Here is a 57671-nt window from a genome sequence, read left to right as displayed (position 1 = left end):
TGCGCGCGCAGGCGCCGAACCTAACAACACGGTGCGCGCCACCCGGCCCGGAGGCATCCCGGCCGCCCGCGGTGGCGCGTTCGGAGTCCCCGGCCCTGCTCCGGTCGGCCCCCTGGACGAACGACGGCGGCGGCGCCCCGGGAGATCCGGTTGCGCCGCCGCCGTTGGTGCTTCGGTCAGTTCTGCTCGTGCAGCTGGGTGCGGAGCCGTTCGATGCGGTCGCGGGTGCGGCGGAACTTCGCCGCGTGGTGCTCCTCGAACAGCGCCGTCGGCAGGGTGCTGACGGTGACCCCGAGCTCGGGCTCGGCGCGGGCCGGCTGCTCGCCCTCGTCGCCGATGGCCTGCCGCGGGATCGCGGCGGGTTCCGGCCGGGCCTCGGCGGCGGGGGCCTCCGGTGCCGGTTGCTGCGGGGCGGGGCGGGCGGCGGCGGGCTGCGCGGGGCGCAGCGCGTGCTTGCCGGTGGGCGGGGCGTCGGCGTGCGCGCGCAGGCGCGCCCGCCGCAGGATCGGCCAGAAGACCAGGGCGGCCACCACGGCGCCGCCCGCGAAGGAGATGACGATCAGGTCCACGTGCTCGCTCCGCTCACTGCCGCTGCACGGCGTCGGTCGGTTCGCTGTCGGAGGCGGCGTCGTCGGCCGCCGGTTCGGTGGGGGTGAACGGGGGCTCCAGCGGGATCAGGTAGCTCTGGGCGTCCCCGCGGGGCTCCGGCAGCCAGACCTGCTGCGCGGGTTCCCCGACGAGTTCGGCGTCGATGACGTTGTCGATCTCCTGCGCGCCGATCTCGTTGCTGGAGGCGCCGACGAGCCTGCCGACGCTGTCCAATGAGGACAGCACCGCGCCCCGCAACTCCTCCATCCGGGCCTGCTTGGTGTGCAGGTCCTGCAGCACGTCGAGCCGGAGCTGCTCGGTCTCGGCGTCCCGCCTGCCGCACTCCCACCGGGTGCGCGACAGCAGTTCGTCGGCCTCCTCCTGCGCGGCGCCGATCACCGACTTGTACTCGTCGCGAATCGCGTGGCGCATCACCCGCTCCCGATCCCGGAGGTCGGCGACCCCCTGCTCGTGCTCGCGGCGGATCTGCCGCTGGCGGGCGTCGAGGTCGTCGACCAGCCGGGCGCACTCCTCCCGCATGGTCTCCGCGGCCTGCTCGGCCTCGGTGATCAGCTGACGGGCCTCGTACTCGGCGCTGCCGCGGATCGTCTCGGCTTGGCGCTGGGCCTGCTCGCGCAGCGTCTGGACTTCCTCTTCGGCCAGCGACAACATGTTCTGCACGCGCTGCGAGGCGTGCGGAAGGCCGGTGTCGGAGGCTTCGATGCGCTTGAGCCGAAGTTCGGCTTCGGCGAGGTCGCGCCGCGCATCGTCGCAGAGCCGGCGGAGATCGGCGTTGAGCGCCACCGCCTCGTTGCGATCGATGCTCACCATGCGCAGCTGGTCCTCGAGCACCTCGATGTGCTCGATGACCTGTCGGCGATGGAAACCTCGTACCTGGATGTCGAATCCGGGCCGGAGCGGGACGACGGCTTGTGCGGAGTCCTCCACGTTGGACACTCCTCTCCACAGGCGAGGGTCGACTCGCCGAGGAGAGTAGGTCTGATCCCGACCCGCCGCCCGGTGGAGCGCGAGGACCACCACCTGATCAGGTCACGACCGCGCCATCGCAGCTCAGCGGACCTCCGGCGGTCGCTGGGCGACCCGGCGAGCGGAGGGGACGGCGCCCGGCAGGCGCGGGACTCGCTCGCGGGTGCCGAAGCGGATCACTCCCCGAGGCGCGCGGCGCCGGAGCCCGCGCAACTCGCCATCCCTCCGGCCCACCGCCAGCACGGCCCGTCCGCCGCCAGCACGGCCCGCGAAGTCCAGCCCCCTCCTCGCCACCTCCCAGCCCCCGAAGATCCCTCCACCGTCGGTGTCGCGGGTGAACGGACCGTTCGTCCCACGGGATCGGACGAAGGAGCCGCTCACCTCACCTCGCCGCCCGCGACGGAGCCGGGCGGGAGAGGTGAACGGACCGTTGATCCCATCTCCCCGGACGAACGGTCCGTTCACCGGGAGAACCGGCTCCGGGCGCGGGCGCGGGTGCGGGAAGAGTGAACGGACCGTTCGTCCAAGGCGGTTGGTCGAACGGTCCGTTCACTCCTCGATACCGCTCTCGCACGGGGTGATCGGAGGCACCCGGCGACCGGGGTCCTTCCCCCGGTCGGCTGAGTTAGGGTCGGCTCTCCCAACGCAGCGTGAAGGGGTGGCGTGTGACAGGTGTGACCGGGAAGAGCGAGCCGGATCCGAGGGCCGCGGTGCTGTTGCGGAGGTGGCTGGCGGAGACGCACACGCCGGTCGCGCCGGGTCCGCTGAAGGTGACGATCGGGCCGCTGCGGTTCACCGCGGAGGTCACCTACCGCTCGCCGACCGGCGCGCACGGATTCGGACCGATCCACGTCGCGGACTCGGGCGCCGTCGCGGACTCCGCGCTGCTCGCCGCCGCCTGCTCCGCCGACGCGCGCGGCAGGGCCACCTCGGACGCCCCGATCAACGCCGAGGACGCGGGCACCCTGCTCGACTGGTTGCTGGACGCGGTGCGCACCGGGGCGATCGATCCGCTCGCGGGCAACGACGAGGTCGGCGTGCTCGGCCAGGGCGTGTCGAGCCTGGACGAGGCCCGCCGGTGGCTCTCCTCGCACGTGGAGAGCACGATGACCCCCGCCCTGCGCAACCTCGACGAGCGCGCCGACCTGGCCGAGGTGACGGCCCGGCTGCTCTCCCGCGGCTCGCTGGCCGCCATCGGACTGTTCGGGCTGCGCGGGGTCGCGGACGAGGACGTGCTGCTGCGGGTGCTGGCGGAGGAACTGGCCGCGCTGGCCGAGACCTACCCGGACACCGAGCGCGTGGTGCGGCACTGGCTGGAGAGCCCCACGCTCACCGACCTCGCGGTCCTCAACGGTTCCGAACTGCGCTACCTCACCGAGGGGCGAGTCGCGGTTTCGCCGCAGCGCTTCGAGATGCCGAATCCGCTGCGCGAGCCGGTGGCGGACGAGGTGCCCGGGGTTCCGGTGCCGGAGCTCGACGGCGGATGGGTGCTGCGGGCCGTGGACCTGGACTCCGGGGACCCGGAGCTGGTGCACCGCTGGATGAACGAGGACCACGTGGCGGTGAACTGGAACCAGGCCTGGTCGGTGCGGCGCTGGCGCGACGAGCTGGGCGCGCAGCTCGGCGGGTCGCATTCGCTGCCGTGCGTGGTGAGCCGCGAGGGGCGGGACATCGCCTACGTCGAGCTGTACCGGGTGGTGCGGGACAAGCTGCGGTCCTGCTATCCGCTGGATCCGCGCGATCTCGGCGTGCACATCGCGCTCGGGGAGAAGGACGTCCTCGGACGCGGGCTCGGGAGCTCCCTGCTGGCCGCCGTCACCCGGGGATTGCTGACGGCGGATCCGGAGTGCGCGCGGGTGGTCGCCGAGCCGAACGTCCACAACGGAGCGTCGGTGGCGGCCTTCGAGAAGGCCGGGTTCACCCGCTCCCGCGAGGTGGGCCTGCCGGGGAAGAACTCCGCCCTCATGATCCGCGCCCGCTGATCCGATGAGCAGCGCCGGGGTCGCCCGCTGGGTGAACGGACCGTTCGTCCCATCCCCTTGGACGATCGGTCCGCTCACTCCAACCCCGCTGGGCCCCGTCTTCGCGGGGTGAACGGCCCCTCCGTCCCATCCGCTCGGACGATCGATCCGTTCACCCGGCGCTGCAGGGCTCGCGGAGGCGTCGAGTGAACGGCTCCTTCGTTCAACGGGTTGGGACGAACGGTCCGTTCACTCCGGAACGGTGGCCGGCCGGGGTGAGGTGAACGGCTTCTTCGCCCAGGGCTTCGGGACGGACGGTCCGTTCACGCGAAGAAGCTCGGAACCGGGGAACCGGGGAACCGGGGAACCGGGGTGGTGGGGAACCGGGGTGGTGGGGTGGTGGGTGAACGGACCGTTCGTCCCATCCCCTTGGACGATCGGTCCGTTCACTCGCTGGCTGGTCGGCGCGGGTGTCCCGAGGGGGTGCGGGGAGGCTCGGCTGCTGGTGGGGTCGGTGGGCGCCGGGCGGGGGAGCGGGGTTGAGAGCTAGCGCACGTCGGGCGGGTCCTGGTCACCGCGCCGCGGGTGAAATAAGGTTAGCCTTACTTTGTCCGCGTCCCGTGGGGGAGAACGATGCCGGAGCCTCTGGGCGTGTCGTTGCCGCTGTCCGCTGCCCAGGCGGGGATCTGGTTCGCGCAAGCCCTCGACCGCGCGAACCCGATCTACAACACCAGCGAGTACGTCGAGATCCACGGCCCGATCGACCCGGACCGGTTCGAGCGCGCGCTGAACCGCGTGCTCGCGGAGGCCGAGGCGCTGCGGATCCGGGTGGTGGACGAGGACGGGACCCCGCGGCAGGTGATCGACCCGCCGCGGCGTTCGGCGCTGCCGGTGCTGGACGTCAGCGCGGAGGCGGATCCGCTGGCCGCGGCGCTGAGCTGGATGCGCGGGGACCTGGCCGAGCCGGTCGACCTCACCGCGGGCGGTGAGCGGGGGCGGTTGTTCACCGCGGCGCTGTTCGAGCTCGCCGAGGATCGTTGGCTGTGGTACCAGCGCATTCACCACGTGGCGATCGACGGCTACGGCTTCTCGATCCTGCTGCGCCGCGTCGCGGAGGTGTACTCGGCGCTGGTGGCGGGGGCGGAACCTCCGGAGTCGCCGTTCGAGCCGTTGAGCGCGCTGCGCGACGCGGAGCGGGACTACCGCGAGTCCGAGCGGTTCGAGCGGGACCGGGAGTTCTGGCTCGAGCGGTTCGCCGACGAACCGGAGCCCGGGACCCTCGCCGGTCGCTCCGGCCGCGCCGCGCGCACCTTCCTGCGCCGCGCGGCGGACGTGGGATCCGGCACCGCCGACGCGCTGGCGGACGCGGCGCGGGACAGCCGCACGATCTGGCCCGACGCCGTCATCGCCGCCTTCGCCGCCTACCTGCACCGGGTGACGGGGCAGCGGGACGTGGTGCTGGGACTGCCGGTGATGGGACGGCTCGGTTCGGCCGCGTCCCGGGTGCCGGGAATGGTGGTGAACGTGCTGCCGCTGCGGTTGGCGATCACCCCGGAGACGACGCGGGACGAGCTGGTGGCGCGGGTCGCGACGGCGGTGCGGGAGGTGCGCGGGCACCAGCGGTACCGGGGCGAGGACCTGCGCCGGGACCTGCGGCTGCTGAGCACCGGCCGACCGCTGCACGGACCCGTGATCAACGTGAAGGCCTTCGACTACGACCTGTCCTTCGGCGGGCACCCGGCCACCGTGCACAACCTGGCGGCGGGCCCGGTGGAGGACCTGACGGTGGCGGTCTACACCGCCGGCACCGGGATGCGCTTCGAGTTCGACGCGAACCCGAACCTCTACAGCGCGGAGGAGATCGCCGCGCACCAGGAGCGGTTCGTGCGCTTCCTGGCCCGCTTCGCCGGGCACGAGGGCGCGATCGGCGGGATCGACCTGCTCTCCGAGCGGGAGCGGCACCTGGTCCTGGAGGAGTGGAACGACGGCCCGGCGGGTCCGGACCGCTCCGGGAGGACGCTGCCGGAGCTGTTCGAGGACCAGGTCCGGCGCACCCCGGAGGCGGTGGCGCTGACCTGGGGCGAGGAGCGGATCACCTACACCGAGTTGGACGCTCGCGCGAACCGGCTGGCGCACTGCCTGATCGACCACGGCATCGGTCCGGAGCAGCTGGTGGCGCTGGCCCTGCCGCGCTCGGCCGAGCTGGTGATCGCGGTGCTGGCGGTGCTCAAGTCCGGTGCCGCCTACCTGCCGCTCGACCCGGGCAACCCCGCGAGCCGGATCGCCCGCGTCATCGCGGATTCCGAGCCGTCGATGCTCATCAGCGAGACCGGGTTTGGTGAGGACCTGCCCGCCGAACTGCCCCGGCTGCTGCTGGACGATCCCGAGTGCGCCCGCCAGCTCGCCGAGCACTCGCAGCGCGATCCCCTCGACGGCGCGCGCGGCCCGCTGACCTCCGACCACGCCGCCTACGTCATCTACACCTCGGGGTCCACCGGGCAGCCGAAGGGCGTCGTGATCCCGCACCGGAACGTGGTGCGCCTGTTCACCGCGACCGAGCCGTGGTTCGGCTTCGGCCCCGAGGACGTGTGGACGCTGTTCCACTCCTACGCCTTCGACTTCTCGGTGTGGGAGCTGTGGGGCGCGCTGCTGCACGGCGGCAGGCTGGTCGTGGTGCCGCACGAGGTGAGCCGCTCGCCGCAGGACTTCCTGGACCTGCTGGTGCGGGAGCGGGTCACGGTGCTCAACCAGACGCCGTCGGCGTTCTACCAGCTCATCGAGGCCGATCGGAACGAGCCGGAGCGGGGTCGGGAGCTGGTGCTGCGCCGCGTCGTGTTCGGCGGCGAGGCGCTGGACCTGTCCCGGCTCGACGACTGGTACGCGCGGCACCCGCGGGGGCCGAAGCTGATCAACATGTACGGGATCACCGAGACCACGGTGCACGTCTCGTACCTGGAGCTGGATCCGGAGCTGGTGGCGCGCCGCGACGGCAGCCTGATCGGGCGCGGCATCCCGGACCTGCGGGTCTACCTGCTCGACGAGAACCTGAGCCCGGTGCCGCCGGGCGTCGTCGGCGAGCTCTACATCGCCGGGGCGGGCCTGGCGCGCGGCTACCTCGGCAGGCGAGCGCTGACGGCCTCGCGGTTCGTGGCCGATCCGTTCGGCGAGCCGGGCTCCCGGATGTACCGCTCCGGGGACCTGGCGCGCTGGCGGGCGGGCGGTCAGCTGGAGTTCCTCGGCCGCGCCGACCACCAGGTCAAGATCCGCGGCTTCCGCATCGAGCTCGGCGAGATCGAGGCCCGGCTGGCCGGGCACCCCCGGGTCTCGCAGGCCGCGGTGGTGGCCCGCGAGGACGAGCCGGGTGAGCAGCGCCTGATCGGTTACGCGGTGTCGGAGGCCGAACCGGCCGAGCTGCGCGCGCACCTGGCCGCCGGGCTGCCGGAGTACATGGTCCCGGCCGCGGTGGTGCTGCTGGACGCCCTGCCGCTCACGCCCAACGGCAAGCTCGACGCCCGGGCGCTGCCCGCCCCCGATTTCGGCGCGCGGGCGCGCGGCCGGGCCCCGCGCGACGAGGTGGAATCGGTGCTGTGCCGCCTGTTCGGCGAGGTGCTGGGCGTTCCGGAGGTCGGCATCGACGACGGTTTCTTCGACCTCGGCGGGCATTCGCTGCTGGCCACCCGGCTGCTGGCGCGGGTGCGCGGGGAGCTCGGGGCGGAGCCCTCCATCCGCACCCTGTTCGACCACCCGACCGTCGCGGGCCTGGCCGAGCGGCTCGGTGAGGGCGTGGACTTCCGCCCCGAGCTGCGACCGCGCCCGCGACCGGAGGTGGTGCCGCTGTCCTTCGCCCAGCAGCGGCTGTGGTTCCTGCACCGGTTGGAGGGGCCGAGCGCCACCTACAACCTGCCGATCGGGTTGCGCCTGTCCGGCGAGCTGGACGTGGCCGCCCTGCGCGCCGCGCTCGGCGACGTGGTGTCCCGGCACGAGAGCCTGCGCACGACTTTCCCGGACCGGCGGGGCGAACCGCGCCAGCACGTGCTGCCCCCGGCCGCTCCCGAACTGCCGGTGCGCGAGATCACCGCGGAGCAGCTCGACGACGCGCTGCGGGCCGCCGCCCGCTACGAGTTCGACCTGGCGCAGGAACCGCCGTTGCGCACCGAGCTGTTCCGGACCGCCGAGCACGAGCACGTGCTGCTGGTGCTGCTGCACCACATCGCCACCGACGAGTGGTCGATGGCGCCGCTGCTGCGCGACCTCGCCGCGGCCTACGCCGCCCGTCTCGACGGCGTCGCGCCGGAGCCCGGCCCGCTTCCGGTGCAGTACGCGGATTACGCGCTGTGGCAACGGGAACTGCTCGGCGACGAGGAGGACGAGCGCAGCCTCGCCGCCCGCGAACTGGCCTTCTGGCGCGACGCGCTGGCGGGACTGCCGGACGAGCTCGCGCTGCCCGTCGATCACCAGCGGCCCGCGACGCCCAGTCACCGGGGCGGAGCGGTGCGGTTCGGCTTCGACGCGGCGCTGCACCGCGCGTTGCGCGCGCTGGCCGCCGAGCACTGGGCCAGCCCGTTCATGGTGGTGCAGGCCGGACTGGCCGCCCTGCTCACCCGGCTCGGGGCGGGCACCGACATCCCCATCGGCACCCCGGTCGCCGGGCGCGGGGACCAGCGGCTCGACGAGCTGGTCGGGTTCTTCGTGAACAGCCTGGTGCTGCGGACCGACACCGCAGGGGATCCGACGTTCGCGGAGCTGCTGGGGCGGGTCCGCCAGGCCGACCTCGCCGCCTACGACCACGCGGAGCTGCCGTTCGAGCGGCTCGCCGAGGTGCTCAACCCGTCCCGCTCGCTGGCCCGGCACCCGTTGTTCCAGGTGATGCTGGCCTACTGGGGCGAGGCCGACGCGGTGCGGCCCTCCCTGCCCGGCCTGGAGTCCGACGTGGGCACGATCGACGCGGGAGCGGCGAAGTTCGACCTCGCGGTGAGCCTGCGCGAGGTCCCCGACGGCGTCGAGGGCGTCGCCCAGTACAGCGCCGACCTCTTCGAACCCGCCGGCGTCGAGGCGCTGGTGGCGCGGTTCGTCCGGCTGCTCACCGCGGCCGTCGCGGCCCCGGACACCCCCATCGGTGACCTGGACCTGCTGGACGCGGGGGAGCGGGAGCGGATCTTCCGCTGGGGGGACGCGGAGGCCGAGCAGGACGGCGCGCCCGCGACCTTCGCCGACCTGCTCGACCGGCAGATCGCCGCCCGCCCGGACGAGCCCGCGCTGGTCTTCGAGGACACCGAGCTCAGCTACGCGGAGCTGGGCCGGCGGGTGAACGCGCTGGCGCACCTGCTGCTGGAGCGCGGGGCGGCACCGGGCCGGATCGTCGGGGTCATGCTGCCGCGCTCCCCGGAGCTGATCGTCGGCCTGCTCGCGGTGCTGGCCTCCGGTGCGGCCTACCTGGCGCTGGACCCGGACTACCCGGCCGACCGGCTGGAGCACATGATCTCCGACGCGGACCCGGGACTGGTGCTGGCGCTCTCGGACCGCCGCCCCGAGCACGCCCCGGTGGTGCTGCTGGACGACCCCGAGGTGCGGGCGGTGCTGCGCGCCGAGCCCACCGACGCCCCGCCCCGCAAGTCCACCCCGGACGACCCCGCCTACGTCATCTACACCTCGGGTTCCACGGGCAGACCCAAGGGCGTCGTCGTCCCGCACACCGGGGTGGCCGGGCTGGTGGCCACCCAGGCGCGGCGAGTCGGCGTCACCGAGGGGAGCCGGGTGCTGCAGTTCGCCTCGCCGAGCTTCGACGTGGCGTTCTGGGAGATCTGCATGGGCTTGCTCTCCGGCGGGACGCTCGTCGTGGTGCCCGCCGACCGGCGGGTGCCGGGTGCGCCGCTGGCCGACTACGCCCGCCGGCACCGGGTCACCCACCTGGCGATCGGACCCTCGGTGATGGGCATGTTCCCGCCCGAGGTGGACCTGCCGGAAGGCGCGACCCTGCTGTGCGGGGCCGAGAAGGTGCCCGCCGACCTGGTGGAGCGCTGGGCGCGCGGCCGCCGGATGCTGAACTGCTACGGACCCACCGAGGCCACGGTGAACTCGACCCTGTGGGACTGCGAGCCCGGCACCGGCACCTCGGTGCCGATCGGCGTGCCCGATCCCGGCACCCGGCTGTACGTGCTCGACGCGGCGCTGCGCCCGGTGCCGCCGGGCGTGGTGGGGGAGCTCTACGTCTCCGGCACCGGCCTCGCGCACGGTTACCTGCACCGGCCCGGGCTCACCGCCGAGCGCTTCGTCGCCGATCCCTTCGGGCCTCCCGGCGCGCGGATGTACCGCACCGGGGACCTGGTCCGCTGGCGCGCGGACGGGGCGCTGGACTTCGCCGGGCGGGCCGACGACCAGGTCAAGATCCGCGGCTTCCGCATCGAACCCGGCGAGGTGGAGGCCGCGCTGGCCCGCCACCCCGCTGTCGCGCAGGTCGCGGCCGTGGTCCGCGAGGACCGGCCGGGCGACAAGCTGCTCGTCGGCTACGTGGTCTCCCAGCGGGAGGTGGAGCCGTCCGAGCTGCGCGCGCACGTCGCCGAATCGCTGCCGGACTACCTGGTCCCGGCCGCGATCGTGCTCGTGGACGCGCTGCCGCTGATGCCCAACGGCAAGCTCGACCGCGCCGCGCTGCCCGCCCCGGACCTCGCCGCCGCCGTCGGCTCCGCGGTGCCCCGCGACCCCGCCGAGGAGGTGCTGTGCGGCCTGTTCGCGGAGGTGCTGGAGCTGCCGAGGGTCGGGGTGCACGACAGCTTCTTCGACCTCGGCGGGCATTCGCTGCTCGCGGCCCGGCTCATCGCCCGCATCGACGAGGCGCTGGGCGTGAAGCTCAACGTCGGCAGCCTGTTCGCCGCGCCGACGGTGGCGGGGCTCGGCGCCCGGGTCCGCACCGGCGGCAAGGGCGACGCCCTGGGCATCCTGTTGCCGCTGCGCACCGAGGGCGATCGGGAGCCGCTGTTCTGCGTGCACCCGGCGGCCGGGCTCGCGTGGCCGTTTTCCGGGCTGCTGAAGCACATCGACCCGCGCCGCCCGCTCTACGGCCTCCAGTCCCGCGGCCTCGACGAGCCCGCACCGGTGCTGGCGGACCTCGCCGCGATGGCCGCCGAATACGTCGAGCACGTCCGCTCCGTGCAGCCGAGCGGGCCGTACCACTTCCTGGGCTGGTCCTTCGGCGGTGTCATCGCGCACGAGATGAGCACCCAGCTGCAGGCGGCGGGGGAGCGAGTCCGGTTCCTCTGCATGTTGGACTCCTACCCGAAGGACGTCTGGGACGAGCTGCCCACCGAGGAGGAGGCGCTCCGGGCGCTGCTCTACATGGCGGGTCACGACGTGGACCGGCTCGGGGACGAGCCGCTGCGCCGGGAGCACGTCATGGAGGTCCTCTCCGCCGAGGGCAGCGCGCTGTCGAACCTGGAGGAGCACACCGTCGAGGCGATCATCGACAACTTCGCGAACTGCGCGGTGCTGGAGAACGCGGCCGAGCACGACACCTTCCGCGGTGACGTGCTGTTCTTCACCGCCACCGCGAACCAGGCCAAGGCCTCCCTGACCTCCCGGATGTGGGAGCCCTACGTGGACGGTGCCGTGGAGAACCACGACATCGCCTGCGAGCACAAGGACATGACGCGGCCCGCGCCGCTGGCCGAGATCGCCGCCATCGTCGAAGATCGACTTCGGGTCGGCGGCCCGTCCGTCCCACCCCAGCGAAGGAGCACCGGCACATGAGCAACCCGTTCGACGACACCGGCGGATCGTTCTACGCACTGATCAACGACGACGATCAGTACTCGCTGTGGCCCGAGCGGATCGCGGTACCCGACGGCTGGTCCGTCGCCCACGGCCCGGCCGACCGGAGGTCCTGCCTGGAGCACATCGAGGTGCACTGGACCGACATCCGCCCCGCCCGCGACGGCGCGTGAGCCCGGGGGCGAGAGTGCGCTGGAACGACCCCAGGGTCGCGGTCTGCGTCGTCTACGTCGCCGCGATGTTCATGAACGGCATGGACGCCACCATCGTCAACGTGGCCCTGCCCGCCATCGGTGCCGAGTTCGGGGTGCCACCGAGCGCGACCAGCGCCATCAACATCGGCTACCTGGTCAGCCTGGCGGTGTGCATCCCGGTGTCGGGGTGGCTGGGCGACCGGTTCGGCACCAAGCGGGTGTTCCTGGCGGCGTTCGGGACCTTCGTGCTGGCCTCCGCGCTGTGCGGCGCGGCGCAGGACCTCACCCAGCTCACGGTGGCCCGGGTGCTGCAGGGCGCGGGCGGCGGGGTGCTCAGCCCGGTCGCGCTGACCATGCTGTTCCGCGCCTACCCGCCGCAGGAGCGGATCAAGCTGTCCCGGGTGCTGGTGATCCCCACCGCGATCGCCCCGGCGCTCGGCCCCGTGCTCGGCGGGTTCTTCGTCGAGCAGCTGACCTGGCGCTGGGGCTTCTTCGTGAACGTGCCGTTCGGGGTGCTGGCCCTGGTCTACGGCGCGCTGCGGTTGCGCGAGCACGTCGAGTCGGTGCACAAGCGCTTCGACCTGATCGGGTTCGCGCTCGCCGCCCCCGGGCTGGGACTGCTGATGTACGCGCTGGACGCCGTGTCGGCGCGCGGGCCCGGCTCGCCGCACTTCCTGCTGGCGGGGGCGGCCGGTCTCGGCTGCCTGGTCGCGCTCGTGGTCTCCCAGCTGCGCTCCCGGCAGCCGATGCTGGACGTGCGGTTGTTCGGGGACGCCTCGTTCCGGCGGGCGAGCCTGGTCCTCGCGGCCTGCGTGGCGGGGTTCCTCGGCACGCTCTACGGCTTCACGCTGATGTACCAGTCGGGGATGGGCGCCTCGCCTTGGGAGACCGGGCTGGTGACGCTGCCCAAGGCGGTGGGGCTGATGGTGGCCTCGCAGGCGGTCTCCTGGGCGCACCCGAGGTGGGGGCCGCGGGTGCTGATCGTGCTGGCGATGCTCGGCGCCGCCGGGTCCTTCGCGGCGATGAACCTGGTGACCGGGCCGTGGTCGGCGGGGGTGGTGCAGTTCGCGTCCGGCTTCTTCGTCGGGGCGGCCTCGATCGAGCTGCAGGTCGTGGCGTTCGCGACGATCAGCGCGACCGCCACCGGCGGCGCCTCGACCCTGTTCAACGTGCAGCGCCAGATCGGTTCTGCGCTCGGGGTGGCCGTGACGGCGGGGGTGCTGGCGCTCGGTGGCGTGGGCTCGTCGGGTTCGCTGGCCGTCTACCACGTGGCCATGCTGGTCTCCGCCGGGTTCGCGCTGCTCGGGGCGCTGGTGGCGCTGCGCATCCGGACTCCCGCCGCGCCCGCCGGTGATCCGGGCCGGGGCGTCCAGCGGGCCAGCGGCGCCGGCGCGGTCGCGGCTGGCCGGAGCTGAGCCGAGGCCCGCCCGGCGAGATCTGGCCCACCGGGGGAAGACACACCCGGGGATATATGGTTAGGCTAGCCTTAATTCCAGTGATCGTTCTGGGAGCCAGTGAGGAAGGAACGCCAGGCCCGATGACGACAGCGGACCGATCCCGACGCCGCGACCACCGCCGTCCGCCGACCCGCACCCTGGAAGTGCTGCGCACCGCGGAGCTGTCTCCGTCCATGCGCCGCATCACCCTGGGCGGGGAAGAGCTCGCGGGATTCCGCGATCAGCACAACGGCCCCAACGTGAAGGTGTTCGTCCCGCGGCCGGGACAGCACCGCCCGGTGCTGCCGGTCCTCAGCGACGAGGGACGCTACGTGTGGCCCGACGCGCACGAGCGCCCCACCATGCGCACCTACACGGTGCGCCGGTACGACGAGCGGCGCGGTGAGCTGGACATCGACTTCGTGATGCACGGTTCGCACGGCGTCGCCGCGTCCTGGGCGCGCGACGCGGCCCCCGGCGACTACCTCGGGGTGCTCGGTCCCGGTGGCCGGACCTGCCGGGAGGCCGACTGGTACCTGCTGGTCGGGGACGAAACGGCGATGCCCGCCATCTCCTCGATCATCGAGGGGCTCCCGGTCACCGCGAGCGGGCAGGTCTTCCTGGAAGTCGCCGGGAGCGGCGAGCAGCAGCACATCGAGTGCCCGCCGAACCTGCGACTCACCTGGCTGCACCGCGACGGCGTCCCGGCGGGGCGTTCGACGCTGCTCACCGACGCGGTGCGCGGACTCGACATCCCCGACCGCCACGACGTGTCCGCCTGGGTCTCCGGTGAATCCGGGATGGTCCGCTCCATCCGGCGGCACCTGCGGCAGGAGCGCGGGCTGGACTCGGGTTCGGTGCTGGCCATCGGGTACTGGAAGGCCGGTCTGGCCGAAACCGATTACCACGACCGATACAACCACGACCGCGACTGAGCGGTCTGCGGATTCCACCGTGCCCGGGCGCGAAGCCCCGCGGGTACCGGCGAAGGGACAACCGTGTCTGCGGCTCCGACCCCCGTGCAAGGCCCCGTCCAGGACCTCCTGGGCATCGGCTTCGGCCCCTCCAACCTGGCGCTGGCCGTGGCCGTCGAGGAACACAACAGGCGGTGCGGTGACGGCGAACAGCTGGACGCGAGCTTCGTGGAGCGCAAGCCGAGCTTCGGCTGGCACCGCGGGATGCTCATCGAGGGCACCACCATGCAGGTCTCGTTCCTCAAGGACCTCGTCACGATGCGGGAGCCCGCCAGCGACTTCTCATTCCTGTCGTACCTGCACGACCGGGGCCGGCTGGTCGACTTCATCAACCACAAGACGATGTTCCCGACCCGCGTCGAGTACCACGACTACCTGGAGTGGGCCGCCGGGCGCCTCGATCACCTCGTGGACTACGGCGCCGAGGTCATCGACGTGCGGCCGGTGCGCGACGGGCAGGTGTTCGAGGTCCTCGTGCGGCACGGCTCCGGTCAGGTCACCACCAGCTTCGCCCGCAACATCGTCGTCGCCGTCGGACTGGAGGCCAGCGTCCCGCCTGGCGCCGAACTCGGCGACCGGGTCTGGCACAACCTCGACCTCATGCACCGCGTCGGCGAGCTCGACGGCACCGAACCTCGCCGGTTCACCGTCGTCGGGGCCGGGCAGAGCGCCGCCGAGGTCACCGACTACCTGCACCGCACCTTCGCCGAGTCCGAGGTGTGCTCGGTGTTCAGCCGCTACGGGCACACCCCCGCCGACGACAGCCCCTTCGCGAACCGCATCTTCGACCCCGACGCGGTCGACCACTTCTACACCTCGCCCAGCGGGGTGAAGCAGATGCTCATGGACTACCACCGCAACACCAACTACTCGGTGGTCGACCTGGACCTCATCGAGCAGCTCTACGCCCGCGCCTACCAGGAGAAGGTGCAGGGCAAGGAGCGGCTTCGGATGCTCAACGCCTCCCGGGTCACCGACGTCCGCACGACCCCCGGCGGGGTGGCGGTGACCGTCGAGTTCCTGCCCACCGGGGAGCGGGTGGTCCTCGACTCGGACGTGCTGGTGTACGCCACCGGCTGCCGACCCGGGGATCCCGGGCGGATCCTCGGGCGCACCTGGGAGGAGTGCCTGCGCGACGCGGACGGGCAGGTGCAGGTCGACCGGGACTACCGGGTGCGCACCACGGAGCGGGTCGGCGGCGGCGTGTACTTCCAGGGCGGGACCGAGCACACCCACGGCCTCACGTCCTCGCTGCTGTCGAACGGCGCGGTCCGCGCGGGCGACATCCGCGACTCGGTGCTGCGCTACCGCAACACTCCGCGGGCGGCCCCCCACGCCGACTACGCCCTCATCGCCGACCGGGCCTGACCACCCGCCCCTCGGCGAGTCGGGTGAACGGACCGTTCGTCCCATCCGCCTGGACCAACGGTCCGCTCACCCCGATCAGGTCCTCCGGTGAGCGGACCGTTCGTCCTGTCCGCCTGGACGAACGGTCCGCTCACCCCTTCCCGCGCCCGGTACCGGTCTTCCCGGTGAACGGACCGTTCGTCAGGCGAGATGGGACGAACGGTCCGTTCACTCCACCGGCTCGGGGTGCCGCGCCCGGTGGGGTTCGGGTGAACGGACCGTTCGACCGAACCCGTTGGACCGGCGGTCCGTTCACCCCGAACCGGCCAGCGCTGTGATCACCGGCACCGGGAGGAGGGAACAAAGCGGCGCCGGTGCGTGGTTGGAAGCGGCGATGGACACTGTCGCCAACCCGGACCGCGCCGCCCTCGGGGCCGACGGTCACGCGGACCAGACCGACCCGATCCGCGGCACGGCACGAGGCCGGTCGGCCGTGCCGCTGTCGATCCTCGATCTCGCCCCCGTCGGCGTCGAGATCACGCCCGGTGACGCCCTCGCCACCACCACCGACCTGGCCCGCGCCGCCGAGCGATGGGGCTTTCACCGGTTGTGGGTGGCCGAGCACCACGGGATGCCGGGTATCGCGAGCTCCTCGCCGCCCGTGGTGATCGCGCACCTGGCCGCCGCCACGAGCACGCTGCGGCTCGGCTCCGGCGGCGTGATGCTGCCGAACCACGCGCCGCTGGTCGTCGCCGAGCAGTTCGGCACCCTGGCGGCGCTGCACCCGGGCCGCATCGACCTCGGCATCGGTCGCGCTCCGGGCACCGACCAGGGGACGGCCCGCGCGCTGCGCCGCACCAGCGGCCCGCTGTCGGTGGACGACTTCCCGCAGCAGCTCGGCGACCTGCTGCGCTTCCTCGGCGACGGCTTTCCCGCCGACCACCCGTACGCGGAGGTCCAGAAGGTGCCGCACGGCCAGGCCCCACCGGTGTGGCTGCTCGGGTCGAGCGGTTTCAGCGCGCAGGTGGCGGGGTCGCTGGGACTGCCGTTCGCCTTCGCCCACCACTTCTCAGCGCGCAACACGCTGCCCGCGCTGGACCTGTACCGGCAGTCCTTCGTGCCCTCCGCGGTGCTCGACGCGCCCTACTCGATGATCGGCGTGCAGACCATCGCCGCCGACACCGAGGAGGAGGCGCTGGACCTGGCACGCCCGATGGCGCTGAGCATGTTGCGGCTGCGCAAGGGCGACCCGGGCCGGATGCCGAGCCCGAAGGAAGCCCGCGAGTACCCGTACTCGAAGCTGGAGCAGGGCATCGTGGACAGCTGGCTGGCCGACGCGATCCACGGCACCCCCGAGTCGGTGCGGGCCGAGCTGGAGGAGCTGCGGGAGCGCACCGAGGTCGACGAGCTGATGCTCACGGCGAACATGTACGACCGGACGGCGAAGCTGCACTCCTACGAGTTGATCGCCAGGGCCTTCGAGCTGCCGGGCGTGGTGTGAGCCACGCCGGAGGGTGGTCGGCACCACTGTCTCGCCAGGTCACGCGCAGCCGCGCACCGGTCGTGGCGTACGGTCGTCCCCGGTGTTCGTGGCAGAGGCGGGATTGAGGGATTTGTGGTGAAGCCTGGCGTTCTGGCCGCGTACCGGGTCATGGCGTACGTGACCGCGGTGCTGCTCATCTTGCTGTGCTTGGCGATGGTGTTCAAATACCTGTGGCCCGAGGGCTCGTCCGCGCAGGTGATGGGCGACTCGTGGACGACCACGATCGGCATCGGCCACGGCTACCTCTACATCGTTTACCTGTTCGTCGCCCTGGTCACCACCGTGCAGCTGCGCGTCCCCTACGGGCGGATGCTGCTGGTCCTGCTGGCGGGCACCATCCCGTTCGGCGCGTTCTTCGCGGAGCGCAAGGTCGTGCTGTGGCACCGGCTGCGCACCGCGGGCGAACCGCTGCCGTTCGAGGCTCCCGCCACGTCCGAATCGACGAGCTCATGACGGCGGTTCCGGAGCAGGCGGAGACCGCCCCCACCACCACGCCGAAGCGGCGCGGCGTGCTCGCCGCCTACTTCGCGCTGACCAAGCCTCGGGTCATCGAGCTGCTGCTGGTCACGACGATCCCGGCGATGTTCCTGGCCGAGCGCGGCATCCCCTCGCCGTGGCTGGTGCTGGTGACGCTGATCGGCGGCGCCATGTCCGCGGGCAGCGCGAACGCGCTGAACTGCGTCGCGGACTCGGACATCGACGCGGTGATGCACCGCACCCGCAGCCGCCCGCTGGTGAGCTACGAGGTGCCGCGCGGACACGCGCTGATCTTCGGCATCGTGCTGGGGGTCGTGTCGTTCGCTGTGCTGGCGCTCGGTGCGAACCTGCTGGCCGCCGTGCTCTCGCTGGCCGCGATCCTGTTCTACGTCTTCGTCTACACGCTGGTGCTCAAGCGCCGGACCTCGCAGAACATCGTGTGGGGCGGCGCTGCTGGTTGCATGCCGGTCGTGATCGGCTGGGCTGCGGTCGCCGGCAAGGTGGAATGGCCCGCGCTGGTCATGTTCGCCGTGGTCTTCCTGTGGACCCCGCCGCACTTCTGGTCGCTGGCGATGAAGTACCGCGACGACTACGCGCGAGCGGGCGTGCCGATGCTGCCGGTGGTGGCCACTCCGCGGCAGGTCTCGGCGCGGATCCTCGTCTACAGCTGGGCGACGGTGGCGAGCACGCTGCTGCTGGTGCCCGCGACGAGCTGGGTCTACGTGGCGGTCGCGGTGCTCTCCGGCGCGGCGTTCCTGATCGTGGCGCAGCGGCTGCACGCGTCGGTGCGGCGCGGCGGCGCGACGAACCCGATGGCGCTGTTCCACCTGTCGAACTCGTACCTGGCCGTGCTGTTCGTCGCGATCGCGATCGACGCCGCCGTCGGCCTGCCCACCTTCGCCTGAGCACCGCTGCCGGTCCGAACGCCTGAGCGTTCAGCGCAGCACCGGGAAGACCTGACCGCCCCGTCCCGTCGCGGCCTCGACGAGCCGCATCGGGTCCGCGATGGCCGCGAGCAGCGCGGCCGTCTCCCGCAGCGGTGCGCCCGCCACCGGGCCGGGCCGGGGCAGGCCCAGGGCCTCGGCCAGGTCGAGGTAGTGCACCACCGCTTCCATCAGCTGGACGCGCAGCACCTCCCGGGCCGGCACGGTGCCGAGCCCGAAGTACGGGACCAGCCCGCTCAGGTCTTGCTCGCGGAGCCGGGCGACGGTCCGCGGCGCCGCTGCGAGCCGTTCGACCAGCTGCGGGCCGGTCCGTTCGTCGGCGACACCGGCCTCCCGGATCTGCCCGGCCGCCGCCTCCGCGATGCCGCCCGGGCGTTGCAGGAACGCCAGCAGCTGCGCGGCGTCCGCGAACGTCGCCGCCCCGTCCGGTTCGGGCCCCGCGTCGAGCGCCTCCCCGATCATCGCCGGAACGTCGGCGTGGTGGGCGAACACGTGCCGCACCGTCCATCCCGCCAACCGGGTGGGCCGCTCCCACTGGTCCGGTTCGAGGCGCTGGCCCAGATCGATCCAGGCCTGCCAAGCTTGGTCCAACGCGTTCACGATCACGATGGCCTCCCCAGGTCCGGCCTCCAGCACACCACACCGGCGGCGACGCGGACCGGGGTTTCGCGCTCGACGAACGCGGGGGAGGGGCGCGGGATGGGCGAGCGGTGGAGCGCGGAAGCGGTGGCCGCGCTGCGGTCGGTGTCGACCGCGCGGCGGTGGCGGGCGGGCGCGGTCCTGTTCGGGGTCGGTGACCGCAGCGATCACGTGCTGCTCATCCGCAGCGGACGGGTGAAGGTGTGGTCGATGACGGCGCGCGGCGCCGAGGCCGTGCTCGCGATCCGCGGTCCCGGCTCGGTGGTGGGGGAGTTCGCCGCGGTGGACCGGGAGCCGCGCGGGGCCACGGTCACCGCGCTGGGACCCGTGCGGGCCGACGTGGTCTCCGGCGCGGAGTTCCGCCGCTTCCTGCACCGCCACCCCGAGGTGATGTTCGGGATGCTCGCCGGAGTCGTCGCGCGGATGCGGGAGTCGGACCGCTACCGGGTGGAGTTCGCCTCCTCCGGGGTGGCCGAGCGGCTCGCCCGCCTGCTGCTGGAGCTGTCCCGGGAGCACGGCGTGCTCGACTCGCTGGGACGGCGGTCCATCGCGATCACGCTGAGCCAGGCCGAACTCGCCGCCGCCGTCAGCGCTTCCCGGGAGGCGGTGGCTCGGGTGCTGCGCGAGCTGCGGGAGTCCGGCGCGATCAGCACCCAGCGGCGCGGGATCACGGTGCTGCGCGAGGAGCTGCTGGTCGCCCTGGCCGACGATTCCTGATCATCCGGCCAGCAGCGGCCGCAGCGCGGTCCACACCAGGAACGCCAGCAGCGCCGCGCAGGAGCACCGCAGCGCGGTGCGCAGCCGGAGGTACTTGGTGTTCGCGATCCGCGCCAGGGTCTCGGCCTGCCGCCACGCCTGCGCGCACAGCTCCGGCTGCGCGCGGCGGCAGTCCTCGGCGGCGCGCAGCGGTTGGAAGGTGGGGAACGCGAACAGGTTCGGCTTCCCGGCCGGCGCGGGCGTGCGCGGGGTGAGCACGGCGATCACCGACAGCAGCGCTCCCAGCGCCGAGGTCAGCACCAGCCCCAGGAGCACCAGCGAGATCGCGGTCGCCCACGCGCCGGCGCTCGGGGCCGCGATCGCGTTGCCCGCGCCACCGATGCCGACGCCGAGGGCGGGGATGAGCAACCCCGCCTTCGCGTCGGCTCCCGCGATGGAGCCGCGGAAGTCGCTCGCGGTGCGCAGGGCGACGTCGAGCTCCTGCTCGGCGGTGAGACCCGGGCCGGGCCGGTCTGACGCGGAGAACTCGTCGCGGGGCATGATTACCTCCGGTGCTCTCGAACTCGGTGTGCGACCACTGCAGCACCGTCCGCGTCCGAGCTCTGCGTCAAATGACACACGGCCCCGTGGCGGACCGCACACCCGGCCGGATTCGAGCGACCGGCCCTCCGCGATCCCGACTCGCGCAACCGCCCCGCCCGCCGAGCGCGGATGAACGCGCCTGGCGGCGTCGCTGGCTCAGGTCAGCGAGGGGGCGACCCCGCCGTCGACGCGCAGCGCGGCGCCGGTGGTCGCCGAGCCCGCCTCGGAACCGGCGTAGAGCACCAGGTTCGCGACCTCCTCGGGTCGGATCAGGCGTCCCAGCAGGGAACTGGGCCGCTCCTCTGCGATGAAGCGGCGCTCGGCTTCCTCGAAGGGAACATCCGCGCCCACGCGGTTCGCGATGAACTCCGCGACGCCCGGTGTCAGCGTCGGTCCCGGCAGCACGCTGTTCACCGTCACCCCGGTGCCCTTGACCTCCTGCGCCATGCCGCGCGCCACCGAGAGCTGCGCGGTCTTGGTCATCCCGTAGTGCACCATCTCGGTCGGGATGAAGATCGAGGACTCGCTGCTGATGAAGATCACCCGACCCCAGCCGCGCTCGACCATCCGCGGCGCGTAGTGCCGCGCGAGGCGCACCCCGGAGAGCACGTTGACCTCGAAGAACCGGCTCCACTCCGCATCGCTGATCTCGAACACGGGGGTCGCGGAGAAGATCCCGGCGTTGTTCACCAGGACGTCCACGTCGGGCAGTTCGGCGATGAGCGCGGCCGCCCCCTCGGCGGTCCCGACGTCGGCGGCGATGCCGCGCGCGATGCCGCCGGTCTCGGCGCGCACCCCGGCCGCGGCCTCCTCGACCCGCGTCCGCGATCGGCCGTTCACGACGACCTCGGCACCGGCGCGGGCGAAGCTCGCCGCGATCGCTCGGCCGATCCCGCTGGTGGAGCCGGTGACCAGTGCGGTGCGTCCGGACATGTCGGTGTTCATGCTCGCCTCCTCGTGCGGGAGCCTTGGCGCCCCGCTGTGACGTGCGCGTGCTGATATTGGGCTTAAGCGTGTAGTTGCACACGCCTGATAAATAGTTGCAGGCGCGCGCTAGCTGCGCAAGCTGCTAGGATCGGGTGGGAGATCGAGCTCACCGGTGGGTTCGCGGGCAGGAGGAGCCGGATGGGAATCGCCGACGACGCGGTCGAGGTGCGGGCCCGGGGCTGGCGCACCCTCGCGGCACTGCACGGAACGCTGGAATCCGCGTTGGAGAGGGCGCTCAGCGCGGACCACGGCCTCTCCGTCGTCGAGTACACGGTGCTCGACGCGCTCAGCCGCCAGGACGGCTGGCACATGCGGATGCAGCAGCTCAGCCGGGCCGCCGCGCTCAGCGGCAGCGCCACCACCCGCCTGGTCACGAGGCTGGAAGACCGCGGGCTGCTCACCCGCGTCCTGTGCAAGGACGACCGCCGCGGCATCTACACCGAGCTCACCGACGAGGGACGGGAGCTGCTGGAGCAGGCCCGCCCCACCCACGACGCGGCTCTGGAGCGGACACTCGCCGAGGCCGAGCAGGTGCCCGAGCTCGGCGACCTGGTCGAGGCCTTCCACCGGGTGACCACCCGGGACTGAGCCCCGCCCGCCGCCGGGCCACGATCCGGCCTGCGGTGTCGGCGGCATCGCAGGCCTCGCGGCAGGACCGTCGACTGTCGCGCGCGGCTGGTTCGCCGACAGCGGCGCGCGGATGGATCAGCGAGCGGGCTTGTTCCAGGTGACGGCGTATCGCCAGAGCAGCAACCGGCGGTACTGCGCACCGGGCAGCAACCGCTGGATGCCCTGGCGCACCTCGTCCCACGTCATCGCCGGATCCTTCGTCGGGGCCCCCGGCGGCTCGGTCAGTCCGCCGTGCCGCCGGGACAGGACGCGGTGCACCGGGATCGCGGCGATGTCCCGAGCCCAGTCCAACGGGCTGTGGTGGCGCGCCACGCCGATCAACACCAGGCGGCCACCGGGGGCGAGCATCCGCGCCATGCCGGTGAGAGCGGCCTCGAAGTCCATGTGGTGCAGCGCGGCCACGCAGCTGATGAAGCCGAACTCGGCATTCGGGGTCTTCGCCTCGAAGTCCACGAAGTCCGCGTCCGCGAAGGTGACGTTGCCCAGGGGAGTGCTGGCGCGGCGAGCCTCGCGGATCATGCTGCGGGAGCGGTCGATGCCCGTGACCTGCTTGGCCTTCGCCGCCAGCTCGCGCACCAGCAACCCGTCCCCGCACCCGACGTCGAGCGCCTTGGCGCACCCCTCCGGGACCGAATCGAGCACGAGCGGGTGGTACTGCACGTTGTGGTTCCAGAGCTCCCCAGGCACCGGCTCACCCTAGCCGCCGGTGCGGCGTTCCCCGCCGGGTCGTCGTCGCTGCTCGGAGCCCCGGCGGCGGGTCGGGAAGCGGCTCGGGGTCGCTCGATTCCCGTTGCCGCGCAAGGGTTTTCAGCAACCGCCGAGCCGACTCGCCGGGGCCGTGCCGCGGTTGCCCGCACCCCGCCGGCAGTTGCGCCCCGCACCACCGATTCCCAGCCGTAGCGCAAAAGTGACCGTCCGCATCACCTCCGCGCAACCCGCGCTCGCGGAGCGAACGGACCGTTCGTCCCATCTCGTTGGACGAACGGTCTGTTCACCCACCCCGCACCCCGGGCGGCGCCCGGGTGAACGGCCCGTCGGTCCGAGCCAGTTGGTCGAGGGAGCCGTTCACCCCGAGATCGATCTCCTCCATCCGGCGGCGCGGTGCGGGAACGGGTGGTCGGGGTGAGCGGACCGTTCGTCCGAACTCGTTGGTCGGAGGGTCCGTTCACTCCAGGGAGTCCGCCGAGCTGAGGGAGCGGGGTGAACGGACCTGTCGTCCGCAACTGCTGGACGAAGGAGCCGTTCACTCCCGCAGCGGGTGGTGCCGGGATGGAGTGAGCGGACCGTTCGTCCAACGGGATTGGGCGAAGGGTCCGTTCACTCAAAAATCGCGGCGGTGCCCGCTCGCGGCGGGCGGTGGCGGTGTCCGCTCGGCGGCGGTGCGGGGGCCTCCGGTGGGCGGGAGGGGCTCGGCGCGGGGCGTGCCGAGCCGGGGGTGCCGGGGGCGGTGAGCGGTGGGAAGAGCGGCACCGCCCCCGGCTTCGGGATCAGCCGACAGCCGGGCGCACGGCTGCCGCAGCGCTGATCACGTTCTTGAGCGCGGCCTCGACCTCGGCGTAGCCGCGGGTCTTGAGACCGCAGTCGGGGTTGACCCACAGCCGCTCCGCCGGCACCGCGGCCAGCGCCGCCCGGAGCAGGTCGGCGACCTCCCCGGCCTCCGGAACCCGGGGCGAGTGGATGTCGTAGACGCCCGGCCCGACGCCGCGGGCGAACCCGACGGCGTTGAGGTCGTCGAGCACCTCCATCCGCGAGCGCGCCGCTTCGATGCTCGTGACGTCCGCGTCCAGCTCCACGATCGCGTTGATCACGTCCCCGAACTCCGAGTAGCACAGGTGCGTGTGGATCTGCGTCGAGTCCGCGACGCCGGAGGTGGCGAGCCGGAACGACTCCACCGCCCAGCTCAGGTAGTCCTGGTGCTGCGCGGCCCGCAGCGGCAGCAGTTCGCGCAGCGCGGGCTCGTCGACCTGGATCACCCTGATCCCGGCGTTCTCCAGGTCCTCGACCTCGTCCCGGATCGCCAGCGCGACCTGCCGCGCGGTGGTGCTCAGCGGCTGGTCGTCGCGCACGAAGGACCAGGCGAGGATGGTGACCGGGCCGGTCAGCATCCCCTTCACCGGCTTCTCGGTGCGCTGCTGGGCGTACGTCACCCATGCCGCGGTCATCGGCTCGGGCCGGGCCACGTCGCCGTACAGGATCGGCGGGCGCACGCACCGGGAGCCGTAGGACTGCACCCAGCCGTGCCGCGTGCTCGCGAAGCCCTCCAGGTGCTCGGCGAAGTACTGCACCATGTCGTTGCGCTCCGGCTCGCCGTGCACGAGCACGTCCAGGCCCAGGTCCTCCTGCAGCCGGATGACGCGATCGATCTCGTCGCGCATCCGCTGCTCGTAGGTCGCGCGGTCGATGCTGCCGGAGCGCACCGCGGCCCGAGCCTTGCGCACGTCGGTGGTCTGCGGGAAGGAGCCGATCGTCGTGGTCGGCAGCGGCGGCAGCCGCAACGACTTCCGCTGCGCGGCGAGACGGTCGGCGTAGTCCCCGCGCCGGGCGTGCTCGGGTTGGAGCGAGTCGAGCCGCGCCCGCACCCGGTCGTTGCGGGTCAGTTCCGCCCCGGCCCGGTCGGTGATGCGGCGACGCGCGTCGTCGAGCTGCTCGGTGACGGCGTCCCTCCCCCGGTGCAGGGCGCGGTCGAGGATCACGACCTCGTCCACCTTCTGCGCGGCGAACGCCAGCCAGGACCGCACCCTCGGGTCTAGGTCGGTCTCGGCGTCGACGTCGTAGGGCACGTGCAGCAGCGAGCAGGAGCTGCTCACCGCCACTTCACCGGCGAGGCCGAGCAGCGTCGCGCCGGTGGTGAGCGCTTCGTCCAGGTCGGTGCGCCAGATGTTGCGGCCGTCGACCAGGCCCGCGACCAGCGTCTTGCCCCGCAGCCCCGGCACCGCGGGCAACTGGTCCACGGTGCGTCGCCCGGCGACGAGGTCCACGCCCAGCGCCTCGATCGGCGCGGCGGCCAGCACGCCCAGCGCGTCGCCGAGCTCGCCGAAGTAGGAGGCGACGAGGATCTTCGGCCGCTCGTCGAGCTCACCGAGGCGCTGGTAGGCGGCGCGCAGCGCGTCGAGGTCGGCCTGCGAGCGGTCCGCGGTGAACGCGGGCTCGTCCAGCTGCACCCACTCCACCCCGGCCCGGTGCAGCTCCCCGAGCAGTTCGGCGTAGGCGTCGACGAGTTCGTCGACCTTGTCCAGCGGGCGGAACGATCCGGCCGCACCGCCCACCGGCTTGGACAGCAGCAGGAACGTCAGCGGTCCGACGAGGACCGGCCGGGTCGTGACGCCGAGCTCGGCGGCCTCGGCGCACTGGTCGACGGCGGTGCGGTCGGAGAGCCGGAACGTCGTGTCCGGCCCGATCTCCGGGACGATGTAGTGGTAGTTCGTGTCGAACCACTTCGTCATCTCCAGCGGTGGCGCGGATTCCACGCCGCGCGCCATCGCGAAGTAGGTGTCGAGCGGGTTCAGGCCCAGTTCCGCGAAGCGGTGCGGGACCGCGCCGAAGGTGACCGCCGTGTCGAGGACCTGGTCGTAGTAGGAAAAGGTGTTTCCCGGAACCGAGTCCAGCCCGGCGTCGCGCAGCGACCGCCACGTGTCGGCGCGCAGCGTGCGGGCGACTTCGCGCAGCTCCGCCTCGCCGATGCGGGACTGCCAGTAGCGCTCCAGTGCGCGCTTGAGCTCCCGGTTCGGTCCGATCCTGGGGAACCCGAGCACGGTGGATCCGATTGTGCTGGTCAACGCTCTCTCCTCGCGAGCTGGACGACAGATCTGCGAGGTCGAGCGGACGTGATCCGGGCGCACGTCGCCGCGCGGGTGGCGGCTCGTGGACCAGGTCTTCCCGCGAGACCTCGCACCAGCGCGCGTCCTCGGACGCGCGCACCGGTGGCAGGTCTTCGGACTCGCGGGCGCTTCCCGGTAGTACCGGGGTTCCTAGTGGCCGTCGCTTCCCGAGCGTGCGCTCAGTGCTGTGACCGGTCGTGGACCGGTGACGGCGGTCGTTCCCGCTCACCGCTGCGGGGCAGTCCCGGATTCGCACCGGGTTCCCTCTTGCCTCGCACCGACCCGCTTCCGCGGAGCCGTGCGAACCACCAGCACTGCGGAGGCTACTTGCTTCTGGCGGGAAGACAAGGGTTCGACGTTCAGCTCCCCGGTGCGCACCGGTCTCGTCCGGCGAAGTTGGCGGGCCCGGGCAACCCCGCTCGGGCTGAGGCGTCTTCCGGGCAGAAGAGGGGGAGCGGAGCGCTCACCCCGCCACCAGGCCGACTCGAGAGGACATCCACCGTGGGGAAGAACGGAATTCGCGCAGGTGTGGGCATCGGCGCGCTGGCCGCTGCCGCGATGGCCCTGGTCCCGGCGGGCGTCGCCGTCGCCGATTCGACCGAGACGGTCACCGCCGATCTGGACGGCAACGGCACCCCGGACACGGCGAAGCTGGCCGCGATCGGCGACGGCTCGCAGCAGCTGCTGAAGTTCACAGTGGACGGAAAGGTGACCGAGGCGACGCTGCCCGGCGACGCCTACGCGGGCACCCAGCCGATGCGGGTGCTCGACGTGAACCACGACGGCAGGCAGGAAGTGCTGGTGGCGGAGTCCATCGGCGCGAACACCGCGTGGTTCAGCGTCTGGGACCTCGGCGCCGATGGAGCACCGCGCGAGCTGACCACGCAGGACGGTCAGCCGCTGAAGATCAACGAAGGTGGTGGCGTGGCCGCCCGGCTCGGCTACGAGTGCGCACCGGCCGGATCGGACGGACGGGTGCTGATCACCCTCGCCGCGTCGAACGAGAGCCCCACCACCGAACCCGCCTACGACGGCGCGCGGATCGCGTTCGACGTGCGCGATGGCGTGGCCACCCCGGTCGACGAGTACTCGTTCACCGGGGTCGGGCAGGACGACCCGGTGCTGCGGGTCGTTCCCGAATCCTGTTCCTGACCGGGAGCGGCCGGGTCCGTCGCGTCGAGGGGGCGCGGCGGCCCCGGAGCCCGGCCGGCGCAGTTGTCGATCGGCTTGCCGTTCGATACCGGGTCTGCAACGCCGACCGCGCCGGTACCACTGTCGACGGAGCCGCCGGTTACCCTGCTTGCTGCAGCTCACGCGAGTGATGTGCGGGCCCTCGTAGCTCAGCTGGACAGAGCAAAGGACTTCTAATCCTTAGGTCGCAGGTTCGAGTCCTGCCGGGGGCGCCACCAGGGGAATGCGCGAGGATTCCGTCCCGTGCGGTGCGTTGCGAGCGAAGGATTCCGGGCGCCGTCCCGGCGTCTTGCCGGGCCGTGCGGCGAGGCGCTCTCGTGGGCCGCTGGTCTCGACGGGCTCGGTGCGCTGCTGTCCGGGGCTGGCGTCCCCGCCTTCCGCGTCACCAGCGCCGCGCCGCGGATGGTCACGTCGTGCCGCGGGGCGAGCCGGCTCGACGCCCGAGGCCGCTTCCCCGTCCGTCACCTGCGGACGTGGCGGTGGTCGTCGTCGGCGGGGCTCGTCATCGGTCGCGGTCCCCGTGCTGTCGGTGAGTCGGCTGATGGCAGCGAGCGCCCGTGGCGTGTAGGGTTCGTGGTGGTCGTTGTTTCTGGGTTCGTGTTCGCGCATGCTCGCAGGATGTTGATGCGGGCGAGCTGCTGTCTTTGGTGTAGCTGGAGTTAAGCCGCCGTCTAAAGATCACCCGGCCCGGGCCTCGCGCACGGTGCGTGGCGCCCGTGATACCTCTCAGCTCCCGAATGGAGACACGCATGACTCAGGGAACCGTGAAGTGGTTCAACGCGGAGAAGGGCTTCGGCTTCATCGCTCCGGACGCGGGCGGGCCGGACGTGTTCGTGCACTACTCCGCCATCGACGGCGGCGGATTCCGCAGCCTGGAGGAGAACCAGCAGGTTTCCTTCGACGTCACCCAGGGGCCCAAGGGCCCGCAGGCCGAACTGGTCCGCGTGGTCTGAGACGTTGAGCTCGCCTGGCCCCGCCGCGTGCGGGGCCAGGATCCCAGCGCCGCTCCCGCCCGCCTCGTGATGGCGGCGCGGTGGAGACGGCCCCAGCCGCATCACCTCGCGAGCACGACCGCAGCGCGCTTGGCCGCTGCCGCTCCGCGTGCGGACCGCCGGTGGCTGGTTCGCCGCGACTTCGCGGTCCGACGCTCGTTCTTCGCCCGGTTGAGCCGAGCGCTGCTGTCGATCAGCAGCCGATTCCCGGTGACGTCGAACTTTCCCGAACTCGCCCACGCACCCGTGCGAGCCGATCGCCCGGGCCGCTGGACGCCCCTCGAACGCATTGGAGCCCCATGCGGGCCATGACGCCCCACCTGAACGCACTCGCCGCTCCTGTGGTGTCCGAAGTGGACGACCGGCCCGGAGTGGCCGGTGCGCGCGCCGCCCGGCCCCGGGCCGCCGCTCGGCACACCCGCTACATCGCCCGGACGTTGTCCGACGAGGCTTGGCAGATCACCGACGGGGAGGGCCAGCACACGGCTCGGCTCGTCGGCTCCGAGCACGACGCCGTCGACCGAGCCCACCGCCAGCTCGCCGCGTTCGGCGGCGGCACCGTGCTGGTGACCTCGCTCGACTGACGTTCGCGCCGCCGTTGCGGCGGCGCCACCTGACTGAACGCTTCTTCCTGAAGGGACCACCCTCGTGAACCTCTCCACCATCAACCGCACCCGCACCAGCGCCCGTTCCGGGGCCGTCGCGTCGGCGACCGTCCACCCCCACCGGGCCGTGGCTCCGATCGAGCCGGTCGAGTTCACCGAGCCCGAGCACCTCGACGCCGTCGAGGAGCGCCACCCCCGCGCGGACCGCAGTGCCGAGAACATGCGCGTCCTGCGCACTCCGTTCACGCCGAGCTCGACCGACGGCCGCGCCGCCGCGTGAGCACCGGCTTCGCGAGGTCGAGGCCGAGGCCGGAGGCGGGGGCCGGACCGAGCTGGACGGGCGTCGCCGCGCCCAGCTCGCCCGGGCCGACTTCCCCGCGCCGCCGCTCGCGCGGGTGCTCCGCTAGCTGAGCGGCCCCGGGCGTCGTGGTGCGCCCGGCCCCGCCGCGCTGCGGGGCGCGCCCCCCGCCCGGCGCTGCTCTCGCGGTGTCCCGGCAGCGCCACTTCCGGAACCGCACCGGCTGTTCCCGGAGAAAGCACTTGCCGATTGGAAAGTGAAACTGTACCTTCCTCTCAGACGGATGAAACCCGGCGCTCGCTGAGCTTGCCGCTGAGGTGAACAACTGCGTGGAGGTACCAAGATGCGATCCCAGTCGGTGCGCGCCGACGACACCGAACGCGAGCCGGTGGCGGCGAGCGGGGAATCGAAGCGGAACTGGCTGCTGTGGGCGCTGGGAGCTGTGGTCCTGGGTGTCGGTATCGGCACCGATCTCCGCCCGGACTGGAGCGTGCCGCTGACCTACGTCCTGGTCGCGGGAGTCGTGGTCCTGGTCGTCGTGCCGCGCTGGAAGGGCATCGCGGCGGCGCGGCGACGTTCGATCACCACGCGAACGGTCGGGGTGGGCGTGGCCAACCTGGTGCTGGGCCGGCTCGTGACCTTCGCGCTGCTGATCGGCTACGTGGTGGCCAGGGTGCTGTTCGGGGCGTGGGGACTGCCGCTCCCGGCGACCGCGGCCAGCGCCTTGATCATCGTGACGATGCCGCTCTGGCGGCGAGTCGTGATCCGCGCCTGACAACGCCCGAACCGGTGGGCGCCGCGGCGTTCGCGCGATCGTTCGGCCGAACGGTGGCGCGCAGCGGGCCCAGCATCCCGTGGATGCTGGGCCCGCCGCGTCGTTTCCGGCCCGCGTCGAGCGCTCGGCCGGCTGGACCGGAACTCGCCGCCGCTCAGGCGGTGCGGCTCGGGTTCTCCATCAGCTGCTTGAACGAGTCGAGAGCGCGCTCGACCTTCTGCTGAGGGTCCGCGAACAGCGTGGCGATCGCCTCGGTGACGGTTCCGCCAGGGGTGTCGTACTGGAGGCTGACCTCCACCCCGGTCGTGTCACCGTGGTCGTCGAAGCGGACCGCTCCGGCCGTGGACACGGTGTTGGACTTGCCGTCGCCCTCCACGGACTTCCACGCGACCTTGCGGCCGGGCTCGTCATCGACGATCCGCGCGTCCCACTCCACGTTCGTGCTCGCGGGCCCGGAGACCACCCAGTGCGTCAGGTCCGCATCGCCGCTGCGCGGCTCCACCCGTTGCACGTCGGGGAAGATCTCCGGCAGGTGCGTCAGCGGCCGCCACCAGTCGTAGCAGCGCTGCGCCGGAGCCTGGATCTCTAGGTAGTGCGCTACTGACCCCATCGACTCTCCCAGTTCTCGAGCGGGTGGTTGCCTTCTCCGGACTTACCCGTCCGGACCGGGGATGACACGCGGGCGGCCCGGTCGGTCGCACTCGACCGGTGTCCGGTCTCACTCGACGCGGCGAGCCTCCCCCGCGCCGCGGGGAAACCCCGGCTCGGTCGGGCGCTGTCCGGGAGCACCTGTCAGAACCAGTGGCTGCGTCCGCCGACCTTGGTCCCCGCGCGGCCCAGCACGATCAGCACGAGGCCGACCACGAGCAGGACGCCGCCGACGGTGGTCAGGATCGGGATCTGCAGGAGAAGACCGAGCACGAGCAGGATGACGCCTAAGGTGATCACGGGGACCTCCATGGGTTCGGGGTGAAGGTGTCAAGGTCCTTACTTCCCCCGGCGAGCGCTTCGTAATCGCGAATTCGAGGAATTTCCTCCACCCGCCGCAAGCCGGGGGGCCGATGGCGCGCGGGCCTGCCCCCGCCTGGGTGCGGCGCCCCGTTCGGCCCGGCGCGACCTCGCCGCTCTCCCGCTCGGGGTGGGGTTCACCGAAGGCGCTGGTCGCGACGGCCCGGCGGGGCTTCGGTCGCGGCGCTGATCGCGCCGACGACCGGGCCGCCGAGCGACGCTGGGTCCGGCGAGCGGACCGGCAGCGAGATCCCGGGCGCCACCGGTGGGTTCTGCCCGGGCGGACCTCCGCGTTCCCCGGCCTCGATCTCCGACAACTCCCGGAGGGCACCCGAAACCGCAGGTCAGGGTGGGCCGGTTAGGCTCGGTGCGTGGCTTCTGAGACCGTAACGACCGCGCGTCGCACCAGGTCGACCACCATCGGAATCCTGGTCGTCACGGCCGGGATCCTCGCGGCGGTGGTGGCCGCGGCGCTGGCGGCGGTGACGGCGAGCGACTCCTACGCCGCCTACGGGCTGCCCGACCCCGGCGCCGCCACCAAGATCGGCCTCCCGGTCGTGCGGGTGCTCGCCGAGGCCGGGGCGGTCGTGTGCATCGGCTCGCTGCTGCTGGCGGCCTTCGCGATCCCGGCGCGGCGTTCCGGCGCGCTGCTGGCCGACGGTTACGCGGCCGTGCGCGCCGCGGGCTGGGCCGCCGCCGCGTGGTGCTGCGGGGCGGCGCTGCTGGTGCCGTTCACCGCGGCCGACGCGACCGGGCGCCCGATCGGCGAGGTGCTCGACGCGCAGGTGCTGTTCGGGCTCGTCGACGCGCTGGAGGAGGCGAAGGCCTGGCTGATCACGGCCGCGGTCGCGCTGGTCCTCGCCGTGGTCTGCCGGGTGGTGCTGTCCTGGGGCTGGACGGTGGTGCTGTTCGCGGTGTCGCTGCTCGGGCTGTTCCCGGTGATCGCCACCGGGCACTCGGCCAGCGGCGGCGCGCACGACATCGCGACCAACAGCCTGCTGTTCCACCTGATCGCCGCGAGCCTGTGGATCGGCGGCTTGGTGGCGTTGCTGGCGCACCTGGCCCGCGGGGGTGCGCATCCCGGGCTGGTGGCGCGTCGGTTCTCCCGGATCGCGCTGGTGTGCTGGATCGCGATGGCGGCCTCCGGGGTGCTCAACGCCCTGGTGCGGGTCTCGCCGCAGCAGCTGCTCGGTACCACCTACGGGCTGCTGGTGCTGGTCAAGGTCGCGCTGCTCGCGGTGCTGGGCGTGATCGCGTACTTCCAGCGCGAGCGCGCGGTCCGCCGCGTCGAGCGGGGAGGCGGCGGGGCCCTGCTCCGGCTCGGTGCGGTGGAGCTGCTCACGATGTTCGCGACGGTCGGGGTCGCGGTCGCGCTCGGCCGGACGCCGCCGCCTTCGGAGCTGGGCGCGGTGCCGGACCGCACGGAGCTGCTGATCGGTTATCCGCTGGACGGGCCGCCGACCGCGCTCCGGCTGATCTTCGACGTCCGGTTCGACCTGGTCTACGGCACGCTCGCGCTGGTGCTGGCCGGGCTGTACCTCTACGGAGTCCGGGTGCTGCGCCGCCGCGGCGACGAGTGGCCGGTGGGTCGCACGGCGGCCTGGTTGTGCGGCTGCGCGAGCATCCTGGTCGCCACGTCCTCCGGGATCGGGCGCTACGCGCCCGCGATGTTCAGCGTGCACATGGGCCAGCACATGATCCTGTCCATGCTGGCACCGGTGCTGCTGGTGCTGGCCGGGCCCACTTCGCTGGCGCTGCGCGCGTTGAAGCCCGCCACCAAGGGCGAGCCGCCGGGGGCGCGGGAGTGGTTGTTGGCGTTCCTGCACTCGCCGGTCACGAGGGTGCTGACGAACCCGATCGTCTCGTTGGCGCTGTTCGTGGGTTCGTTCTGGGCGCTGTACTTCTCCGGGCTGTTCGACGCGGCGCTGCCGGAGCACTGGGCGCACCTGATGATGATCGGGCACTTCCTGCTCGCCGGGTACGTCTTCTACTGGCCGGTGATCGGCATCGACCCGGCGCCCCGGCCGCTGCCCTCGCTGGTGAAGCTGGGGCTGGTGTTCGCCTCGATGCCGTTCCACGCCTTCTTCGGGATCACGCTGATGATGTCGAAGAACGTGATCGGCTCGGACTTCTACCGGGGCCTCGACCTGCCCTGGGTGCCGGACCTGCTGTCGGATCAGAACCTCGGTGGCGGGCTGGCGTGGGCGTCGGGGGAGGTGCCGCTGGTGGTGGTCATGCTGGCGCTGCTGATCCAGTGGTCGCGCGCGGACGACCGGGAGGCGCGCCGCTTCGACCGCCGCGCCGCGGCGGACGGGGACGCGGATCTGGCCGCTTACAACGAGATGCTGCGGCGGCTCTCCGAGGGCGACACCGCCGGTTCCCGAGGGCGGGGCCACTCCGAAGGGTGACCCTCGGGTGAGTTTTCCGGCCGAGTTTGCGCGGGAGTTGTCCACAGGCCCCCGATTCATCCACAGATCGTGACGTCGGGGTGGCGCCGCGTGATCGGCGCCGCGCACCCTGGAGCTCGGGGCCGAGGGACGGCTCCGGTGCGTCGAAGGGTGGCTGCGATGGTCGCGACGACCGCGTGCGAGGCGGGCACCGCGCCCGTCGGATCGAGGGTCCACGGGGCCCGGGTGACCTGCTTCAGGCTGGTGAGCGAGGCCCGGCGCCGCGACGAGGGCGCCTGGCCGCCGGGCGGGGACGGTCGCCCGCTGGTCACCGCGCGCTGCCGGGAGGCGGCGGCCGGGCCAGTCCCCGGGTTCGCGCGGCCACCGCCCCGGGTGGCTCGCGGCGGGTGATCTCCGGCGGCGGTGACCAGCGGTGGAGGCGGGTGTTCCGGGCGGCCCGGGCGCACTCGGGGCGGTGCACGGTCCGACACGGCACGCAACTACGATTCAGGGCATGGCCGAGTTCATTTACACCATGAAGAAGGTGCGGAAGGCACACGGGGACAAGGTCATCCTCGATGATGCGACCCTCCAGTTCTACCCGGGTGCCAAGATCGGCGTCGTCGGCCCGAACGGCGCCGGCAAGTCGACCGTGCTGAAGATCATGGCGGGACTCGAGCAGCCGAACAACGGCGAGGCGTACCTCTCGCCCGGCTACACCGTCGGCATCATGCAGCAGGAGCCGCCGCTCAACGAGGAGAAGACCGTCCTCGGCAACGTCGAAGAGGGCGTCGGCGAGATCATGGAGAAGCTGCACCGCTTCAACGCGATCGCCGAGCAGCTCGCCACCGACTACACCGACGAGCTGATGGAGGAGATGGGCCGCCTCCAGGAGGACCTCGACCACGCGGACGCGTGGGAGATCGACTCGCAGCTCGAGCAGGCGATGGACGCGCTGCGCTGCCCGCCGCCGGAGGCCGAGGTCAGCCACCTCTCCGGTGGTGAGCGCCGCCGGGTCGCGCTGTGCAAGCTGCTGCTGAGCAAGCCCGACCTGCTGCTGCTGGACGAGCCCACGAACCACCTGGACGCCGAGAGCGTGCTGTGGCTGGAGCAGTTCCTGGCGACCTACCCGGGCGCCGTGCTCGCCGTGACGCACGACAGGTACTTCCTGGACAACGTCGCGGGCTGGATCCTCGAGCTGGACCGCGGCCGCACCTACCCGTACGAGGGCAACTACTCCACCTACCTGGAGAAGAAGCAGGAGCGCCTGGCCGTCCAGGGCAAGCGCGATCAGAAGCTCCAGCGGCGCCTCAAGGACGAGCTGGAGTGGGTTCGCTCCAACGCCAAGGCGCGTCAGACCAAGTCGCGGTCCCGGCTGGACCGCTACGAGGAGATGGCGGCCGAGGCCGAGAAGACCCGCAAGCTCGACTTCGAGGAGATCCAGATCCCGCCGGGACCGCGCCTGGGCAACCAGGTCGTCGAGGTGGAGAACCTGAAGAAGGGCTTCGGCGACAACCTGCTCATCGACGGGCTGTCCTTCGACCTGCCGCGCAACGGCATCGTCGGCGTGATCGGTCCGAACGGCGTCGGCAAGACCACGCTGTTCAAGACCATCGTCGGGCTGGAGCAGCCGGACAGCGGCAGCGTCAAGGTCGGCGACACGGTGCGGCTGTCCTACGTCGACCAGAACCGCGCCAGCATCGACCCGAAGAAGAACGTCTGGGAGGTCGTCTCCGACGGTCTCGACTACATCCAGGTCGGCCAGGTCGAGATGCCGTCGCGGGCGTACGTCAGCGCGTTCGGCTTCAAGGGCCCGGACCAGCAGAAGCCGGCGGGCGTGCTCTCCGGTGGTGAGCGCAACCGGCTCAACCTCGCCCTGACCCTCAAGGAGGGCGGGAACCTGATCCTGCTGGACGAGCCGACGAACGACCTGGACGTCGAGACGCTGAGCTCCCTGGAGAACGCCCTCGAGCAGTTCCCGGGCTGCGCCGTGGTGATCTCGCACGACAGGTGGTTCCTGGACCGCGTCGCCACGCACATCCTCGCCTGGGAAGGCGACGAGCAGAGCCCGGCGAAGTGGTTCTGGTTCGAGGGCAACTTCGAGGGCTACGAGAAGAACAAGATCGAGAGACTGGGGCAGGAGGCCGCCCGTCCGCATCGAGTCACCCACCGGAAGTTGACCCGGGGCTGAACCCGACGGGGAGGCGTCTTGGCCAGCGTGCACGGAGCTCCACCGAGCGGTGCGCACGAGTTGTTCGAACCCGCTCGGCAGATGCGTTGGCGGGTGCCCGAGCTCGCCCTGATGTTGGGCGATCAGGCGGTGGCGCAGGCCAGGCGCGCCGGTGACCGGGCGCTGCGGCTCCGCGCCGAGGCGGTGGCGTTGTTCGCGTCCAACCGCCTCGGGCACGGGGTCGCGGTCACGAGCCGCGCTATCGCCGCCGTCCGGGACGCGGAGCGCGCGGGCGATCACGAGGTCGCCGCGGAGCTGCGCGTGGAGCTCGCCTGCTGCGCGCGCACCGCGGGCGGTCACGAGGTGGCGCTGCGGGTGCTGCAGCCCGTGCTGGAGCAGGAGCGGATCGAGCCGGCGCTGCGGGCGCACGCGCTGCTGGAGCTGGCCGCCGCGCTGTCGGGCAGGCAGCGGGAGGCCGAACGATCCGACGCGCTGGACGAGGCGGATCGGCTGTACGCGGCCGCGCCCGACCTCAACCGGGACACCAGCCGGGTGCTGCTGGCCCGGGTGCGCACGGCGCGCGCCGGGCACCTGCGGCGCAACGGCGAGTTCGAGCAGGCCGTGCGTGCCGCCGAAGCGGGCTTGGCGCTGCTCGACCGGCTCGGCGATCCGGCGGCGGAGAGCGGGGAGATCCGCGCCCGACTGGTGTTGGAGCGCGTGCACGCGCTGCTCGACCTGGGGCAGCGCGCGGAGGCGGTGGAGGCCGCTTCCCCGGTCATCCGCACGCCCGTCCGGGCCGCCTCGGCCGGGCCGTCCGGCTGGTTGCGGCTGGCGCTGGCGACCCGGGTGCACCTGCCGTCCGGGGAGCTGGCGGCGGCGGTCCGGTTGTTCAACGACGCGGCCGCGAACGCCGAGCGCCACAAGCTCGACTGCCTGCTGACCGAGTCGCTGAGCATGTCCTCGCAGACCCACGAGCGGGCCGAGGAGTTCGTCGAGGCGCTGGCCACGCTGCGTCGCGCGTACGCCGCCGACCGGCGGTGGCGCACCGCCGTGCACGCGGCCCGGATTCGGTTGCTGGAGGAGTTCCCCGCGCTGGCGGCTCCCACCCGAGGTTCCACCGCCGCCGAACCGGTGTCGGCCGAGCCGGCCGCTTCGGGCGGGCGCCGTGCCGAGGGCACCGGGGAACCGGGCCGTCGCCAGCGGGCCTCGCACGCCGCGGCGCACGAGGGTGAGGAGCGGGGCTCCGCCCCTCGCGAAGCCGCCGGGCACGAGACCACCGAGCACGAGACCACCGGGCACGAGCGGGGCGCCGAGGCGGAGCAGGCACCGCAGACCGCGGGCCGTCGCCGCGCGGACGGCACGGGCCGACCGCAGCGGCCCCTCTCGGCGATCGCCCGGTCCGACGCGGAAACCCCAGCAGCCGAACTCCCAGCAGCCGAGCCTCCAGCACCCGAACCTCCAGCCGCCGGTAACCCGGGCACCGCGACCTCGCCCGCCGACTCGCCCGGAGTGGGATCCTCGCCCTCGGGTCCGCTGTCGGCCGACGCCGTCGCGGCGCTCTCCGAGGCGGGCGTCCCCGCCGCCGGGGCGGTGGACCCGTTCGGCGCCCAGCGGGTCGCGGCAGCCGATCCGCTCGACGAGTACCGCAGGCCCGGCGAGGGCAGCGTGCGCGACGCCGCCCGCCGGTTGATGGACACGTTGACCAGTCGCGCCAACGAGGACCGTCGGCCGCACTCCGAGACCGCCACCGGTGCCGCGCGATCCGGACCCGGCGCCATGCCGGAACCCCGGGCCCCGGAAGGGGAATCGGCGCCGTTCGCCGCGAGCTCGGGCGGCGGGAAGCGCCGCGCCCCCGAGCCGGAACCGGCAGCCGGAGACACGGAGCCGGACTACGGGACGGGTCGGCACAGCGGCCTCGACGTCCCCGTCGGCCGGGTCACCGCTGCCCCGTTCGGGGAGGGGTTCCCGGTCTACGACTTCGGTTCCCGGAGCGAGCCCGCGCGTGCTGAGCCGGGGGAGGTCCCCGGGGTCCCGGTCGCCCGCCGCGACGGCTCCGCGGACCGGCCCTTCGACTCCGCCGGAACTGGTGCGACCCACCTCGGCGGAGCGGACGACGCGAGCGCGGGCGGCGCCTTCCCGGCGACCCCGGCGTGGGAGGTTCCCCAGAGCCCCCGCTCCGACGATCCGCCGGTCGACGAGCCCCTCTCCACGAGCACCGCGCCCTGGGACGTTCCGGCGGAGGCTCCCGCGGCGCCGGACGTCACCGCGATCATGCCGGTGATCTCCGTGCCGGACCACGAGCCGCCCGCGACCTCGGTCGGTGCGGTGGAACACCTGGACGACCCGGTGCGCGGCCCAGAGCAGTGGCCGGCGGACCCCGCGGAGCAGGCGCCTCCCGCGCCGCCCGAGGAGGAGGGCAGGCGTTCGCGCGGCCGGACCCTCGCCGAGATCCGGGAGAGCCTCGCCGAAATGCGCCGCCACGGCCGCGAGGACGACGCCGGATCCCGCCGCCGCGCGGAGCCGGAGATCCCGGGCTGGTCGGCCGAGCGGACCGAGGATTCCCCGAGTTCCGGTGCGTCCTGGGCTGATCGCTACCTCGGTGCCCATCTCGGCGAGGACCGCGAGGACGCCGAGCAGCAGCCGCGCGCGGGCGGCCGCCGCCGTGCCCGGCACGCCGATCCGCAGGACGAGGCGGGGATCCCGGAGCCGCCGCGGTGGGACTCCGCCTCCTGGGGCCGGGACGCCCCGGGTGCGACGACACCGCCCGGTCCACAGCGGACGGACGACCCGGGCGCCGGGCTGCCGCCGAACCTGGGTCTGCTGTCGGACCCGTCGTACCCGGCGAGCTCCTACTCCGGGGGCTCCTACGTCGAGTCGGTGTACGGGGACCAGGGCGACGCGCGGGTCTCGCCGTTCGAGCGGACCCAACCCGAACACGGGGCCGCGCACGCGACCCCCGCACACGCGACTCCCGCGCACTCCACTCCCGCGGACGCTCTCGCCGACCCGGGGCGCCCCGCCGCGGACCGGCTCCAGTCGGCCGCCGAACTCCTGGCCCGCCACCGCGACGCCGGTTCGGAACGGCCCGCGACCGAGGAACCGGGCGACGAGGTCGGTCTCGCCGACCTGCTCGCCGAAGCGCTGCTCGCCTACGAGAACGGCAGGCGCCAAGACGAGCCCGACGGTCCGGGCAAGCACGGCAGGCCCGCCACCAACGGCCATCCCATCGGCTTGCCGCACGAGACCGTCCCGGATGAGCCCGGTGCTCGGCACCGCCGTCCGGCGTCTCCGCACGAGCCCTGGACTTCGCGGGGCCACTGAACGTTGTGCCGGGATTCCCCCGGGGAGCAGTGCCGCTCCCACCCGACAGATCCTCGGCCTGGCAGGCTTAGGGTGGAATCCGTGTTGGCACAACGCGGTGCCGTCAAGCGTGGAGCAGCAGAAGATGACCTCGAAACCCCGACCCGCCCTCCCCGACGCCGCCCCCGGCGGACAGGCCGTGCTGGAGAACCCGGAGGCCGCGAAGGCCTGGTTGCTCGACAGCGCGGCGAACGCCGCCGGTGACCTCGGTGAGCTGCTGCGGACCTACTTCCGGCACGTGCCAGCTGAAGAGCTCGTCGGTGACGAACCGGAGGAACTGGTCGCGGCGCTGCGGGCGCACCACGAGCTCGCCGCTTCCCGCGCTGCGGGCCGCCCGCTGGTGCGGACCGTGAACCCGAGCCTCGACGGGCAGGGGTGGAGCAATTCCGCGACGGTGCTGCAACTCGTCACCGACGACATGCCGTACCTGGTGGACAGCGTGATCGCCGAGCTGACCCGGCACGGCGCCTCGGTGCAGCGCATCATCCACCCGATCGTCGTGGTGCGCCGCGACGCCGCGGGTGAGCTCCTCGAGGTCCTGCCGCACGCCGACCCCGGCGCCCCGCCGGAGGGCGCGTTCGCCGAGTCCTGGATGTTCGCCGAGGTCGACCGCGTCACCGACGCCGAGCGCCTGCGGGCCCTGGAGCAGGGCCTGCTCACCGTGCTGAGCGATGTCCGCGAGGTCGTCGAGGACACCGAGCGGATGCTGGTGACCGCCCGCTCGCTGGCCGACCAGCTCGAGGCGCACCCCTCGGTGCCCTCCGGCGAGCGGGCCGCTGACGGCGCCGGGCTGCTGCGCTGGCTCGCCGACGGCCACTTCACCTTCCTCGGCTACCGGCACAACGAGCTCGTCGAGCAGGACGGCCAGCCCGTGCTGCGCCCGGTGCTCGGCTCCGGCCTCGGCGTGCTGCGCAGCGAGACCGTCGCCGCCGAGGACCTCACCACGGGGCCGGACGTGCTGACCAGCACCCGCTCCGGTGAGCCGCTGATCCTCACGCAGGCCAGCGCCCCGTCCACCGTGCACCGCGCGGTGCACCCGTTCTACGTCGGCGTGCTGACCTTCGACGAGAGCGGCGAGGTGACCGGCGAGCACCGCTTCCTCGGCCTGTTCACCACGACGGCGCTGCACGAGAACGTGCTCGACATCCCCTTCGTCGAGCGCCGGGTCCGCGAGGCGATCCACGGGGCCGGGTTCCCGCTGGAGTCCTACTCGGGCCAGCGGATGCTAGAGGAGATCCAGAACTACCCGCGCACCGAGCTGTTCTCCACGGACCTCGACACGCTGCGCGAGACCGTGACCGGCGTGCTCGCGCTGGCCGAGCGCCGCAAGCTCAAGCCCTTCGTGCGCCGGGACCCGTACGGCCGCTTCTTCTCCTGCCTGGTGTACCTGCCGCGGGACCGCTACACGACGCGCTCCCGGCTGGCGATGCAGGAGGTGCTGCTGGAGGAGCTCGGCGGTTCCAGCGTCGAGTACAGCACCCGGGTCGGCGAGTCCGCGCTGGCGCGCGTGCACTTCGTGGTGCACGCCAAGCCGGGTTCGCAGCCGCCGGAGCCGGACCTGGCCCGCATCCAGGAGCGGCTCTCCGAGGCGATCCACACCTGGGAAGACCAGATGGTCGACGAGGTGGAGATCTCCCCGGGCGCCAACGGGGAGCCGCGGCGCGTGCGGCGCTCCGAGGCCGCCAGCGAGGCGGCGCAGCAGTACGCGGCCTCGTTCCCGGAGGCCTACAAGGAGGACTTCAGCGCCGGCGAGGGCCTGCTTGACCTGCGCAGGCTGGAATCGCTGTCCGGCGAGCACGACCTGCGGATGTCCTTCTACACCCCGCGCGGCGCCGTGCCGGGCGAGCGCCGGTTCAAGATCTACGTGGCCGGGGAGCGCGTCACGCTGTCCCGGGTGCTGCCGGTGTTGCAGAGCATGGGCGTCGAGGTCGTCGACGAGCGCCCCTACGAGGTGGTGCCCGAGGGCGGCGAGCGCTGCTGGATCTACGACTTCGGCCTCCGCCTGGAGTCCGGGCTGCTGGAGACCGAGGGCGCCGAGCGCCTGGACACGCTGCGCGAGCGCTTCGAGGACGCCTTCCGCGCCGTCTGGCTGGGCGAGGCCGAAGTGGACCGCTTCAACTCGCTGGTGCTGCGCGCCGGGCTGAGCTGGCGGCAGGCCTCGGTGCTGCGCGCCTACGCGAAGTACCTGCGCCAGACCGGGGTGCTCTACAGCCAGGAGTTCATCGCCGACGTCATCCTCACCCACCGGGCCACGACGGTGGCGTTGAGCAGGCTGTTCGAGGCGCGCTTCGACCCGAAGCTGGCCGAGGACGAGCGGGCCGAGCGCCAGGACGAGCTGCGCACCCAGGTCGGCAGGCTGATCGACGAGGTCACCAGCCTGAACGCGGACCGGATCCTGCGCAGCTACCTGAGCCTGATCTCCGCGACGCTGCGCACCAACTACTACGCCGAGGGCGCCCGCTCGTACCTCGCGATGAAGCTGGAGCCGAAGGAGATCCCCGGCCTGCCGGAGCCCCGGCCGGAGTACGAGATCTTCGTGTACTCGCCGCGGGTGGAGGGCGTGCACCTGCGCTTCGGTTCCGTCGCGCGCGGCGGGCTGCGCTGGTCGGACCGCCTGGAGGACTTCCGCACCGAGATCCTGGGCCTGGTGAAGGCGCAGGCGGTGAAGAACGCGGTGATCGTGCCGGTCGGCGCCAAGGGCGGTTTCGTGGTGAAGCGCCCGCCGCTGCCCACCGGAGACCCGGGCAAGGACCGGGAGGCGGCCCTGAAGGAGGGCATCACCTGCTACCGCATGTTCATCTCGGGCCTGCTCGACCTGACCGACAACCTGGTCAGCGGTGAGGTCGCCCCGCCGCAGGGCGTGGTGCGCCACGACGGCGACGACACCTACCTGGTGGTGGCCGCCGACAAGGGCACCGCGTCGTTCTCCGACATCGCCAACGAGGTCGCCCGCTCCTACGGCTTCTGGCTCGGCGATGCCTTCGCCTCCGGCGGCTCCGTCGGCTACGACCACAAGGCGATGGGGATCACCGCGAAGGGCGCCTGGGAGAGCGTGAAGCGGCACTTCCGCGAACTCGACCTCGACACCCAGCGCGAGGAGTTCACCGTCGTCGGCATCGGCGACATGGGCGGCGACGTGTTCGGCAACGGGATGCTGCTGTCCGAGCACATCCGGCTGGTCGCGGCGTTCAACCACATGCACGTGTTCATCGACCCGGAGCCGGACGCGGCGGTCTCCTTCGCCGAGCGCCGCAGGCTGTTCGAGCTGCCGCGGTCGACCTGGGACGACTACGACCGCGGCAAGATCAGCGAGGGCGGTGGCGTCTGGTCGCGCTCGCTGAAGTCGATCCCGGTCGGCGAGCGGGTTCGCACCGCGCTCGGCATCGATCCCGCGGTGACCGCGCTGGCCCCGACCGATCTGATCAAGGCGATCCTGCAGGCTCCGGCCGATCTGCTGTGGAACGGCGGGATCGGCACCTACGTCAAGGCCGCCACCGAGACGCACGGCGAGGTCGGTGACAAGGCCAACGACGCGGTCCGCGTGAACGGCGGGGAGCTGCGGGTGCGCGTCGTCGGGGAGGGCGGCAACCTCGGGCTGACCCAGCTGGGGCGCATCGAGTTCGCCCGCGCCGGGGGCAAGGTCAACACCGACGCGCTGGACAACTCCGCCGGGGTGGACTGCTCGGACCACGAGGTCAACATCAAGATCCTGCTGGACCAGCTGGTCACCCGGGGGAGCCTGGACGGGGAGCAGCGCAACGAGCTGCTCGCCGAGATGACCGACGAGGTCTCCGACCTGGTGCTGGCCGACAACTACCGGCAGAACGCGGTGCTCGGCGTCTCCCGCGCGCACGCGGCGCCGATGGTCTCGGTGCACGCGCGCCAGATCACCGCGTTGGAGGACGCGGGCCTGGACCGCGAACTGGAGGCGCTGCCGAGCAAGAAGGAGCTGCGCGACCGGGAGAAGAACGGCACCGGCCTGACCTCGCCGGAGCTGGCGACGCTGCTGGCGCACGTGAAGCTCTCGCTCAAGGCGCAGGTGCTGGCCAGCGATCTGCCGGACGCGGACGCCTTCAGCGGCCGGCTGCCGGACTACTTCCCGGCGCCGCTGCGGGAGCGCTACGGCAGCGCGGTGTCCGCGCACCCGCTGCGCCGCGAGATCACCTCGACGCTGCTGGTGAACGAGGTCGTCGACGGCGCGGGCGTGTCCTACGCCTTCCGGCTGGCCGAGGAGATCGCCGCGACCGCGACCGACGCGGTCCGGGCGTTCGCGGTGGTCACCGGCGTCTACGACCTGCCGGACCTGTTGCGGCGGATCGACGAGCTGGACAACGCGGTGCCGAGCCGGGTCGCCGACAGCATGGTGCTGGAGGTCCGCAGGCTGCTGGACCGGGCCGCCCGCTGGCTGCTGTCGAACCGGCCGCAGCCGCTGGCGATCGGTGCCGAGATCAGCCGGTTCCGCCCGGTGGTGGCGGAGCTGTCGGCGAGCGTGCCCGGGCTGCTGCGCGGCCAGGCCGCGAGCGGCGCGAAGGAGAAGGCGGAGCGCCTGGTCGCCGAGGGCGTGCCCGCGGACCTGGCGGAGCGCATCGGCTCGCTGCTGGACACCTACGCGCTGCTGGACATCACCGAGGTCGCCGAGCTCGCGGAGCGCGACGCCGGGTTCAGCGCGGAGCGCAGCCCCCGCGAGAGCGCGGAGCTGTACTACACGCTGTCCGAGCACTTCGACATGGAGCGCCTGCTGTTGGCCGTGAACGGCTTGGAGCGCGGCAACCGCTGGCACTCGCTGGCGCGGCTCGCGCTGCGCGACGACCTCTACGCCTCGCTGCGGGCGCTGACGATCGACGTGCTCAGCACCAGCGACCCGGAGGACCCGGCCGAGGACAAGATCGCGCAGTGGGAGGCGACCAACGCCTCCCGGATCGAGCGGGCGCGGACCTCGCTGGAGGCGATCAAGCGGTCGGGCGGGCTGGACCTGGCGACGCTGTCGGTGGCGACCCGGCAGCTGCGCAGCATGGTCCGGTAGCGGTTCCCGGTCCGGTCGGCCTCGCGGGACGACCGGGCCGGGCGAAGCGGGGGACGGGTCCGGCCAGCCTGACCCGTCCCCCTCCTCGCGTCGGGGGACCGGCCGGGGAGCGGACTACGATCTGGGGCGGCCCAGCCAACACCACGGGAAGGACGCCGACGAGTGGGTGCTTTCGTAGCCGATGTTCCGCTGCGCTGGTCGGACATGGATGTGTTCGGGCACGTCAACCACGCCCGGACGGTGACCCTGCTGGAGGAGGCCCGGGTGGAGCTGCTGTTCACCGAGGCCTCCCGGCGCGGCCTGCTCGGGCTGGCCGAGGGCGTGGTCGTCGCGAAGCTCGCCGTGGACTACCGGGCCCCGATCGCGCACGCGGCGGGGCCCCTGCAGGTGCGCCTGTCGGTGCGGGACCTGCGGCCGGCGTCGTTCGTGATCGATTACTCGGCCTCGACGAGCGGGGCTCCCGCGGTGGCCACCGCTGAGACCACCCTGGTGCCCTACGACCTGAGCGCCGGGCGCCCCCGTCGGCTCACCGCCGACGAGCACGAGTTCCTCGCCGAGTGGCAGCTCGCGGTCGCGGAGGCGGGCGACCGTGCCTGAGCTTCGGATGCCGGACCGGGTGGAGCGCGACGACCTCGGCGCGTTCGTGGCGCGCGCCGTGCGGCTGGACTCGCAGACCTCGATCCGGCTGCGCGGGCGCGCTGGCGGTGAGCGGGTCGACGTGTGGGCGTCGACCCCGTTCGACGCGCTGTGCACCCGCTCGGTGGCCGGTGCGGTGGAGCCCGCGGACGTCACGGTCTCGGGCAACGAGCTGCTGGCGACGCTGACGGTGGCGGGCGGGCCGTCGATGGACCCCGGCCCGCCGCGCGACCTGCTCTGGCGCTCCGAGCTGCCGCCCGCGGCGGGCTGGCGGCGGGTGGACGACCTGCCCGCGAAGCTCGTCGGCGAGGTGGCCGACCAGGGCATCGGGGTGGCGAAGGAGAACGTGGGCCCCAAGGGGACCCCGCCCGCCTCGCTGCTCGACCAGGAGGTGTTCACGGTCAGCGGCGCCGGGCTGGAGGTGAAGGTCCCGCTGCGCTGCCTGTTCGTGCTCTCCGGGATGGGCTTCCTGGTCTCCGAGCCGCTGGAGTCGGAGATCGTGCGGGTCAGCGCCACCGATTCCTGGCTGCGCCTGGACTCCCGTTTCGGAGCGGTGGTCCGCCGCCGCCACGCGCTGCTCCCGCTGCTGATGTGACGGGGCGGGGTCCGCGTCGACCGCGCCCGTTGCGCGGGGAGGCGGCGGACCCCGGCCGGTGCGGGGCGGTGCGGCACGCCAGCAGTGCGAGCGGAACCCGGCTCGGCCTCTCCCGTCCCCGCGGACGGGGCCGCCTCGTCCGCGAGGAGCGCGGAGCCCGTTGCTCAGGACCGGGTGAGGCGGAGGGAATCGGTGCACCAGCTGACGGCTGAGCTGACCGCGCCCTCCAGCGGACCGCGCCGGAAGAAGCGCTTCCAGCCCGTCGCGAACACCAGCGAGAACACCAGGAACAGCTCGGCCATGTAGGTGTTCACCAGGCCCACGACGCCCTCCGGGCGGTGCCCGTCGGCGGGGAACGAGGGCAGGTCGGGAACCCAGCTGGCCGCTTGGCCCATGCTGGCCAGCTCGTCCAGGGTTTCCGGCACCCCGCTCATCGGCCAGCCGCCGGTGACGATCTGCCAGGCCATCACCAGCGCGTGCAGCGCGTACAGGGTCAGCGCCATCGTGCCCGCCTTGATCAGCGGCAGCAGCGGGCGCTCGAACCGGTCGGCCAGCTCCAGGCACAGCACCAGCACCGCCACCGCGACGCCGAGCGCGCCGAGCAGCTCGAAGGACGAACCGCTGTGCGAGCGGTCCGCGAGCAGCAGCACCGGGTGCTCCAGCGGTACCGTGCCCTCGGTGAGCACGTCGGGCAGCGGGCCGACCAGCAGGGCCAGCAGGCCGGAGCTCGCGTAGGCGACCGCGGCGAGCAGCACCCCACCGACGCCGAGCTGGCGCCGGATCCGCCGCGAGCGCAGGTCCAACCTCCCGACCCCGATCCCGGCGAGCACCAGCGCCAGGTACGTCATCGCCGGGTAGAAGCCCACCAGCGCCAGGTCCAGCAGTCCCAGGCCCGCGACCAGCCGTCCCGGGTCCACGGCGTTGAGCGCCCCCGCCGCGATCGCGAGCGGGCCGTCCCCGGCCAGCATCCCGCGCAGCAGGAACGACAGCTGCGGACCGATCACGATGAGCGCGGCGGCGGAGATGCCGGTGCCGCGCGGTCCCATCCCGAGGAACGGCAGCGCCAGCAGGAAGTACAGCCCGTAGAACGGGATGATCACGGTGAGCAGGAACCCGGTCGCCTCGGTGGCCTTCGCCAGTGCCAGCCCGACCAGCACCAGCAGCACCGCCCGGACGGCGACCCGGGTTCGCGCGTCCCGCAGCGCCGACCCGGTCAGGGGGGTGCCGCGCCCGGTGAGCATCGCCAGCGACACCCCGGCCAGGAAGGTGAACAGCGCCGTGGACCGGCCGCTGGAGGCCTGGGCCAGCGCGATCTCGACGGGCCCGGTGCAGAACGGCGCGCCGAAGTGGATCACGAACATGCCGAAGATGGCGACGAATCGGGCCAGGTCCACGCCGAGCAGCCGGGTCCCCTGCTTGGGGCTGGAGTGCTGGTCAGGGCGCTGGGCCTGGGGGCGAGGTGCCGGGCTCGCTGCGGTCATGACGTCCTGTGCGGAAGCGGAATGCGGGTGTCGAGCGCCGCTCAACTTACCCGGCGGGCGGGCCGTGATCACCGGAAGGTCGGTTCGCGGCGGCGGCGACGCCGCTCACCTGGTGCTTCGCCACGGCAACGAGTCGGGGAGCCCGACCGGTCGATCGTTGCGGAGCCGCGCGGCCCGGCGATGAGCGGCGCGGTCGCGCCCGCCCGCCTCGCGCGTCAGATCAGCCACACCGCCGTGTTGGGGGGCAGCCGGTCGTCCTCCAGCGCCCCGCTGGTCAGCAGCACCTCGCCCGGTGGCAGCGACACCGGTTCGGTACCGGTGTTGAGCGCGCAGGTCAGCTCGCCCGGTTCCCGCCGGAACGCGAAGCAGCCGGGTGGCGCGCCGAACCAGGACACCTCGCCGCCGCGCAGGGCCGGGTGCTCCTCGCGCAGCTCCAGCGCTCGCCGGTGCAGCGACAGGGTCGACCGCGGGTCCTCCAGCTGCGCCTCCACCGTGTAGCCGGCCCACTCGGCCGACATCGGCCACCAGCCGCCCGGCACCGGGGAGAAGCCGTACGGCGCCTCGTCGCCCTCCCAGGGCATCGGTCCCCGCGCGGACGGCGTCACCCGGCCGCCGGTGCTCGGCAGGCCCAGCTCCTCGCCGGTCTCCAGCCCCACGACGCCCGGCAGGCCCAAGGTGACCAGCGCCAGCGCCCTGGCCCGCGCTTCCCCGGCCGCGCCACCGCCGAACCGGCTCACCGGATGCACCCGCTCCTCGCTGGAGAGCGCCCACACCGCGGGCACCCCCAGCGCCCGGGCGGACCCCAGCACCCGGGTGATCACGTCGCGCAGCTCGGCGGCGTCGAAGGGGGTGCGGCCCAGCCGCAGGTCGATGCCGATGTCCCAGGCCGCCTCGGGATCGGGGGAGTCCTCGAACCACGCGGCGTCGACCAGCACACCGATGCACCGGCCCGGGTGGTCCGCCACGATCGGAGCCAGCGCGCGCAGCACCGCGCGCTCCGCCGCGCCGGCGGGCTCGGCGGTACCCGGTGCGACGGCGACCCGCAGCGCGTCCACCCCGCGGCCCAGCCAGAACCGCACCGCGCCCTCGAAGACCTCGTGGTCCGTCGTCTCCAGCAGGTCCACGCGGTCGCGCTGCACGGCCACGTCCATCGCCACCCGCAGCCCGGCGGCGTGGGCCTCGTCGACGAGCGCCTCGAACGAGTCGAGCTCGCCCAGCACCGGATCGACCGCGCGGCCCCGCTGCGGGTCGGTCAGCGGGCTCGCCGTGAGCGCCGTCAACCACAGCGCGTCCACGCCGAGCAGCTCCAGGTAGCCCATCCGCGACCGGACGCCGTCGAGGTCCCCGACCCCGTCACCGCTGGCATCGGCGAACGAACGCACGTCCACGCGGTAGAACACCGCGTCGTGCCACCACGGCGCGGGCCCAGCCGCTCCCGAGTCCCCCACCGGTGCGTTCATCGCGATCGATCAGGCTCCTAGAACCACGAGTTCATCATGCTGTGCGCCGCCATCTCCAGGTACTGCCAGAGCTGCCTGCGGTGCTCGGCGTCGAGCTCCGCCTCGTCCACCGCGATCCGCATGCAGCGCAGCCAGGCGTCGCGCTCCGCCGGACCCACCTTGAACGGTGCGTGCCGCATCCGCAGCCGGGGGTGGCCCCGCTGGTCCGAGTAGGTGTGCGGGCCGCCCCAGTACTGCATGAGGAACAGCCGCAACCGCTCCTCGGCGGGGCCCAGGTCCGCCTCCGGGTACAGGGGGCGCAGCAGGTCGTCCTTCGCCACCTCCTCGTAGAACCGGGCCACGATGAAGCGGAAGGTGGGTTCGCCGCCGACTTGGTCGTAGAAGGTCTCCGGTGCGCTCACGTCCGCCATCCTCCCCTGCGGGTGGCCGGCCTCATACCTGGGCGGCCGAGTCGAGCTGCGGACGGCCGTTCGGGTAGGGCGGCTGGATGTCCTCGTCGTCGTAGGCGCGCTTGATCGCGACCCGCAGCCTCCGCTGCACCGCCCACTGGGTGCTCGGCCGCACCTTCACGGTGAGCCGCAGGGTGATGGTGTCGGAGGTGATCTGGTCGACGCCGAGCATCTCGGGCGGCCCCATCACGTCCTTGGACAGCGGTTCCCGGGCAGCGGCCTCGGTGGCGACCCGGGTCGCCACCTCCATCGCCTTCTCCACGGAGCTGGTGTGCGAGATGGGGAAGTCCACGACCGCCACCGCGAAGCCCTGGCTGGAGTTGCCGACGCGCAGGATCTCGCCGTTGCGGACGTACCAGACGGTGCCGTGCAGGTCGCGCAGCGTGGTGACGCGGAGCCCGACCGCCTCGACGGTGCCGGTCGCTTCTCCGAGGTCGACGGTGTCGCCGACCCCGTACTGGTCCTCGACCATCATGAACATCCCGGAGAGGAAGTCCCGCACCAGGTTCTGCGCGCCGAAGGCGACCGCGACGCCCAGCACCCCGGCCGAGGCGAGGATCGGCGCCAGCTCGATGCCCAGGGACTTCAGCGCGTACATCAGCGCCAGTCCGAAGATCACGAACGAGGCCAGCGACTTGAGCACCGAGCCGATCGTCCGCGCCCGCTGCACCCGGCGCTCCGAGATCAGCGCCATGCCCGCGGACTCGGGGCGGCGCTCCTTGAGCGGGGCCAGCAGCTTCGGGGTCTTCGCGCCGTTGCCCCGGGTGAGCCGGGAGATCGTCCGGTGCACGAACCAGCGCGCGAGGAACGCGATGATCACGATCAGCAGGATGTTCAGCGGCTTCGCGATCAGCAGGTCCGAGTACATCGCGAGCCACTGGTTGCCGGTCCAGGAGAAGACGGCCTGGCACCAGCTGCCTTCCTCGTGGACGCAGTTGGGCTGGGTCAGCAACGGCTGCGCTAACAGCGGGGAGCTCATGGGGCGGGGGTCTCCATGCTCGGGTGTGTCGTCGACCGGTGCGTCACCGGAGGCCGCTCACCACACCCCGAGCGCCGACCTGGCCCGTGACCGGGAGCTGTGGACGCCCCGCCGTCCGCAGCTCCCGGGGCCGGTCGTGCACCGCTGGCGTGGCGCGCGCCTCCCGCGACTGGTTGTCAGAGGTGGCGACCGCTCAGGCGAGGGGGAGCCCGGTGGCCTCCGCTAGGAAGGCGAGCTGGTCGGTCGCCAGCCCCACGGTACGCGAAACGGAACGAGCGGAATGCCCCACCTCGGTCTCCCGGCGCAGCAGGATCGGGCGCCGTTCCGGGTCGGACGCGGTGGCTCGTTGCAGCGCCGCGCACATCTTGCGCGCGTGGTTCGGATCCACCCTCGTGTCGGACTCGTACACCGAGAACAGCACCGACGGATAGGCCGTGCCCTCGGTCACCGCGTGGTACGGCGAGTACGACAGCAACCACTCCAGCTCCTCCGGATCGTCCGCCGTGCCGTACTCGTCGTTCCAGGTGCGCCCCAGCAGGAAGCGCTCGTAACGCACCATGTCCAGCAGCGGTGCCGAGCACACCACGGCCCGGTAGAGCTCGGGGCGCTGCGTCAGCGCGGCGCCGACCAGCAGACCGCCGTTGGAGCCACCGGTGATCGCCAGCCGGTCGGGCTCCGTCCAACCGGTCGCCACCAGGTGCTCGGCCGCGGCGTGGAAGTCGTCGAAGACGTTCTGCTTGCTCTCGCGCATTCCCGCCCGGTGCCACTGCTCGCCCTCCTCGCCACCGCCGCGCAGCGAGGGCAGCGCCCACACGCCGCCCGCGGCGACCCAGGCCAGCGCGCTGGGGGAGTACGACGGCTCCATCGACAGCGAGAACCCGCCGTAGCCGGTCAGCAGCGCCGGGCGCGGCACGGTCGGCTCGGCGGCGGGGGCGAGCAGGAACATCCGGACGGTGGTGCCGTCCTTCGAGGCGTACTCGACCTGCGAGGCGTGCACCTCGGGCAGGTCGGCCGCTCCGGGCGCGCTGCGGTGCTGGCGGGTCGTCCCGGAGGCGCGGGTGTAGAGCCGCACGCCCGGTGGGGTCGCGAAGTCGGTCCAGCCGATCCACAACCGGTCCCGATCGCCCTCGGTGTCCTCGTCCACCGCGGTGAGCGCGGTGATCTGCCCGGCGCCCGGCAGCGGGACCTGCTCGGTGCGCTCCCCGGTCACCGGGTCGTGCAAGGCCAGCTCGGAGACCGCGTGCCGGGTGCGCAGCACCGCGAGCTTGGGGTCGTCGGTGCCGTCGTCGAACCAGCGCACCGCCTCCAGCACCGATTCCCGGTCCTCGGGGATGAGTTCCTGCCAGCGCTCCGGTTCCGGCGCCTCCGGGTCCGCGACGCACAGCCGCCAGCGCGGCGCGTCCAACGTCGTCTGCACGTAGAGCCTGCCGTCGCGCTCCACCCACGCCGAGGCGCGGAAGCCCTCGGAGGTGTCCACGACCTGCCGCAGCTCGCCCCCGGCGGACAGGTCCGCGATCCACACCGAGTCCCGCCGCGCGGTGCCCGGGCTCCCGTGGATCAGCAGCCAGCGCCCGTCCCGGGAGACCCGCGCGTCGTAGTAGAAGGTGTGGTCCTGCCCGTCGCCGTGGACGAGCAGGTCGTCGTCGGGGTGCGACCCGATCTGGTGCCGCCACACGCGGCGGTGGAACTGCTCCTCGCCCTCGGGCACCGCCTCCGGCGGCAGCCGCCGCACGTAGAAGAACTCCGCGCCGCCCGGCATCCAGGCGATCGACGAGTAGCGGCAGCGGTCGATCGGGCCCTCGACGAGTTCGCCGGTGGTCACGTCCCGCACGTAGAGCAGCGACTCCTCGTCACCGCCGACCGAGACCTGGTAGGCCAGCCGGTCGCCCTCCAGGCTCGGCGACCAGCGGTCCAGCGTGGTGAGCCCGGACGGGTCGAGCTCGGTGACGTCGAGCAGGACGCGCTCGGAGCCGTCGTGGTCCCGCACGTGCAGGACCGGGAACTCCTGGCCCGGCTCGCGGCGGGTGAAGAACGCGCGGCCCGCCCGCCACACCGGGGCGGACACCGATCCGGCCGACAGCAGCGAGGTCAGGCGCTCGCCGAGCTCCGCGCGGCCGGGGAGCGCGTCGAGCCGAGCGCGGGCGAGCCGGTCCTGCGCGGCGGACCACGCCTCGGTCCGCGGGTCGGCGGGGTCCTCCAGACCGCGGTACGGGTCGGGGACCAGCCTGCCGTGCAGTTCGTCGGCCGCGTCGGAGCGCTCGGCGTGCGGGTAGGACAGGGGCGGCTCAACCTTCGTCACGCCCGCCGACGATACGGCTACGCGGGCCCGTCGCGGAGTTCCGGCGGCGGCATTCGGCGAATTCACCCTGAACGATCAACACCGGAACCCATACGATCGGCGACAGTGGTTCCGGCCGGTCCACCGAGCGCTCCCCGCGCCGCGACCTCGGGTTCGTCCCCCGGCGTCCGGTTGCTAGCACGTGGCGAATCACACGTGCGTTCGGGGTGCGGCTTGTGGTCGACTGGTTCCTGCCAACCCGGTGGAGGTGGTCGCGTGCACGACCGAATACCGACTCCGAAGGGCGCGGCCCTCGGGCACGTGCCCCGGGCGGCGCTGTGCCATCAGGCGGCGTCGTCCGGCGGGCGGTCGGGCAATCCGGTACCCGCCTGGCGCAAGCGGCGGGTGCTCCTGCTGAACACGACCTTCGAACCGCTGACCGCGCTTCCCCTTCGCCGGGCGATCGTGCTGCTGGTCTGCGGGAAGGCCGAGGTGGTGCACGGCGATGCGGCGGGCCTGATGCTGCACTCCGCCACCAGCAGCCACGAGGTGCCGTCGGTGATCCGGCTGAGCAGCTTCGTCAAGGTGCCCTACCGGGGTCGCGTGCCGCTGACCCGCTCCGCGCTGATGCACCGCGACGGGCACCGCTGCGTGTACTGCGGGGGGCGGGCCGAGACGATCGATCACGTGGTGCCGCGCAGCCGGGGCGGGCCGCACGCGTGGGAGAACTGCGTTGCCTGCTGCACCAAGTGCAACCACCGCAAGGCGGACAAGACGCTCAGCGAGCTCGGCTGGCAGCTGCCGGTGGCCCCGCACGCCCCGCGCGGCAGGCACTGGCGCTTGATCGCCGGGTTGTCCGAGACGGATCCGCTGTGGCTGCCGTACCTGGGTGAAGCCGCGGCGTGATCGTGTCGGGCGCACTCAGGCCGCCGCGACGAGCCGGTCGGCACCGCGCCCGCTGATCCGCACGCCCCGCTGGTGGCTGCTGATGCGCACACCGCGTTCCTGGCCGCTGATCCGGACCCCGCGCTGGTGGCTGCTGATGCGGACGCCGCGTTCCTGGCCGCTGATGCGCACGCCGCGCTGGTCACCGCTGATCCGCACGCCCCGCTCCGCCCCGCTGATCCGGACCCCGCGCTGGTCACCGCTGATCCGGACGCCGCGTTCCTGGCTGCTGATCCGCACGCCCCGCTGGTCGCTGCTGATGCGGACCCCGCGTTCCTGGCCGCTGATGCGGACCCCGCGCTGGTGGCTGCTGATCCGCACGCCCCGCTCCGCCCCGCTGATCCGGACCCCGCGCTGGTCACCGCTGATCCGGACGCCGCGTTCCTGGCTGCTGATCCGCACGCCCCGCTGGTGGCTGCTGATGCGGACCCCGCGTTCCTGGCCGCTGATGCGGACCCCGCGCTGGTGGCTGCTGATGCGGACGCCGCGTTCCTGGCCGCTGATGCGCACGCCGCGCTGGTGGCTGCTGATCCGCACGCCCCGCTCCGCCCCGCTGATCCGGACCCCGCGCTGGTCACCGCTGATCCGGACGCCGCGTTCCTGGCTGCTGATCCGGACCCCGCGCTGGTCACCGCTGATCCGGACGCCGCGTTCCTGGCTGCTGATCCGGACGCCGCGTTCCTGGCTGCTGATCCGCACGCCCCGCTGGTCGCTGCTGATGCGGACCCCGCGTTCCTGGCCGCTGATGCGCACGCCCCGCTCGGCCCCACTGATGCGCACACCGCGGTCTGCCCCGCTGATCCGGACGCCCCGCTCCGTCCCGCTGATGCGCACACCGCGGTCCTGGCCGCTGATGCGCACGCCCCTCCCGGTCCCGCTGATCCGGACGCCGGACGCCATGTGCGGAACGTGTTCGAGAAGGGGCTGCGAACCGGAGGAGATGGTGACTACATTAGTCTGCACGGCGGTTTCGGTGATCGACATGGTGTGCCTCCTGCGGGTCAATGGCTGGGCAGTAGAGCTGGTGATCAAATATGCAAGACCCATACAGGTGAAAAACTAGAAGCGGAGCGCCCCTCAAACAAGCCGCCAACTCGCCGCCCGCTGCGACCTTCTGGATGGGCTCCATTCGGCGGCGAGTATTACTCTGAAAGAGTTAGATTAAGTGACGCGCATCACGCTTGACTAGTGACTTTCGGTAGCCCCTGTCCTGCTCAGGGCCCAAATCATCACTTTCGGTAACTGAACCGTGTCGACTTGCCTACCTGCCGTAGCCAGCCCGCTCGGGTGCCGAGCGCTCCGCACGCCTCGTCTTCGACAGTGCGGGCGGCCCCGATCCGAGGGGTGCGCGACGGCTGGGCCCGCTCCTGATCGCGGAGCGGCATCGCAGTTCAGCGCCGTTCTGGCGGGTGCGGATGAGCTCGGCGTCGCCCGCGCGCCGGAGGGCCAGTCTGCTGGCACGAATTCCGCCAGGTGTCAACTAGCGCCTGGGTTCACTCGTTCGGTTGTATCGAATTGCCGCAGGAAATGCGGAGCGCGTTTTCACGGGCGGGGATGGGCCGCTGTCCGGCGTCGAGTCGCACCCGGAAATGGGGCGCTCCCGACTCGGATCTCCCGATTTCCGGTGTTCCCGCAGGTGAAAAGCGGAATGGTGCGGATTTCTCCGCCCGCGATCGCGGCACGGGCCGCCCGCGGCCGGTCCACCGCCATCCGAGTCGCTCCGGGGTCCGATCGGGGGGCGGCCCGCCGCGGGCGGCGCGCCTCGGCGTCCTCGTCCCACGCGGGCACGTGATCGGATACCGTGCTCAGCGTGACTGCGTTGGAGACCTTCCTCGTGCTGGCGGTGATCCCAGCGAGCGTGTACCTGCTGGTCACGCTCATCGCCCTCCGGTCGAAGCTGACCCGGCCCCGCTACCGGGCGGGCCAGGACTGGGATTTCGATCCCGTGTTCTGGGTCGCGAACCCGGCGGGCGTGAGCACGGCACCGCCCGGTGACCTGACGACGACCGAGACGGCGGCCGAGGCCTCCGAGCACGCGCACAGCACCGACCGGGGAGGCGCACGTGGCCACTGGTGAGATCACCCAGGACGACGACCAGGACCTCGCGCCGGGCGAGGCGCTGACCGCGACCGGCCGGTTGTCCATCGCCCGCCGGGTCACGCCGGAACGACCGCACCTGCCGTTCAGCACCGGACAGCTCACGCGGCTCGACGAGGCGCTCACCCTCTGCAGCCGCAGCACCGGCCTGGAGTTCGCCGTCTACCTCGGCGACCTGGGCGAGCAGACGCGCGAGACCGCCGCCGCGCTGCACTCCAACCTCGGTGCCCGGGCCGCGGAGGGCGTGCTGCTCGCGGTCTCCCCGCAGCAGCGCGCCGTGGAGATCGTGACCGGTGAGGAGTCCCGGCGCAGGGTGCCGGACCGCAGCTGCCAGCTGGCGTTGATGACCATGGTCGCCTCCTTCCGGGAGGACGAGCTGATCGAGGGGCTCATCGGAGGGCTGCGCATGCTCTCCGACGCGGCGGGCGCCCAGCGCTGATCCGCCGCTGCTCCTGGCCGTGAACCGGCCCGCCTCGGGGTACCGGTGGCGCCTCGCACCTCCGGTACCCCGGCGTCCCGTCAGGAGCGGTCGAACTCGCGGGCCGCGAGGGCGCGCACGATGCCCGCCCGGCCCTCGGAGACCAGGCGGCGCAGCGCTGCCGGGCGCTCCCCGGCCAGCCAGGCGTCGGCGGCGTCGACGGTGTCCTGGCGCACCGCCCAGGACGGGAACAGCCCGATCACCGTCGGCTGCGCGCGCTCGCTGGAGCGCCGCTGCCACACCTCGTCGATCTCGGCGAAGTAGCGCTCCACGTAGGACGCCAGCAGTTCGCGCTGCGCCGGGTGCTGGAACCCGGCGATGATCGAGTCGCTGACCGCGTTCGGCAGCTCGTCGTCGTGCACGGCCCGCTGCCAGGCGCGCTCCTTGGACTCCGGAGTGGGGATGAGCGACCGCGCGCGCTCGGCCTTGCGCCTGCCGGTGGCGGTCTGGTCCTTGTCCAGCTCCGCGTCGATCTCGGCCTCCTGCGCCGCGCCGTGCGCGACGAGCGCCTGCAGCAGGGACCAGCGCAGGTCGGTGTCCACGGTCAGCCCCTCCAGCGGCGCCGTTCCGTCCAGCCACCCGCGCACGGCGGTCAGCTGCGGTTCGCCGAGCACCGAGGACGCCAGCGAGTTCACGAACGCGAGCTGGTGGTCCGAGCCGGGCTCGGCGGCCCGCGCCAGCTCCAGCATCCGGGTCGAGAACCGGTCCCAGCCCTCGCCCTGCCACTCCGGATCGGCGTAGGAGGCCAGCGCGGTCTGGGTCTGCAGCAGCACCCGCTGCACCACGCCGATCTCGCTCTCCGCGCCGATGCCGGAGTCCGCCGAGCGGCCGAGCACCAGGCTCACGAAGTCACGCGCCTTCAGCTCCGCTTCCCGGGTCATCTCCCAGGCGGTCGACCAGCCCAGCGCGCGGGGCAGCGACTGCTCGACGTCGCCGATCCGGTCGATGAGCGCGGCCAGCGACTCGGGGTCCAGCCGCATCGTGCAGTAGGTGAGGTCGTCGTCGTTGACCAGCACCAGCTTGCCCCGGTGCACCCCCACGAGGTCGGGGACCTCGGTGCGCTCGCCGGCCACGTCGAGCTCGACGCGATGGGTGCGGACCAGCTTTCCGGTGGCCGGGTCGTCGTCGTAGACGCCGATCGCGAGCCGGTGCGTGCGGTGCTCGCCGGCGCCGGGCCGGGCGCCGGTCTGCACCACGGTGAACTCGGTGAACCGGCCCTCGTCGTCGGTGCTGAACCGGGGGCGCAGCATGTTCAGGCCGGTGGTCTGCAGCCACTGCGCGCTCCACCAGGACAGGTCGCGCCCGGAGGCCTCCTCCAGCGCCCGCAGCAGGTCGTCGAGGGTGGCGTTGCCCCAGGCGTGCCGCTCGAAGTAGACCCGCAGCCCCGCCAGGAAGTTGTCCAGCCCGACGTAGGCGACGAGCTGCTTGAGCACCGAGGCGCCCTTGGCGTAGGTGATGCCGTCGAAGTTCACCTCGACCGCCTGCAGGTCGGGGATGTCCGCGGCGACGGGGTGCGTGGAGGGCAGCTGGTCCTGGCGGTACGCCCAGGACTTCTCGACGCTGGCGAAGGTCGTCCAGGCGCTCGTGTACTGGGTGCCGCCGACCTGCGCGAGCACGCTCGCCCAGGTCGCGAAGGACTCGTTGAGCCACAGGTCGTCCCACCAGCGCATGGTGACGAGGTCGCCGAACCACATGTGCGCCATCTCGTGCAGCACGGTTTCGGCGCGGCGCTCGTACAGGTAGCCGGTGACCTTCGACCGGAAGACGAAGTCCTCCAGGAAGGTGACGCAGCCGGCGTTCTCCATCGCCCCGGCGTTGAACTCGGGCACGAAGCACTGGTCGTACTTGCCGAACGGGTAGGGCACCCCGAACGCCTTGTGGTAGAAGGCGAATCCCTGCTTGGTCTCGGTGAACAGCCGCTCCGCGTCGAGGTGGTCGGCGAGCGAAGCGCGGCAGTACAGGCCCAGCGGGATCGGGTCCTGGCCGTCCTCACCGGGAAACTCGTCCCGCCACTCCGCGTAGGGGCCCGCGACCAGCGCGACCAGGTAGGTCGACATCGGCTTCGTGGTGTCGAAGACGTGGGTGCGGTGCTCGCCGGTCCCGGTGATCTCGGCGGGCGCGTTCGAGATGACCTTCCAGGACGCGGGCGCGTGCACGGTGATCTGGTAGGTGGCCTTGAGATCCGGCTGGTCGAAGCAGGTGAACATCCGCTTCGCGTCGGCCGTCTCGAACTGGCTGTAAAGGTAGACGCCGCCGTCGACCGGGTCGACGAAGCGGTGCAGGCCCTCACCGGTGTTGGTGTAGCTGAGGTCGGCGCGCACGACGAGCTCGTTGTCGGCGGCCAGGTCCGGCAGCGCGATCCCGGTGTCCTCGGCGTAGCCGGAGACGTCGAGCTCGGCGCCGTTGAGCGTCGCCCCCCGCACCTGTTCGGCCATCAGGTCGATCCAGGTGGACTCGCCCGGCCGGGTGCTGCGGAACCGCACCGTCGTGGTGGAACCGAAGGTCCGCACGTCCGGCCCGTCCGCGCCGGCGGAGAGGTCCAGTTCGATCACGTAGGACTCGACCTCGAGCAGCGCGGCGCGCTGTTCGGCCTGGTCCTGGGTGAGGTTCGGCGGGGCCACGGATCACCTCGTTGTTCGTAGGGATTTCGCACCGGCCTTCCGCGCCGGTGCGGGGCGCTGGAATCCAATCACGCCGCGCCGCCGAGCCGCCGCCCGACGCCTGATCGTCGCGGCCGGGCGTGTCGGTGATCGCCGAAATACCTGGTCCGCCGGGCTGAAACGGGGGTTCATCCGGGAAAACCGGCACATTCCGCACTCGTTCGGCCTCATCGGGAAGATCTGCCGGGGCAGCCGGGTTGCACCTGACAGCGGGC

Annotated in this window: 42 protein-coding genes, 1 tRNA gene and 1 riboswitch; of the genes, 27 read left to right on the top strand and 16 right to left on the bottom strand. The window is 72.6% G+C overall.

Annotated features, from left to right (window positions below; translation table 11 throughout):
• Positions 1 to 176: 176 nt before the first annotated feature.
• Positions 177 to 569, bottom strand: a complete 393-nt coding sequence (locus ACL03H_RS13750) for a hypothetical protein (RefSeq protein ID WP_412811596.1) — start codon at positions 567 to 569, stop codon at positions 177 to 179.
• Positions 570 to 582: 13 nt separating this feature from the next.
• The gene (locus ACL03H_RS13745; protein ID WP_412811595.1) at positions 583 to 1536 is read right to left on the bottom strand and encodes a hypothetical protein; all 954 of its coding nucleotides are present in this window, start codon (positions 1534 to 1536) and stop codon (positions 583 to 585) included.
• Between the two features lie 713 nt (positions 1537 to 2249).
• On the opposite strand from ACL03H_RS13745, the gene ACL03H_RS13740 reads away from it, so the two are divergent.
• From ACL03H_RS13740 to ACL03H_RS13700, 9 genes are all read left to right on the top strand, one after another.
• Entirely contained in the window at positions 2250 to 3557 is a 1308-nt protein-coding gene (locus ACL03H_RS13740; protein WP_412811594.1) for a GNAT family N-acetyltransferase, read from the top strand.
• 612 nt (positions 3558 to 4169) lie between these two features.
• Positions 4170 to 11279 (top strand): amino acid adenylation domain-containing protein, encoded by a 7110-nt coding sequence (locus ACL03H_RS13735; protein ID WP_412811593.1) that lies wholly within the window; start codon positions 4170 to 4172, stop codon positions 11277 to 11279.
• Positions 11276 to 11473 carry an MbtH family protein gene (locus ACL03H_RS13730; RefSeq protein WP_412811592.1) on the top strand — a complete coding sequence of 66 codons (198 nt, stop codon included), beginning with the start codon at positions 11276 to 11278 and terminating at the stop codon, positions 11471 to 11473. The genes ACL03H_RS13735 and ACL03H_RS13730 overlap by 4 nt, the downstream gene beginning before the upstream one ends.
• Before the next feature lie 14 nt (positions 11474 to 11487).
• Positions 11488 to 12909, top strand: coding sequence for a DHA2 family efflux MFS transporter permease subunit (locus tag ACL03H_RS13725; RefSeq protein WP_412811591.1), 1422 nt, complete (start codon positions 11488 to 11490; stop codon positions 12907 to 12909).
• A gap of 122 nt (positions 12910 to 13031) precedes the next feature.
• On the top strand, positions 13032 to 13865 hold the full coding sequence (locus ACL03H_RS13720; RefSeq protein ID WP_412811590.1) for a siderophore-interacting protein: 834 nt from the start codon (positions 13032 to 13034) through the stop codon (positions 13863 to 13865).
• Between the two features lie 63 nt (positions 13866 to 13928).
• Positions 13929 to 15272, top strand: coding sequence for a lysine N(6)-hydroxylase/L-ornithine N(5)-oxygenase family protein (locus ACL03H_RS13715; RefSeq protein WP_412811589.1), 1344 nt, complete (start codon positions 13929 to 13931; stop codon positions 15270 to 15272).
• A 373-nt stretch (positions 15273 to 15645) separates the two neighbouring features.
• The gene (locus ACL03H_RS13710; protein ID WP_412811588.1) at positions 15646 to 16752 is read left to right on the top strand and encodes an LLM class flavin-dependent oxidoreductase; all 1107 of its coding nucleotides are present in this window, start codon (positions 15646 to 15648) and stop codon (positions 16750 to 16752) included.
• 117 nt (positions 16753 to 16869) lie between these two features.
• Positions 16870 to 17247, top strand: a complete 378-nt coding sequence (locus ACL03H_RS13705; protein WP_412811587.1) for a DUF3817 domain-containing protein — start codon at positions 16870 to 16872, stop codon at positions 17245 to 17247.
• Positions 17244 to 18176 carry a heme o synthase gene (locus tag ACL03H_RS13700; RefSeq protein ID WP_412811586.1) on the top strand — a complete coding sequence of 311 codons (933 nt, stop codon included), beginning with the start codon at positions 17244 to 17246 and terminating at the stop codon, positions 18174 to 18176. Before ACL03H_RS13705 ends, ACL03H_RS13700 begins: the two co-directional genes overlap by 4 nt.
• 30 nt (positions 18177 to 18206) lie before the next feature.
• Here the strand turns inward: ACL03H_RS13700 and ACL03H_RS13695 are convergent, their stop codons facing one another.
• The gene (locus tag ACL03H_RS13695) at positions 18207 to 18821 is read right to left on the bottom strand and encodes a maleylpyruvate isomerase N-terminal domain-containing protein (RefSeq protein ID WP_412811585.1); all 615 of its coding nucleotides are present in this window, start codon (positions 18819 to 18821) and stop codon (positions 18207 to 18209) included.
• Positions 18822 to 18914: 93 nt separating this feature from the next.
• Here ACL03H_RS13695 and ACL03H_RS13690 point away from each other — a divergent pair, with 93 nt between their 5' ends.
• Complete coding sequence (locus ACL03H_RS13690) at positions 18915 to 19571, top strand: Crp/Fnr family transcriptional regulator (protein ID WP_412811584.1); 657 nt, start codon at positions 18915 to 18917, stop codon at positions 19569 to 19571.
• On the opposite strand, the gene ACL03H_RS13685 is transcribed toward ACL03H_RS13690, so the two are convergent.
• Together ACL03H_RS13685 and ACL03H_RS13680 are read right to left on the bottom strand one after the other, a co-directional pair.
• Positions 19572 to 20111, bottom strand: a complete 540-nt coding sequence (locus ACL03H_RS13685) for a Pycsar system effector family protein (RefSeq protein WP_412811583.1) — start codon at positions 20109 to 20111, stop codon at positions 19572 to 19574.
• 198 nt (positions 20112 to 20309) lie between these two features.
• Positions 20310 to 21098, bottom strand: coding sequence for an SDR family NAD(P)-dependent oxidoreductase (locus ACL03H_RS13680; RefSeq protein WP_412811582.1), 789 nt, complete (start codon positions 21096 to 21098; stop codon positions 20310 to 20312).
• 180 nt (positions 21099 to 21278) lie between these two features.
• Here ACL03H_RS13680 and ACL03H_RS13675 point away from each other — a divergent pair, with 180 nt between their 5' ends.
• Complete coding sequence (locus ACL03H_RS13675) at positions 21279 to 21728, top strand: MarR family winged helix-turn-helix transcriptional regulator (protein ID WP_412811581.1); 450 nt, start codon at positions 21279 to 21281, stop codon at positions 21726 to 21728.
• A 117-nt stretch (positions 21729 to 21845) separates the two neighbouring features.
• Here ACL03H_RS13675 and ACL03H_RS13670 read toward each other — a convergent pair whose 3' ends face one another.
• Both ACL03H_RS13670 and metE read right to left on the bottom strand, forming a co-directional pair.
• Positions 21846 to 22457: a class I SAM-dependent methyltransferase gene (locus ACL03H_RS13670; RefSeq protein ID WP_412811580.1), complete on the bottom strand. Its 612-nt coding sequence runs from the start codon at positions 22455 to 22457 to the stop codon at positions 21846 to 21848.
• Between the two features lie 800 nt (positions 22458 to 23257).
• The gene (gene metE, locus ACL03H_RS13665) at positions 23258 to 25546 is read right to left on the bottom strand and encodes a 5-methyltetrahydropteroyltriglutamate--homocysteine S-methyltransferase (RefSeq protein ID WP_412811579.1); all 2289 of its coding nucleotides are present in this window, start codon (positions 25544 to 25546) and stop codon (positions 23258 to 23260) included.
• A gap of 129 nt (positions 25547 to 25675) precedes the next feature.
• Positions 25676 to 25913, bottom strand: a riboswitch (cobalamin riboswitch).
• 176 nt (positions 25914 to 26089) lie between these two features.
• Here metE and ACL03H_RS13660 point away from each other — a divergent pair.
• The 6 genes from ACL03H_RS13660 to ACL03H_RS13635 all read left to right on the top strand — a co-directional run bounded on the left by ACL03H_RS13660 (position 26090) and on the right by ACL03H_RS13635 (position 29449).
• Positions 26090 to 26740, top strand: coding sequence for an FG-GAP repeat domain-containing protein (locus ACL03H_RS13660; RefSeq protein ID WP_412811578.1), 651 nt, complete (start codon positions 26090 to 26092; stop codon positions 26738 to 26740).
• Between the two features lie 177 nt (positions 26741 to 26917).
• Positions 26918 to 26994: transfer RNA gene (locus ACL03H_RS13655), tRNA-Arg, on the top strand.
• Between the two features lie 534 nt (positions 26995 to 27528).
• Complete coding sequence (locus tag ACL03H_RS13650) at positions 27529 to 27732, top strand: cold-shock protein (RefSeq protein WP_412811577.1); 204 nt, start codon at positions 27529 to 27531, stop codon at positions 27730 to 27732.
• Positions 27733 to 28079: 347 nt separating this feature from the next.
• Positions 28080 to 28355, top strand: a complete 276-nt coding sequence (locus tag ACL03H_RS13645; RefSeq protein ID WP_412811576.1) for a hypothetical protein — start codon at positions 28080 to 28082, stop codon at positions 28353 to 28355.
• Positions 28356 to 28419: 64 nt separating this feature from the next.
• Positions 28420 to 28656, top strand: coding sequence for a hypothetical protein (locus ACL03H_RS13640; protein ID WP_412811575.1), 237 nt, complete (start codon positions 28420 to 28422; stop codon positions 28654 to 28656).
• A 361-nt stretch (positions 28657 to 29017) separates the two neighbouring features.
• Entirely contained in the window at positions 29018 to 29449 is a 432-nt protein-coding gene (locus tag ACL03H_RS13635; RefSeq protein WP_412811574.1) for a hypothetical protein, read from the top strand.
• A gap of 154 nt (positions 29450 to 29603) precedes the next feature.
• On the opposite strand, the gene ACL03H_RS13630 is transcribed toward ACL03H_RS13635, so the two are convergent.
• Positions 29604 to 30059, bottom strand: a complete 456-nt coding sequence (locus ACL03H_RS13630; RefSeq protein WP_412811573.1) for an SRPBCC family protein — start codon at positions 30057 to 30059, stop codon at positions 29604 to 29606.
• A gap of 182 nt (positions 30060 to 30241) precedes the next feature.
• Positions 30242 to 30397 carry a DUF6131 family protein gene (locus ACL03H_RS13625; protein ID WP_412811572.1) on the bottom strand — a complete coding sequence of 52 codons (156 nt, stop codon included), beginning with the start codon at positions 30395 to 30397 and terminating at the stop codon, positions 30242 to 30244.
• A gap of 431 nt (positions 30398 to 30828) precedes the next feature.
• Here ACL03H_RS13625 and ACL03H_RS13620 point away from each other — a divergent pair, with 431 nt between their 5' ends.
• The 7 genes from ACL03H_RS13620 to ACL03H_RS13590 all read left to right on the top strand — a co-directional run bounded on the left by ACL03H_RS13620 (position 30829) and on the right by ACL03H_RS13590 (position 44628).
• Positions 30829 to 32865 carry a cytochrome c oxidase assembly protein gene (locus ACL03H_RS13620; protein WP_412811571.1) on the top strand — a complete coding sequence of 679 codons (2037 nt, stop codon included), beginning with the start codon at positions 30829 to 30831 and terminating at the stop codon, positions 32863 to 32865.
• Between the two features lie 159 nt (positions 32866 to 33024).
• Entirely contained in the window at positions 33025 to 33255 is a 231-nt protein-coding gene (locus tag ACL03H_RS13615) for a hypothetical protein (protein ID WP_412811570.1), read from the top strand.
• A gap of 103 nt (positions 33256 to 33358) precedes the next feature.
• The gene (gene ettA, locus ACL03H_RS13610) at positions 33359 to 35035 is read left to right on the top strand and encodes an energy-dependent translational throttle protein EttA (RefSeq protein WP_412811569.1); all 1677 of its coding nucleotides are present in this window, start codon (positions 33359 to 33361) and stop codon (positions 35033 to 35035) included.
• A gap of 18 nt (positions 35036 to 35053) precedes the next feature.
• A complete protein-coding gene (locus tag ACL03H_RS13605) occupies positions 35054 to 38335 on the top strand; it encodes a hypothetical protein (RefSeq protein ID WP_412811568.1) in 3282 nt (1093 codons plus the stop codon).
• A gap of 124 nt (positions 38336 to 38459) precedes the next feature.
• Entirely contained in the window at positions 38460 to 43397 is a 4938-nt protein-coding gene (locus ACL03H_RS13600) for an NAD-glutamate dehydrogenase (protein ID WP_412811567.1), read from the top strand.
• A gap of 162 nt (positions 43398 to 43559) precedes the next feature.
• Positions 43560 to 43994: an acyl-CoA thioesterase gene (locus tag ACL03H_RS13595; RefSeq protein ID WP_412811566.1), complete on the top strand. Its 435-nt coding sequence runs from the start codon at positions 43560 to 43562 to the stop codon at positions 43992 to 43994.
• Positions 43987 to 44628, top strand: coding sequence for a hypothetical protein (locus tag ACL03H_RS13590; RefSeq protein WP_412811565.1), 642 nt, complete (start codon positions 43987 to 43989; stop codon positions 44626 to 44628). The genes ACL03H_RS13595 and ACL03H_RS13590 overlap by 8 nt, the downstream gene beginning before the upstream one ends.
• A 164-nt stretch (positions 44629 to 44792) precedes the next feature.
• Here the strand turns inward: ACL03H_RS13590 and ACL03H_RS13585 are convergent, their stop codons facing one another.
• The 5 genes from ACL03H_RS13585 to ACL03H_RS13565 all read right to left on the bottom strand — a co-directional run bounded on the left by ACL03H_RS13585 (position 44793) and on the right by ACL03H_RS13565 (position 51296).
• A complete protein-coding gene (locus ACL03H_RS13585; RefSeq protein ID WP_412811564.1) occupies positions 44793 to 46109 on the bottom strand; it encodes a heparan-alpha-glucosaminide N-acetyltransferase domain-containing protein in 1317 nt (438 codons plus the stop codon).
• Positions 46110 to 46324: 215 nt separating this feature from the next.
• On the bottom strand, positions 46325 to 47569 hold the full coding sequence (locus ACL03H_RS13580; protein ID WP_412811563.1) for an alpha-amylase family glycosyl hydrolase: 1245 nt from the start codon (positions 47567 to 47569) through the stop codon (positions 46325 to 46327).
• Positions 47570 to 47586: 17 nt separating this feature from the next.
• Entirely contained in the window at positions 47587 to 47979 is a 393-nt protein-coding gene (locus ACL03H_RS13575) for a globin (protein WP_412811562.1), read from the bottom strand.
• Positions 47980 to 48001: 22 nt separating this feature from the next.
• Positions 48002 to 48997: a mechanosensitive ion channel family protein gene (locus ACL03H_RS13570; protein ID WP_412811561.1), complete on the bottom strand. Its 996-nt coding sequence runs from the start codon at positions 48995 to 48997 to the stop codon at positions 48002 to 48004.
• Positions 48998 to 49190: 193 nt separating this feature from the next.
• Complete coding sequence (locus tag ACL03H_RS13565; protein ID WP_412811560.1) at positions 49191 to 51296, bottom strand: prolyl oligopeptidase family serine peptidase; 2106 nt, start codon at positions 51294 to 51296, stop codon at positions 49191 to 49193.
• Positions 51297 to 51551: 255 nt separating this feature from the next.
• On the opposite strand from ACL03H_RS13565, the gene ACL03H_RS13560 reads away from it, so the two are divergent.
• Positions 51552 to 52181, top strand: a complete 630-nt coding sequence (locus tag ACL03H_RS13560) for an HNH endonuclease (RefSeq protein ID WP_412811559.1) — start codon at positions 51552 to 51554, stop codon at positions 52179 to 52181.
• 15 nt (positions 52182 to 52196) lie between these two features.
• Here the strand turns inward: ACL03H_RS13560 and ACL03H_RS13555 are convergent, their stop codons facing one another.
• On the bottom strand, positions 52197 to 53204 hold the full coding sequence (locus tag ACL03H_RS13555) for a hypothetical protein (protein WP_412811558.1): 1008 nt from the start codon (positions 53202 to 53204) through the stop codon (positions 52197 to 52199).
• A gap of 826 nt (positions 53205 to 54030) precedes the next feature.
• Between ACL03H_RS13555 and ctaJ the strand changes: the two genes are divergently transcribed.
• Both ctaJ and ACL03H_RS13545 read left to right on the top strand, forming a co-directional pair.
• Positions 54031 to 54297 carry an aa3-type cytochrome oxidase subunit CtaJ gene (gene ctaJ, locus ACL03H_RS13550; protein ID WP_412811557.1) on the top strand — a complete coding sequence of 89 codons (267 nt, stop codon included), beginning with the start codon at positions 54031 to 54033 and terminating at the stop codon, positions 54295 to 54297.
• On the top strand, positions 54284 to 54757 hold the full coding sequence (locus tag ACL03H_RS13545) for a DUF5130 family protein (protein ID WP_412811556.1): 474 nt from the start codon (positions 54284 to 54286) through the stop codon (positions 54755 to 54757). Before ctaJ ends, ACL03H_RS13545 begins: the two co-directional genes overlap by 14 nt.
• A gap of 80 nt (positions 54758 to 54837) precedes the next feature.
• Here ACL03H_RS13545 and pepN read toward each other — a convergent pair whose 3' ends face one another.
• Complete coding sequence (gene pepN / locus ACL03H_RS13540) at positions 54838 to 57417, bottom strand: aminopeptidase N (protein ID WP_412811555.1); 2580 nt, start codon at positions 57415 to 57417, stop codon at positions 54838 to 54840.
• Between the last annotated feature and the right edge of the window lie 254 nt (positions 57418 to 57671).

The organism is Saccharopolyspora antibiotica (assembly GCF_047200635.1).
Classification (GTDB): domain Bacteria; phylum Actinomycetota; class Actinomycetes; order Mycobacteriales; family Pseudonocardiaceae; genus Saccharopolyspora_C.
This window is presented reverse-complemented; position numbering and strand designations above follow the sequence as displayed.

Coding starts and splice junctions, on each gene's coding strand:
- ACL03H_RS13650 (WP_412811577.1), top strand. CDS start 27,529: ATGACTCAGGGAACCGTGAAGTGGTTCAACGCGGAGAAGGGCTTCGGC.
- ACL03H_RS13685 (WP_412811583.1), bottom strand. CDS start 20,111: ATGCCCCGCGACGAGTTCTCCGCGTCAGACCGGCCCGGCCCGGGTCTC.
- ACL03H_RS13615 (WP_412811570.1), top strand. CDS start 33,025: ATGGTCGCGACGACCGCGTGCGAGGCGGGCACCGCGCCCGTCGGATCG.
- ACL03H_RS13570 (WP_412811561.1), bottom strand. CDS start 48,997: ATGAGCTCCCCGCTGTTAGCGCAGCCGTTGCTGACCCAGCCCAACTGC.
- ACL03H_RS13720 (WP_412811590.1), top strand. CDS start 13,032: ATGACGACAGCGGACCGATCCCGACGCCGCGACCACCGCCGTCCGCCG.
- ACL03H_RS13585 (WP_412811564.1), bottom strand. CDS start 46,109: ATGACCGCAGCGAGCCCGGCACCTCGCCCCCAGGCCCAGCGCCCTGAC.
- ACL03H_RS13700 (WP_412811586.1), top strand. CDS start 17,244: ATGACGGCGGTTCCGGAGCAGGCGGAGACCGCCCCCACCACCACGCCG.
- ACL03H_RS13645 (WP_412811576.1), top strand. CDS start 28,080: ATGACGCCCCACCTGAACGCACTCGCCGCTCCTGTGGTGTCCGAAGTG.
- ACL03H_RS13635 (WP_412811574.1), top strand. CDS start 29,018: ATGCGATCCCAGTCGGTGCGCGCCGACGACACCGAACGCGAGCCGGTG.
- ettA (WP_412811569.1), top strand. CDS start 33,359: ATGGCCGAGTTCATTTACACCATGAAGAAGGTGCGGAAGGCACACGGG.
- ACL03H_RS13680 (WP_412811582.1), bottom strand. CDS start 21,098: ATGAACACCGACATGTCCGGACGCACCGCACTGGTCACCGGCTCCACC.
- ACL03H_RS13580 (WP_412811563.1), bottom strand. CDS start 47,569: ATGAACGCACCGGTGGGGGACTCGGGAGCGGCTGGGCCCGCGCCGTGG.
- ACL03H_RS13735 (WP_412811593.1), top strand. CDS start 4,170: ATGCCGGAGCCTCTGGGCGTGTCGTTGCCGCTGTCCGCTGCCCAGGCG.
- ACL03H_RS13690 (WP_412811584.1), top strand. CDS start 18,915: ATGGGCGAGCGGTGGAGCGCGGAAGCGGTGGCCGCGCTGCGGTCGGTG.
- ACL03H_RS13675 (WP_412811581.1), top strand. CDS start 21,279: ATGGGAATCGCCGACGACGCGGTCGAGGTGCGGGCCCGGGGCTGGCGC.
- ACL03H_RS13600 (WP_412811567.1), top strand. CDS start 38,460: ATGACCTCGAAACCCCGACCCGCCCTCCCCGACGCCGCCCCCGGCGGA.
- ACL03H_RS13630 (WP_412811573.1), bottom strand. CDS start 30,059: ATGGGGTCAGTAGCGCACTACCTAGAGATCCAGGCTCCGGCGCAGCGC.
- ACL03H_RS13710 (WP_412811588.1), top strand. CDS start 15,646: ATGGACACTGTCGCCAACCCGGACCGCGCCGCCCTCGGGGCCGACGGT.
- ACL03H_RS13575 (WP_412811562.1), bottom strand. CDS start 47,979: ATGGCGGACGTGAGCGCACCGGAGACCTTCTACGACCAAGTCGGCGGC.
- ACL03H_RS13730 (WP_412811592.1), top strand. CDS start 11,276: ATGAGCAACCCGTTCGACGACACCGGCGGATCGTTCTACGCACTGATC.
- ACL03H_RS13555 (WP_412811558.1), bottom strand. CDS start 53,204: ATGTCGATCACCGAAACCGCCGTGCAGACTAATGTAGTCACCATCTCC.